The organism is Nitrosomonas oligotropha, from assembly GCF_009833085.1.
Taxonomy (GTDB): domain Bacteria; phylum Pseudomonadota; class Gammaproteobacteria; order Burkholderiales; family Nitrosomonadaceae; genus Nitrosomonas; species Nitrosomonas oligotropha.
In genome coordinates this window covers 1-57671 of the sequence record NZ_QRBZ01000037.1, presented here as the reverse complement: position 1 = coordinate 57671, position 57671 = coordinate 1, and the positions used below count along the sequence as shown (strand labels likewise).

Sequence of the window (57671 nt, the reverse complement as noted above, 5' to 3'; positions counted from 1 at the left end):
TAAAGCAGGAGAATACATAGGTAATTTTTCCAGTCTCAGGATCTTCATGCGGTTGCAGGCACTGCGCGCAGATTTCCTTCATCATGCACTGCATCGGCGAGTTGATCGAACCGATCGCAAAATGATCCGCTTTCAAGTAAGGCTTCAACTGATGATGACGTGCAACTCCGACCGCCGCCATCATGCGATCCGAACCGATCGCAATAATATGATCGGCATCGGACAAGGCTACCGGCTGCGCACCCAGCTCACCGCTGGCATACGCCACCATGGCCTGGACGATATTCCCGACATAGCTTTTGTCTTGCGGGCGCGTCGCCGTAAAACCCGGCGCTTCATCGCAGCACCATACCACGATGTCAGCCGCAGCTTCAATTTCCGCCACTTTGTAACGGTCGACCAGTTTTTTGTAACCGGCGAAATACAGCACTTTCGATCCGGCTGCGCGTGCCGCCGCGCCAATGGAGAACAGCACCGCATTGCCTAAACCGCCGCCCACCAGCACCACGGTTTCATGGGATGGAATTTCTGTCGGTGTTCCCGTTGGTCCCATCAGCACAACCGGCTCACCCGGTTTCAGCATCGCGCACAGATCGGAAGACCCACCCATTTCCAGAACAATAAGCGAAACCAGCCCGCGTTCAATGTCCACCGAAGCTCCCGTCAATGCAAGACCTTCCATTGCCAGCCGGGTATTTTCGGCCTGTGTCGCCAGCGTGGCGAAATTCTGGAAGCGGTAAAACTGACCCGGTTGAAAATGTTCTGCCGCCATCGGCGCATGCACAACCACTTCGATAATATTCGGCGCAAGCCTTTCCACTTTGTGAACCATTGCCCGCAGCCGATTGTTCAAATTTGCGAAGAATTGTCCGGCGGGTTGATCCAATGACGGTTTGATCCGCTCCAGTACCCGGCTTACCACCGGATAACCTTGTTTGGCGCTGGACATCGCTTTCACGACATTGCCCGAATAAGAAGGATGCAAATCGCCAAAGAAACTGATGAAACGGCCATCTTGCCCATCCTTGTAACGGCTCAGCAATACCGACGGATAGTCCGGTTTGGGATTGGCGTACGTCGGCTTGATCGGATGACCTTCTTCATCGCAAGCACTGAAGTAGCGTCCATCGAGTTGATAGATCTTTTCATCTTCGCGCGCCAGTACCGTATTGGGCTGTGTTCCCGCAGCAACGAGCAAAGCGCGCGCCGGTAACTCAACCTTGCCGGCATCCTGCCACTGCCCCGCTTCATCGCGTTTCTGTACGGCAAATTGCACCGACTGGGTATGTCCCCAAGCATCAATGTTAACCCGCGTTGGCGTCATTCCCTCGGCAAACCAGATTCCTTCTTCCAGCGCTTTTTCCACCTCTTCATGGTTCAACGTATAGGAAGGACTGTCGATCAAGCGCTTGCGGTAGGCAATGGTTGCACCACCCCAGGATTGCAGCAGAGGGATGATCCGCGGCGTGCGTTTTTCCTGTCCGGCCGCCGCGCGTTCGGCGCGAATGGCACGGGCATGCGCGAGAAATTCCTCGGCAATTTGCTGTTCTTCCTCATCCCATACGGCGCGGATTGCCGCTTCTCCCTGCACTGCCGTTAGAATTTCATAGCGCTGCAAGAATTTTTCCACCTGTACCGGATAATACGCCAGTGCTTCCGTTGCGGTATCGATCGCGGTCAAACCGCCGCCAATCACCACCACCGGCAAGCGTAACTGCATATTTGCAATGGAATCGCTTTGCCCGGCTCCTGTCAGTTGCAGTCCCATCAGAAAATCCGATGCCGCCCGTACGCCGCGCGCCAATCCATTCGGCAAGTCCAGCACGGTCGGCCGTCCGGCACCCGCAGCCAAGGCTACATGATCGAATCCCATGGCAAAAGCATCATCGGTCGTCAATGTGCCGCCAAAACGCACGCCGCCGAACAATGCGAATTCTTCCCGGCGTTCCAGTAACAAGCGGATCAATTTCAGAAAGTTTTTATTCCAGCGCACGGTAATGCCGTATTCCGCCACCCCGCCGAAACCGCCCGGCATACGTTGATCCAGATTTTCTTCCAGCGTACTGGCAAGGCGGATCGCTTGGAATGGCACACGCTCGCCCTTCTGGTTAACACCCGAGATATCTCCCGGTAGGGGTTCGATCTTAAGTCCGTCAATGCCGACGACGGTGTGCCCTTCATTCATTAAATGATGCGCCAGCGTGTAACCGGCCGGCCCCATGCCCACCACCAGAACCTTGCGCCCAGACGCCGGTTTCGGTACCGGACGGTGCAGATTCAAAGGATTCCAACGCGTCAGCAGACTATAAATCTCAAATCCCCACGGCAGCGCCAATACGTCCTTCAACGTGCGGGTCTCAGCTTGGGGAATATCGACCGGCTCTTGCTTCTGATAAATGCAGGATTTCATGCAATCGTTGCAGATCCGGTGACCGGTACCGGCGCACATCGGGTTATCCAGCGTAATCATGGCCAAACTACCCACCGCAACGCCCTGCGATTTGAGTTTTTGAAACTCCGAAATACGTTCTTCCAGCGGACAACCCGCCAGCAATGCACCCAGTTCGCTACGTTTGAACGCGGCTGGCTCATCCGGAGACTTGGATTTTTGTATCAATCCCTTGGAACACGAATCCTTGCCCTGCTCATGGCACCAGATGCAGTAATTGGTTTCATCGAGCGCACCCATCAGATCGGTGCCGTTATCGGTCAATGCAAACCCATTGCGTTCACGCAAATGCTCAAGCCGGTGCATCGTATAACCGGCCGAATCGTCCGTTTGCAGCGACAACAGATGCTGAAAATCCAGCTTTGCGGGTGATTTGAACAAAATACCCTGCTGCGTATGCTGCTGGCCTGCCGGTGTGCGTAGCGCCCAGGCGGCATAGTGCAACGCCTTGTTCAAACGCGCTTCGTTTTCTGCCTCCGCGTCCATCCACTGCGTTACTTTGGTGGCAAAAGCCAGCTCTGAGAAAGCCTCACCGAATTCCGCCGCCAGTTCTTTTTCCAGCGCCAAGCCATCAATGCCCGCCAGCTCTTCATCGCTCACTTTGCTTTTGGCGCGGCGCTGAACAAATTGCCGCTTACAAAAATACAGCGGCGCCAATTCATGATGCCGCGCTGCCAATTGCTGCACTTCGGTCTCGACGTTGAACAACCGGGCAATGAAATCTTCCAGCCAAGGTGCGATCTCGATCAATAAAGCGGATTCGTCTTTTGGCAGCAAATCATCTGGATGCGCGCGCGCAATCTCTAACTTGCTGTACAGCGCTTCATCGCCGGTGCGAAGAAAATCCAGAAATACTTGGTCCAGCTTGACCAAGCCGCTACGCCGGTAAAAATCGGCTATGGTAAAGCCAAAACTAAAATTTAACGTATCAGCGATTTTTCCCGTTTGAGTGTGCAACGTTGCATCCATTTTTGTCATATTCTTAATCAATTAGTCTCTTATTACTCAATTTTATACGAATGTACTTCCAGCCGGTGTTTGGTTATTGTCCGAAGCCCTGATGGTTTAGAATCGCTCATCGATTGTTTTTTCATGTTTCGCTAGCCATTCGGTAAACTCACCGCCGGGCATCGGTCTTGCAATAAAGAATCCTTGAATTTCATCACATCCGAGCTCTACCGCCAGTTGGTAATCTGTTTCGGCTTCAATGCCTTCCACCACGACATTCAAACCAAGCGCCTTACCCAATTTTATACTCGACTCCAGAATGGCGCGAGTTGCCGGATCTTTTGCCGCGCCATGCGCGAAAATCCGATCGACCTTGAGTTCGGTAAAGGGCATGTGTTTGAGCGTTTCCATCGATGAGTAGCCGATGCCAAAATCATCGATAGCCAATCCGAACCCTTTCAACCTAAGCCGCGTCAGAATATCCAGGGATTGCGCAAAATCCTTTCCCAGCTTGCCTTCGGTAATTTCCAATGTTATCCGGTCAATCGGCACATAACACTCGCGCACAGCCGTCTCATAAATTTCCGGCAAATTAAACCGGTCCAGATTTTCCATTGAAACATTGACGGAAATTTTTAAATCAAACCCTTCCTGCAACCACAAATCCAGTTGTTGCGCGGACTTTCTCAACACATCGCAAGTAAAGTCATTAATCAATCCACTTTGCTCAATGACGGGTATGAAGCTATCCGGAGAAACATATCCGTATTGCGCATGGCGCCACCGTGCCAGACATTCGACACTGGTAACACGGCGGCTGGAAACGGCGATTTTAGGTTGATAAAATAAATCAATTTGATCCGCCGCCAAAGCCTGCTGGATCTCTTCCACCGTAAAAATCTGCCGTATCCGGGCAGGATCGGGGCGCCTCGGGATGGGGATCGATAGTTGCGCTAAAATGGCTGCCAGCGAACCGACCGTCACCGGTTTAGCCAATGTGCCAATGACATTCAATCCGCGCACGGAAGCCAAGCGTTCCGTTGCCTTGAGCAAATCGGAATTAACGCCGGAAAATAACACGATCTTACCGCTGTAATATTGATCCGCTATAGTGCGCAAAAACTCAATGCCATCCATACCCGGCATTTCAATGTCACAAATCAGCAAGTCAATTGCAGAGACTTGCGCGGACATAACAAACAAGCCGGCCTTGCCATCCTCGGCAACCAGCACTTCGCTGACACCCAGATCCCTGAGCAAATGACTGACAAATTCAAGCATAAATCTGTCATCATCGAGCACCAGCACACGTATCGGCTTTTCGTTGTTCATCCAGAAATTTAATTAATACTCAATCGGATGCCGCCGATTCAGCAAGAAAAAACCATTCATTTTTTATCTTTTGGCGCTCATGAAATCTGTACGTCCGGCTTTGGCATCAACCACTTTAATAGCGTATTGACCAATCGTTCTGGATCAATTGGTTTTGTCAAAAAATCATTCATCCCCGCGCTTTGGCATAAATCCTTGTGATGCTGATCCGCGTTGGCTGTTACTGCAATGATCAAAGTATCCGGACACTGCGGGTTGGCGCGGATTAATTGCGTGGCTTCCAAGCCATCCATCACGGGCATTTGAATGTCCATCAGCACACAGTCGAAGGGGGATTTACTCAACATCTCCAATGCTTCTTTTCCATGATTGGCTATCGCTACAGTCGCGCCATTATATTCCAGCAAGCCTTTTGCAACTTGCTGGTTTAACTCGTTATCTTCCACCACCAGGATAGTAAATCCCTTCAGTTTTTTATCTTGTTCTTTTATTAAATTCATACTGTTAGCTTGATTTAATATTTTCCTTGCGCGTCCAGCCCGATGGATTCCAGCCGATATTCTACCTGTATCTGCGAATTTATCGCATACTTGATTTGATATCACTCGGAAATACGCACCACGGCCGCAACACATCTCTCCCGAATCTACGGGAAAAAGCACGGCAATATTAAACACAAGTTCAGTTTTATTTTCGTTCGGATCCCACAGCGGCCATCATGCAAACATTCGTTTTCGCGAATTTATGCCGACCCCTCAGCAGGTAAAATCATACCGGCAGCCACTGTGTTGTTGCTGCTTTCATCAATGATAATGAAGCATCCGGTAGCGCGATTACCGGCATAATCGTCGCACACCAGCGGTAATTGCACTTTCAGTCCGACATACGCGATGTCATTCATTTTCAACGCACTCGCCGTTTCCTGCGCCATCGTATTGACATCGACGCGATAATCAATCCGGCTGATAACGGATTTAACAACACGCGTCGTTTGTTTAATCAGATATTTCCGGTTTAGATCCAGCGGCTGCTCGGAAAGCCAGCACAGCATCGCGTCAAACGCCTTGGTAACCTGCGGGGTATCGCCTGTCTTCACCAGCATATCGCCACGGGAAATATCCAAATGATCCTCAATGGTCAATGTGACCGATTGCGGTGCAAAGGCTTCATCAACCGGCCCCTCGTACACGAGAATTTCCTTAATACGTGAACTCAGACCGGATGGAAGCACCGTCACGGCATCGCCCGTCCGCACCGAACCCGATTCGATACGCCCCATGTAACCGCGAAAGTCGTGCAATTCCTTCGTTTGCGGGCGGCACACCCATTGCACCGGAAAGCGGAAATCTTCACGGTTGATATCGTCCTCGATGGATACCGTCTCAAGCAGGTCCATCAAGGTTGAGCCTTGATACCAGTTGAGATGATCGCCGCGTTCCACCACCATATCGCCATTCAGCGCCGACATCGGAATATAGGCGATGTTACGCAGATTAAGCTTCTCGGCAAAAACGCTAAACTCTTTGCGAATCTTGTCGAAAACCGCTTGCGAATAATCTACCAGATCCATTTTGTTGATGGCCACGACCAGATGCGGAATTCCCACTAAGCTGGCCAAATAGGCGTGACGGCGCGATTGTGTCAGTACGCCTTTACGCGCATCGATCAGAATGATCGCCAGATTCGCTGTCGACGCGCCGGTGACCATATTGCGGGTATATTGTTCATGCCCGGGCGTATCGGCGATGATGAATTTGCGTTTGAGCGTGGCGAAATAGCGGTACGCCACATCGATGGTAATCCCTTGCTCGCGTTCGGCCTGCAATCCATCAGTCAGTAACGATAAATCGACACCTTCGGCGCCGCGTTTGCGCGTTGTATTGGTAATGGAAGTTAACTGATCTTCAAAAATAGACTTTGAGTCATGCAGTAAACGGCCAATCAATGTGCTTTTACCGTCGTCCACGCTGCCAGCGGTAATAAAACGCAATAATCCGGTTTGGTCAAAGGAAATTTTCTCAGCCGCCGACATTTGGAAACCTTTTGGTAATTCGTAACACCACGAAGTATAGAAAAAATTATTAAGAATGGATTGATGCGCGCAGCCCGCTAGAACTCACAACGCATTCATTTGCTAGAAATATCCTTCTTTCTTGCGCAATTCCATCGATGCATCCGACGTTTGGTCGTCCATGCGCGTCGCGCCGCGTTCGGTAATCCGCGTCATCGCTGTTTCCACAATGACTTCATTGACATTGGCCGCATTCGATTCCACCGGGCAGGTACAGCTCATGTCGCCCACGGTGCGGAAACGCACCACGATATGTTCGGTTTTCTCGCCCGCCTGCGGCTGCACCAGATGAGAAACCGGCAGCAGACCAGCGGCACGGCGGATCACTTCGCGCGTATGGGCAAAATAAATCTCCGGCACTTCCAATTGCTCGCGGGCGATATATTCCCAGACATCGAGTTCCGTCCAATTGCTGATCGGAAATACCCGGATATTTTCTCCCGGATGCGTGCGGGTATTGTAAATATCCCATAATTCCGGACGCTGATTTTTCGGATCCCACTGGCCGAATTCATCGCGGAAAGAAAAAATCCGCTCTTTGGCACGGGCTTTTTCCTCATCGCGGCGCGCGCCGCCGATACACGCATCGAATTTGAATTCCGCGATGGCGTCCAGCAGTGTCACCGACTGAAAAGCATTACGGCTTTGCGTTTCCGAACGCAACACCACCCGGCCTTTTTTAATCGAATCCTCCATGCTGCGCACGATCAACCGCTCGCCCAATTCCTTCACGCGATGGTCGCGAAACGCGATCACTTCTGGAAAGTTATGCCCGGTATCGATATGCATCAGTGGAAATGGAAAGCGGCCGGGACGGAAGGCCTTCTCAGCCAGACGTAATAAAACAATCGAATCCTTACCGCCGGAAAACAGCAGAACCGGGTTAGCGCATTCCGCCGCAACTTCACGCATGATATGAATCGCTTCGCTTTCAAGCGCATCGAGATGGCTAAAAGGATGGTTACTCATTTTCTTTCTCTCAACAGACTCGGCATGCTCAGTTAAGCTGATTCCAACCGGACTGAGACGGTTTACGACGATGGCGAATCAAACAAATCGCAGATGTTATTTTATGGGTACAACCTTGCCGCTGTGCAATCCGCATTCTTTGGTTTCCGGCGCTTCCCACCACCAGCGCCCGGAGCGGATGTCTTCTCCCGGCGTAATGGCGCGGGTGCAGGGCGCGCAGCCGATACTGGGATAAAACTTGTCATGCAGTTTGTTATAAGGCACGTCATAGTGTTTGAGATATTCCCAGACTTCCGCATTGGACCATTCCAGTAACGGATTGACCTTCTGCATGCGATTGTCCATGTCGTAAGCCGATACTTTCAAATTCGACCGGGTCGACGCTTGTTCGCTTCTGATTCCGGTGATCCAGGCGCGTTTACCCTGCAAGGCGCGGCGCAACGGTTCGACTTTACGGATATGGCAACATGCCTTGCGCAACTCGATACTGTCATAAAACCCATTGACGCCATGCTCCGCGACATACGCTTCAACTTGTTTTACATTGGGGAAATAGATACGCAACGGCGTTTTATACCGCTCCCGCACGACTTGCATCAAATCATAAGTCTCTTGCGGCAAGCGGCCGGTGTCCAGACTGAACATATCGATAGCGAACTGATAGCGGTCAATGATGTCGGTCAAGACCATATCTTCCGCGCCCAGGCTGTTAGCAAAAGTAACCGGCGCAAAATCATGGATTGTTTCGGTCAGAACCGCAACAACCTGCTCGATTTTTTGTTGCACATCACTCATTAGCTGGATGCCGCTTCATTTGCTTTGCGCTGCACGCGCCGGAACAGCGGCAGTTTTTGATCAAACGAAGTTTGATACACTTCGGAAAAATCGCTCAAACCTTTTATTACATCTTCAATTTTCCGGTCCGGGCGCGGCGCAAACGCGTCAAAACCCACGCGCTGCAAATAAAACAACTGATCGCGCAGTACATCGCCAATCGCACGCAATTCTCCGCTATACCCTAAGCGTGCACGCAGATTGAAGGCGATCGAGTAACCGCGGCCATCCGAGAATTTCGGAAAATCAACCGCAATCACGGAAAATTTTTCTATATCGCCTTTCAATTCTTCAGGCCGCTCATCGCTGGCCAGCCATACACCGATTTCCTTGCGATCCTGCAATGCTGCGCGTTGCGCCTGCCATACTTTCAGCGGCACAATGACCTTACCGGCTGCAACAATAACGCTTTCCGGTGTTTCTTGTTCCTGCAACCGCAATACTGTCCAATCGTCCGCGACAATCGCTTTATTTTTGATAATCATGTTCATTAAAACCTGGGGGAATAATAAGGCACATCATATTGCGCGGGCAGCACAACATGTTTGTCGGCGGCTTCGTCTTCCTGCGCGGCGAAATCAGTCGCATACACATGTTCTTTGAACGGTGCATGGCCAACACGGCGCACCGTGTCGATAAAGCTCTCGGCTTCGAAACGTTCACGCAGATAGACATGAATCAAACGCTCAATGACTTCCGGTACTTGATGAAAAGTAAAGGACGGGCCGATAATTTTGCTGATCGAGCTGTCGTTACCTTCCGCGCCGCCGATCGATACTTGATACCATTCGTCGTGGTCTTTCTTCTCCACACCGGTGATACCGATATTGCCGATGTGGTGCTGCCCGCAGGCATTGACGCAGCCTGAAATATTCAGCGTAATTTCACCGATATCGTACAGATAATCCAGATTCTCAAAGCGCTCGGCAATCAACTTCGCCAGCGGAATCGAGCGTGCGTTGGCCAGCGTGCAAAATTCCGCGCCCGGGCAACTGATAATATCCGTCAGCATACCGATATTGGGCGTCGTCAACTCTTGAGCGGAAGCCTCTTGCCACAGACTGATCAAATCTTTTTGCCGGACATCCGCCAATACCAGATTTTGTTTATGCGTGATGCGCAACTCACCGAAACTGTAGCGATCCGCCAGATCCGCAACAAAATCCATTTGCTCGGCAGTGGCATCGCCGGGTGCATTACCCGTTTTTTTCAATGACAATACCACAATCGCATAACCGGGAATCCGGTGCGGCTTGACGTTGCGCGATAACCAGTTCGAGAACGAGCGGCTGTCCGCTTTGAATTCATTTAGCTTCGAATCATGATCGGGTAATGTTTCATACGCCGGATCGGCAAAGAACGATGCGACCCGGTTGATTTCCTCGCTGGTTAGCGTGCCGGGACCGTCCTTCAGATCCGCCCAGTCGGCTTCGACCTGACGTCTGAATTCATCGATTCCCAGCGCTTTGACCAGAATCTTGATACGCGCTTTGTATTTATTGTCACGACGGCCATATTGGTTATATATCCGCAAAATGGATTCGACATACGTCAGAATATGCTGCCATGGCACAAATTCACAGATTACACTGCCGATAATCGGTGTCCGTCCCAAACCGCCGCCCACCACAACCCGGAAGCCAACTTCGCCTTGCGCATTTTTGATAGCCGCCAATCCAATATCGTGCGCATAAATGGCTGCACGGTCTTCTTTACCACCGCTGATGGCGATCTTGAATTTGCGCGGCAAATAGGCAAATTCCGGATGAAACGTGCTCCATTGACGCAAAATTTCGGCATACGGACGCGGATCCACCACTTCATCCTGCGCAACGCCGGCAAATTCATCCAATGTGATGTTACGAACACAGTTGCCGGAGGTTTGAATGCCGTGCATTTGCACCGACGCCAAATCGGCGAGGATATCGGGTGTATCCTGCAATTTGAGCCAATTGAACTGAATGTTCTGACGCGTGGTGAAATGACCGTAGCCGCGATCATACTTACGCGCAATATGCGCAAACATGCGCATCTGCTGCGAAGAAATCAGGCCATAGGGCACCGCAATCCGTAGCATGTAACCATGTATTTGCATGTACAAACCGTTTTGCAGCCGCAACGGCAAAAACTCCTGTTCGGTCAATTCGCCGGAAAGACGGCGGCGCACCTGATCACGGTACTGCCTGACACGTTCATCCACTATTTGCTGATCATATTCATCATAGCGATACATCGTTAATTTCCCCGCCTATTCATTCAAAGATACCCAATGGATTATGCCTTTAGGATTCGTGCGTATACCGTTTCGACACCGGCAGCAATAAGGCCGCATCCAATGGAAATTTGGCGCCATACTTCATGATATGGTCCACATCATCGTCTTCATCATGCCGCAATGCCATGCCGATATAGGCATGCTCACCGCTTTCACCCACCACGATACCGATCCGTCCGCCACAACCATTGAACCATGTTACTTGTTTCGGTTTATTCTCAATATTTGTACTCATTAATCGATCCTTGTTTCATTAATGGGAAATTGCCGAGACCTGCCAATGAATCAGCAATCCGCCACCCCAGCCGTTCACCTGTCATTCTGATGAGCGGAACAGCTTCTGCGCTTCTATTAAAATTTTTTGAACACACCGCAATCGTATTGATCAGCCGTTACCGGCAGTTAGCCGTTTCTGTCCATATTTTTACTACTGGAGCTTAGCGTAATTTGTTATTTTATCAAAAAACCAAGCGCAATCGCCTGTAACTTGTCACGGCAATCAATTCTAGTGTGTATGATAAATGAAACTGATCAGAGAACCTGACAGAATAAATCTTGCAACTGCATTTTTCCCTTTTAACCGCATGGCATGATATCAATACCTATTTATAAATCAAAATAATATTATATTAGATATATATCACCATTTTCTATTAGCAGGCGTAACCTATGAAACTTCAGCAACTGCGCTATTTATGCGAAACCGCCAATCATGATATGAATTTATCCAGAGCGGCAAAAAATCTGCACACCTCTCAACCAGCCATCAGCAAGCAGATTCAATTGCTCGAAGAAGAGCTCGGGGTCGATATTTTTCTGCGCAATGGTAAACGCATTGTAAAAATAACACCGCCAGGACAATTGATCATACAAACAGCCGTCAAGATGCTGCGCGATGCTGACAATCTGAAGAAAATAGCGCAAGAATTTACCAACGAAGCCGGTGGCACGTTAACCATCGCGACCACTCACACCCAGGCACGCTATTCCCTGCCGCCCGTGATCAAACGCTTTACCGCGCGCTACCCGAAGGTCAAACTCATTTTGCGGCAAGGCAGCCCGGTACAGATTGCCGCTTTGGTCACTTCAGGTGAAGCGGATATTGGAATCGCCACCGAAGCGCTGGAACAATATCAAGAACTTGTCATGCTGCCGTGCTATCAGTGGAACCGCTGCATCATCGTACCACCCAAACATCCGTTGCTGAAATTAAAAAAGCTCACGCTGGAAGCGATCAACCGATATCCCATCATTACTTATGATTCCACTTTTACCGGCCGTTCAAAAATCAACCAAGCATTTGCAAGCCGCGGGCTGGAACCCAATGTGGTACTCACCGCAATTGACTCCGACGTGATTAAAACCTATGTGGAACTGGGATTGGGTGTAGGTATTCTCGCCAACATGGCTTTTGATGCCAAGCGCGATAAAACCCTTCGGTCCATCGATGCCAGTCATCTATTTGAACCCAGCACCACACGCATCGGTATCAGCCGCAATAGCTATATCCGCGGTTATATTTTTGATTTCATCGAAATGTTTGCACCGCATCTTGATCACGCCAGCATTCAAACCAAGCTGGAAAGCGGCAAATCCGCCGATCCCGAGAATGCAAGTTGATTCTCACCGGAATTGAAAGTAGCATGATCACGAAGCTACCCGGCCCAGGCAACCAGCACTCAATCATCTAATGAGGTGAAACATGAAAAAGATTCTGAGTTTGTTTTTGGTATTACTCGCTCTGGTCATAGCCGCGCTTGGTTCCGGTGCTTACAATATGGCAGCCACCGAAAAACACTGGGCCGTCACTGAAAAAATCATCGAGTGGGTGCGTGAAAGCTCCATTGAAGCACGCGCCAAGAATTTGGCAGTACCGCCTTTGGATGATGAGAAGCTGCTGCAGACTGGCGCGGTTCACTACGATGCCATGTGCCCGGTCTGCCATCTCGCACCCGGCTTGAAGCCCACGGAACTCTCCGCCGGTTTATACCCTCAGCCGCCGGTATTCCATCAGCGCGAACCGGTCATCGATCAAGCCGAAATAGAGGATCGCGCCAAGGAATATTTCTGGGTCATCAAAAACGGTTTGAAAATGACCGCCATGCCGGCTTGGGGACTCAGTCACGACGATGACTCGATCTGGGCGATGGCCGCCTTCATCCTCAAAATGAGTCAAATGACACCCGAGCAATATAATGAGCTCGTCCATTCAACCAAGGATTCCGCGCATGACCATAGCCATGCGCATGAACATTAACCGGAAAAATCTCATTTCCTCAACCATCTCCAGTTCACTGATCGCAAACTACACCCATGCGGACTACCGGATCGGCACCGCAGCTGACTGCATTACGCTCAAAATCGATCAATACTCCGAACCGCTCGCGCAATTCCTGGCGACATTAAATCAGTCATGCGCGGCAATCATCAGCGCCTATAATCCGTGCAGCCAATCAGTCAGCGGTGAGGAAAACATAGCGGCGCATGAAGCGCTCAGACATTTCCTGGCCGGTCATGCCTATCAAGGCATTGAAAGTGTGCACACGGATCCGGCTGGCGTATGGCCGGCAGAAAAAAGTTTTTTTATCCCCGGAATCGATATGCACAGCGCCAAATCATTGGGGCAGCAATTTAGCCAAAACGCGATTGTGTGGATAGAGCGTGATGCAATTCCACGTCTAGTCTTGCTGCGCTAGTACCGTCAGGCATTTCATTCATTACTAGCAGCAACCAAAATAACTTGAAATTTTTCAGGATATTCAAGGTCGAAAAATTCTGTATAGCTGGTAATACAAGCACGATGCTATACTCAATCTTTTAATAACAGTTTGGGAGACAAAACGATGAAGCAGACACTCACCTTTCTGACTTTGGCTTTTCTCAGTTTTGGATTGCTCGCTTTCGATGCGGAAGCAAAACGTATGGGCGGCGGTAAAAATATCGGCACGCAACGCCAATCGGTCAATCAGCAAGCAGCGCCCAATACGCAAAAAGCAGCACCTGCTGCAACACCGGCTGCGGCTCCTTCCGCTGGCAGCAAATGGGGCGGCGCATTAGCGGGTCTGGCAGCGGGCGGCTTATTGGCTGCGCTCTTCATGGGTGGCGCGTTTGAAAATATCAATATGATGGATTTTGTGATTATGGCGTTACTGATCGGCGTTGTTTTCTTCGTCATCCGTATGCTGCGAAAACCCAAAGCGGAGCACGCCGCTTCGATGCAATATTCCGGCATGGGCGCTGTGGGCACGCAAGACCGCTTCAATACGCCCCCCTTCACTGCACCCGCAGAAACTGCGTCCGGTGAAGACAGCGGAAGCGCATATCAGCAACCGAATATTCCCACGGATTTCAAAGTAGAACCTTTTATCCGCAACGCCAAAGCTTCGTTCATCCGCTTACAGGCTGCGCATGATCGTGGCGACATCAATGAAATCCGTGATTTCACAACCGCGGAAATGCTGGCGGAAATCAGCGCACAAATGCAGGAAAGTGGCGATACCCAACATAAATCGGAAGTCATGTTTATCGATGCCAATTTGCTGGAAGTGGAAACTACCGAGGACATGGCGATTGCCAGCGTGCGTTTCACCGGCCAGCTGCGCGAACTTCCAAATGGGGAACCGGAAGCATTCGATGAAATCTGGCACGTGCAAAAAGATCTGAAAGATCCTAACGCCACCTGGTTATTGTCCGGAATTCAGCAAGTTTCGTAATTTCCACGCCATGTAGTATTGTGAATAGCCCGGCCAGACAAGCCTCTGACTAATCTGGCCGGGTTTCAACCACAGCAAAGTCTCTTTTGTAACTCCTCATCAATGCGCAGCATTTCCGCTTGAGTCAGAGTCATGTATACGAGAATATCAAAACTTGTCTTGGTGCTGGCTTTTGCACTGTACGCTTCGCTGGTGGCGTTCAATAACCTCACCGACTACAACTCGAATTTCACCCTGGTAGCCCACGTGCTGATGATGGACACCACGTTTCCCGGTAATCAAGGGTTATGGCGCGCCATCCATTCTCCGGTCATCCATCACACCGTTTACGGCCTCATCATAAGCACCGAAATCGCTATTGCCGCGCTGTGCTGGCTTGGCGGTTTGCGTTTATACCGGTGCATCCAGAATCCCGTCGCTTTCAATCAAGCAAAAGGTTTGGCAATTCTCGGACTGACATTGGGCTTTTTACTGTGGTTTACCGGATTCATGACGATGGGCGGCGAATGGTTTTTGATGTGGCAATCGGAAACAGCCAATGGACAGCAGGCTGCATTCCGTTTAGTGATGATCATTGCCGCCATCCTCATTTACCTGGGCCAGGCTGAAGAACAGCAAATTTGAATGACCGCCGGTTTTCCCGGCGATATAAAAAACAGCCCGCGGATACTACGGCTTACTTATTCGATAACAAAGCATCAATCCCGGCCTGAGCAATCTGCGCATCCTGATGCGACCGCACGCCACTGACACCGACCGCGCCGGTAAATTGATTGTCGATCGTAACCGGCAAGCCACCCTCGATCGGTAATGTTCCAGGCAAATTCAAATAGCGCAAATGCCCTGCGGCAATATTTTCTTCCCATATTTTAGTCGGACGGCGGAATGCGATCGCCGCGCGCGCTTTTTCCATCGCGACTTGAATACTACCGTACTGCGCCCCGTCAAGGCGTTGCAAATGCAATAAATGCCCGCCATCGTCGACAATGGCAATGACCACCGGCCAGCCGTTCCGTTTGGCTTCCGCTTCCGCCCCGGCGGCTATTTTCTTCGCGTCATCCAACGTCAGTATAAGTTTATGAGCCGTCATAATTACCCTTGTTTAAAATAAAATCGCACAAATCAAATTCCAGCGCCATTTTCGTACACTTCCTGGCGCATCTGCGCTTGAGAAATATTGCTGCCCGGCGGCACGCTGCGCGTCAACCAGACGTTGCCGCCGATCGTCGATCCGCGCCCGATGGTAATACGCCCCAATATCGTAGCACCGGCATAAATCACCACATCGTCCTCGACAATCGGGTGGCGCAGATTGCCTTTCACCAACGCGCCGTTCTCATCCACCGGGAAACGCTTGGCGCCCAGTGTCACCGCCTGATACAAGCGGACATTCTGGCCGATGATGGCGGTTTCGCCTATCACCACGCCGGTGCCGTGATCGATAAAGAAACTGCCGCCGATCTGCGCGCCGGGATGGATTTCGATACCGGTTACCGAATGCGCGATTTCCGAAATCATGCGTGCGATCAACGGCACGCCCAAGCCATGCAGAACATGCGCCAGCCGGTAATGCAAGATCGCCATGATGCCGGGATAGCACACCAGCACTTCATCGAGATTGCGCGCCGCCGGATCGCCCTCATACGCCGCCTTGATATCGCTTTCCAGCAGTGTACGGATTTGCGGTAAGCACTTGGCAAAGGATTGCGTAATGGCAATCGATTGGGCGCGATCTTCATCACTGAGCATTTCCAGTCCCGAGTTGTAGTGCAGTTCATTTTGAATCTGCACCATCAGCTCGCGCAACGTCATATTCAAGGTATGCCCGACATAATGATCGATGCCTTCGTCCGCCAGCTCCGACGAACCCAGCCGGTTCGGAAACATGGCCGCGCTCAAGCCTTCCGCAACACTGGCCAGAATCCGACGCGACGGCAGCCGGGGCGGCCGGTCATGCCGGTTGCGGCTTTCCAACGACGCCAGCCGCAGCGTGCGCAGCTCCGCTACGATACTATCTACATCCAGCTGCGCACTGCGCAGCAAAAGATCCCGTGTTCGCTTGCTATTGTTCACTCTGTTGCCAAGCCTTGCGCATCAAACATACCTTCAAAAAGAATACTGCTCAGATAACGTTCGGCGGAATCCGGCAGTATCACCACAATGGTTTTGCCTGCATTCTCAGGACGTTTAGCGTGGCGCACCGCAGCCGCTACCGCAGCGCCGCAGGAAATGCCCGCCAAAATCCCCTCTTCGCGCGCCAGACGCCGCGCATACAGTATGGCTTCTTCATTACTGACTTGCTCGATTTCGTCAACCAGCGAAAGATCGAGATTATCCGGCACAAAACCGGCGCCGATCCCTTGAATCTTATGCGGCCCGGGCGCTAGCGACACGCCTGCGCGCTTTTGCGACAGCACCGGGCTTGCAACAGGCTCCACCGCCACCGAGGTAATGGCTTTGCCTTTGGTTTGCTTGAGATAACGCGACACACCGGTAATCGTGCCGCCCGTTCCCACGCCTGCGACAAAAATATCGACCGCGCCATCGGTGTCGTCCCAGATTTCCGGCCCGGTGGTTTTTTCGTGGATGGCCGGATTGGCCGGATTCTTGAACTGTTGCAGCAACACGTAGCGGCCGGGATTAGAAGCGACGATTTCTTCCGCCTTGGCCAAAGCGCCGTTCATGCCGCGCGCACCTTCGGTCAACTCCAGTTTAGCGCCGAGCGCAACCAGTAATTTGCGCCGTTCCACACTCATCGTTTCCGGCATCGTCAAGGTCAGCGGAATTCCCCGCGCCGCTGCGACAAACGCCAATGCAATCCCGGTATTGCCGCTGGTCGGTTCGACAATTTCTTTTCCCGCACCCAGCAAACCTCTGCGTTCCGCGTCGTCGATCATCGCCGCGCCAATGCGGCATTTCACCGAATATGCCGGATTACGCCCTTCGATTTTCCCCAGCACCAATGCCGCCGCGCCATCAGTCACCCGATTGAGCCGCACCAGCGGGGTACGCCCAATCGATAATGAATTATTTTCAAACCAATTTGCCATGAGTTTTCCTTTTTTGTATGCGATGCAATTGCCCGCGCATCATAACCAAACTGTGATACCGGAACATAACCATTTCACTATAGCGCATTCATTCCGAAGCTGAAAGTGAAAACCGGTTGATTTGAACCCGTGAGAAACAACTCAGAACACAATTTGCATGCGCGAGAACAACACCTTTTCTTCCGTCCGGTTCGCTCCACCACCGGCGCCGCCCGTGAAATGGGTCTGATTGTAATCCAATTGGAATTTAATATTGCGATTGAGAACCAATTAATGCCGATGCCGAAATCCTGCGCTTTTCTAACCGCGTGATCCGGGTCACGATGAGTTCTTTGTATCAATGCAAATCAGAATCCCATACCTGCATCTCCCGGAATGAACTGCGAAAGAAACGCAGTTTTTACCGAGCAAATCTTCAATTGGCGTTTTGATACTATCTCGGGTTTCGATAATGGGCTTGAATACTGCAACGCAAGTAATAACTCGATGTCAACCGCGCATAACTTCCAGTAGTGCTGCTCACCCGCACCCCGTCTTTGCATCCGAGTGCTTGGAAAGCACAGCTTACAGGATTAACTGATTGTCTTAGGGGCGATAAACCTCTATATTCGATAATTGTTTCTTACAGGTATGTATTTGTAGCCCTCGTTACTTAAACGAGAAAAGCAAATGATGCGCTTATACCCTATATTCGCAGTTTTTTATTCTAAAGTTTATTAAGTAATAAGCAGTTAGGAAAACTTAACCATGTCATACAACATTCCATTCCAGGTTATGCGACATTTTTTGTCGTATATATTACATTAGGTATCAGGTACCGCCGAAACGATGTTGCCTACCCAGACAATTGAGGAACTGATCAGCGTTTCCTACGTGAGCGCCATCATTGCGTATTCTGGCTTCGCACCAAATGCTGTAGCCAAGGACTATGGCATCGACTTGGAAGTTCGTAAAATCGGAGAGCACAGAAACAAACGAATCGACCTTGGAGCGTTCCTTGAATTGCAGTTGAAGGCAAGCATCAATTGGTCTGCCGAAGACGCACATGTCGTGTTTGATCTTGAAGCAGATGCATACAATCGGCTCGTGTTTAGGCGAGATAACTCGTCAATGCCTTGCGCGCTCGTGGTGTGCTGTTTTCCAAAGGAAAAGGAAGCATGGCTAAACGTAGCTGAAGACGAGCTTATGATTAGAAAGTGCTGCTACTACCACTTTATCGATGGCGCGGAAACAAAAAATACTTCGTCCCAAAGAATACGCATTCCACGGAATCAGCTGCTGACCCCCGAGTCACTGCATGAGTTGAAACAGAAGCTCTATGAAGGGGCTCTGTCATGAATCGGTTCCGCGATCAAAGCAATCTACTTGGTCGAATCAGTCTCTATGACATTCGCTCGTATCTAGAGCGATTGGGCTGGCGCAGAACAACGACCAGAAACAACAAATGGCAGATTTTCCGACTTCAAGTCGATTCACCAAACCCACTTGAGTTGGTTCTTCCCGCTGACGACCATTTTACTGATACACGTGCCCGAATAGACCAAGCGGTATTCTCAATTGGTCAAGTTGAAGAACGCCCCATCGCAGATGTATGCGCCGACATCGTTGGCTCAAATACCGACTCCCTTCTGATTCGGCTGAGAGTCTCAAACGACGCCACGTCTATCCCGATTGGAGATGCATCAAAGCATGTGAAAGCGATGCGAAATTTGTTGCTTTACTCCGCATGCTCAGAAATTGATGCAAAACCTCACTATGAACAACCATTGCCGAACGCCTCTGATCTACTTTCTGGCTTCGAGTTCTGCCACACGTTTAGCGGGAGTTTTGGTTTTGAAGTCTCAAACACGATTACCAAACCGGAACAAGTGGATGACCTGTTTGATGCGCCAATACACAGAAAGATGGTCGAGAGGATTGCAAGAGGCGTGCTCCTGCTAGAAAACTCGGTCAGTCGGGAAGAACCAAATGTTCTGATCGAAGCATATGAATTTGCACTAAATGCACGGATGTGTGACGCGATGGCTGATATTGGCCTTGATGGCAAGATCGCTTTCGACTTGGGAATTGACTGGGCGTCTTCTGTCACACCGCCTGAGGATGTTGTCCTGTTCAAGGAGTGTTTCATAGGCGAGCCGCAAATCAACATGCTTAGATTCGTCTCTGAGCAACTCAAAATCGTTAAGCCAAGCTTGGATCGAATCGTTGGCTATGTGGTTAATCTACATTGCGCAACCAATCCCGGGGATGGAGATGCAAAACGCACTGTTGCCGTAAAGGTTGATCACAACCTACACGGTCTGATTGAAGTCAAGATGAGTCTTGGCCCGGAGTTCTACCTACGATCGATAGACGCACACTCCAAGGGAAAGCGACTCGCTGCTAGCGGGCAGTTGCAACGAAAGGGCAACACGTGGTCTCTGGAATCCATATCGTCTGTCGATGTCAACGATGTCTAACACTTCGTACCAGGGAACACTGCGCGGCGTATACGCAATCTTCGCTTGCAGCAAATGCTCTTGGCCGATAAGTAAAGTGTTCATGGTAAATTCCTTTATCTGTAAATTCCAAAAAATGTACAGTTAGCCAATTTTTTAGAAAACACTCCCCTGCTTCCCAAAAACGGCGCAATACGGCCTATTTGGGAAATCCAGAGAAGCTCAAATTGATAAACGAGAGGGGTTAAAAACCCCTCAATGTGCGGATATCAGCTCAGTACGCTGACATCATCCCAACTGATGTGATCCGGTTGCACGCCAATTAGCGTGATTGATACATTGGAACCGAAGTTCACAATAAAATTGGTGCCTTCTTGATGAATATCGGTAACAAAACTGGCCAAGTGTTCCTTCGACGTTAAGCCAAGGCCGGTATCGAAAACCAGCATATCGTGCTCCAGCGAGCTGAAATCATCGATGCGCAAATGCGATGCATCGCGGATTACAAAATCATCGGAACCACGTCCGCCAGAGCAATCTTCACCGGCGCGCACAGCGATATCATCATCGTTATCGGTGGGTGAGAATCTCAGCGGTCCGGAGAACTTTGGAACCGTGCCGCTGGCGCCCGGAGAAATTGTCCATTGCTCCGAAACTCGTAAGTACGTGCCATCGCCATCGACGTCGGCGTAGCGGGTTATTTCCGTGCCGAAAGATTTGACTTCGGTACGAACAACCTCGATTCCTTCCACTACGTAGGTTTCACTGCCGTCATCGTCGATCGATTTTGTTTCCCACACACCATCATTTAGCTCAAATGCAGCCGTTACTTTACTATCCACAATCGTGAACTTAAAAGCTTTGTGCTCGTGTCCCGATGAATCATCATCAAATCCGTCATGTCCTGAACTCATTTTTTTCTCCTCATTGATAAAAGTAACAAACACTGTACAACAGTTAAATTAACAACCTATTTCTGAAACTATCTTCTTATCCAACATTCCGTTACTTAATTGGATCTTGCTGTGCCGCAGTCAATTGATTGCGCCACGCTGCCGGTAAATTTTGAACCCAGCCGTTATAAACCAGCGGAACCGGCAGAATACCTTGTCCTCCCATGCCAGGATTAGCCGTAATCGTGTCATCCTTAGCGGTAGAGCTTGCGGCGAAGAGTCCGACTTTACCTGCTATCTTGGCATCGGATGGATCGCCATCGCCGTTGGGATCAGGATCTACGACCAGCATCCGGTTTGAGAATTTACTCGTCACGTAGGCGTAATAACCGCCTCCTTTCTTGGCGCCATATTGCACGCCATGACAACCGGGGTCGCATGGCAGCATAGCCACCACTTCATCGGTTGTCGCCAGATTGGGCCGCGTATCGATAATGGTGATCGTACCGGTCAGTGTATTCGCCGTAACCATATTTTTCCCGTCCGGCGATACCGGGGTTTGCACCGGCAACGCGCCGACAGGACCGGAAATAGCGCCGGATAGCGGATCGTAATGCTCGATCAGGTTAATGTGCTTGATCACGGTATGTAATTTCATATCAACCACGGTGATGGTGCTGTCCAGTAAATTAGCAACGTAATACTTACTGGCGTCCGGCATCATTCCGGTGGCCAGTGGATGGCTGAAATGGCCGCTCACGGGCAAAATGGCATCGATGGAATTTGTTTTGAAATTGTATTGCGTGGTATCCCCACTCAGCACATTCGGCGTCACCATGGTTTTACCGTCATGACTCATCCAGTGCGCATGCGCATTGCCGCGTCCGATATCCACCCGGCGCAACACTTGGGCAGCCAACGGACTCAGTTCCATCACGGAATCCGTGCGGGTATCGCCATTGTTAGTAATATGCAGCCTATCCGTATCGGTCAAGGTCATCACATGCGCTGGCGCTTCACCGACGGATACGTTACGGATCAGCGCGCCGGTTTTGCGGTCATAAACCGTCAGTTTTTTGTCAAACCATTGCGTTACATAGATCACGTTCTGATCTTTATCAGTCCACATATTGTGCGGATTGTTCATTTTGATCGAAGGCAGCGCCACCTTGCGCGTTACTTGCCAGTTAGTGCCATCGATTGCGGACACAGTTCCCGGTTTGGATTTTCCCGCAGTCATTTCAAATTGCGTCGCTGCCCAGATTTCCCCAACCGCCGGGGTCGCGGGATTTTGCAGCGTCGGCAAATTGATATCATTGCCGTAGCGCGCATTCAATACGGCGGGCAAATTGACGACACCGATGTCCACGCGCACATCGACGTTGGGATAAGTGATATGCCAAGGTGCATTTTTCGCATAATCCTGCCAATTAGCCGGATTGGTCGCAATGAAGAATGTCCGTAACAACCGTGTAGCGAGATCGCTGCTGCTTGGAACCGTAATACCGTTGATCAAGCTGAGTGAAGAACCCAGGTCCAGTCCGGTAGTTGCCGGATCGTCCACAATCACCGCACCGAACATGTACGGGTGAATACTGCAAGTAAAGACATACAGTCCCGGCGTTGTCAGCGTCAAACTATCGCCGCCTTTTTTGGGATCGGTATTAAATGGCATGCCCGCCGCGCCAGTCGGGTAAATCAAACTGGTTCTGGTATGCACGGTATTGGAATTTCCTGAAAAATTGACTCTTGCGCCCGGTGTGGCGATGGCAATCGAGCGGCTTCCCGCGACTGACGATCCGGTATCGAACCAGCGGCCCGGGATATCGGTTAGTGCAAAATTGACTTGGTTATCAGCCGCAACGCTGTTTGCCGATAAAGCCAGGATCGCCGCACTGCTGGCAATGATCCTTTTACTCTTTCTTATCATTGATAATTCAAACATAGAGAATCTCTCATTCAACATTTACTAAAACGGCAGCTTTCGATGCATCATTGATGAAAGCCATTTTTGTGTGATATTTTCCCGCACACAATGAACTATACGTGGGAAAATTTTCCATGTCAACAATTTGTGTGATATTTTCCCACAACATGCTAAAATGGTTTGCAATCATTAGTTAATGGCGTTTAATTTCCTCGCGGACAATTGTTATGCATGGTGTTCATTCAACCAATTCAAACCTTTCACCGGCACTGATCACAGCAGTGCGCCGGGTATTACGTCCATTCATCAAACTGATGCTGGCCAAAGGAATTACCTATCCTTTCCTGACGGAAATGCTGAAAGATTTATTTGTCGAAGTGGCGGCAAACGACTTCAAAATCGGCGGCAAGCCTTCTACGGATAGTCATCTCAGTTTGCTGACCGGTATTCACCGCAAAGACATCAAGCGCTTGCGCCATGGCAGTTATGCCGACACCGAAACCACGCCGCAAGCGGTTTCACTCGGCGCCCGGCTGGTCAGTCTCTGGAGCAGCGATCCCCGTTATCTGGACGAAAACAATCAACCCAAGCGGCTGCCAAGATTCGCCCGGGAAGGGGGCGATATTTCTTTTGAGGGATTGGTCGCCAGTGTGAGCTGCGATATCCGCTCACGGGTTGTGCTTGATGAGTGGTTAAGGCTCGGCGTGGCGCACTTCGACGAAGAAAACCGCGTTTGTCTCAATACGGCGGCGTTCATTCCCGCGCATGGCTTTGACGAAAAAGTTTTTTATTTTGGCCATAACTTGCACGATCACGCGGCGGCGGCAACCAGCAACTTGCTCGGTCACAATCAGCCTTTTCTGGAGCGCAGCGTCTACTACGATGGATTGAGCGCCGATTCTGTCAAAATTCTCGCAGAGAAATCCGCGCAGCTTGGCATGGAATCCTTGCTTGCGATCAACAAGAGCGCTTTGGAACTGGAAAAAACCGATGCGCAAAAATGCGAACCGGATTACCGCATGACATTTGGCATTTATTATTACAGCGAGCCGGTCGAGGCGGAAAAAACCTCCGGGCAAGCAAGCGATTCGCACTCCTAGCACAAGAACTTGAATCTATCCGAATGAAAAAAATTTCATTAGCAGCGATATGCCAAACCAGCCTGCAACAATTAGGCATCATCGCTTTAACATTCTCATGCGCGGTCAGCGCATTCGCGCAAAATAACTGCGATAGCAATGCCTCTCTCATTAACCCTGTCACGCTTGCCCACTCCGGAATCGGCGGCACCGGCGCGGCTCAATCCGGTATCGGCGGGACTGGCCTGCACGATGGCGGCATGGGTGGCACCGGTAATCCGCAAGGCGGAATCGGCGGAACCGGAAGCATCGCAAACGATGGCGGTATCGGCGGCACGGGAATTGTGGGCGTCATCACCGGATTCGCCAGTATTTGTGTCAACGGCATTGAAATTCATTACAGCCCCGGCACAACCATCTCCATGGATGGCCAGCCAGCCAGCGCGGGCGAACTGGCCGTGGGCCAGGTCGTTGCCGCCCGGGCACTGGGCACAGGCGATAAACTCACGGCGCGCAACATTGCAGTGATTCATGCCGCAGTCGGGCCGGTCAGCCACTTCGATGCCGCGAAAGGAGAAATGCAAGTATTGGGTCAAACCGTACGGATCGGACAAGGCGGCGAGCACGGCAATTTCTCCCATCTGAAAAACGGCGATTGGGTACAAGTCAGCGGTCACCGGCTTTCCAGCGGCACGATTGCCGCCTCGCGCGTCGAGACCATCGCACCGCGCGCTGAAGCCAGATTAAACGGCCATATCACGCAAATCGACGAACAAGGCATTGAAGTCAATGGCACCCGTATCCATCACGATGCCAAATTAATGCCGCAAGGTCTTGCAAAAGGCATGGAAGTGTCGATCGCGGGCCGTTGGGATGGCCTTCAAATGAAGGCGCATCAGGTTCAGGCGGAGCCGACCCGGCAGAGTATCGGCAATGTCGATCATGTCGTAATCGAAGGTTATGTCAATGCGGTGGATGGCAAGGAACTAAACCTGAGTAACCGGATTGTCACATTGGATCCGGGCAGCCCGGTATCCGGTAACGCAAGGAGCGATCTCAGACTGGATCAACGCATTCAGATCAGCGGCCGTCCCGGAGCGGATCAGCGCATCAACCCGGAGCGGATTGAACTCAAGCAAGAAGTGCCGGTGCAACTGCAAATTCTGGAAAGAATCGACAGCGATGGATTCGACACCAGCGATCGCGGCAAAAAAAATAACTCCGGCGCCGAGCATGAGGCCAAATCGATTCAAAGTAACAAGAACGAACAAAACCAGGGTGGCGGGTCTGGGTCTGGTTCGGATCATAAAGGGGAATTAAAAAAGGATACTGACGGTCATTCGGGCAAGAACCACGCATCCGGAGGCGATTCTCATGCCAAAGACGCAGCAATCCCGGCTGGCCGCGATGAGAAAACTGACCATTCCGGCTCTTCCGGAAGCAGTCATGGTGAGAAGCCGCAAGATAACCGCGCGGATAATCTTTCCGGTCACGGATCCGCGGACAAACCCGAGAAGTCCACCGAGGGCCCGGATCGTCCGGAGAGACCAAGCGATCACAAGGACAATCTGCGCGATATCGATAAACCGGATAGAGATCATAACCGCGATAGGGAGCCTGCTCCGGATAAAGATCATGCCTTGGATAGAAGTCATACCCTGGATAGAGACCATGTTCCGGACAGAGATCATGTCCTGGATAGAGATCAAATTCGCGATCATAGCGGTCATCGAGACAGGGACTTCAGTCATCGCGATAGGGATTTGGATCGCTAAGCAAACACGCGCGATCAAGGTATTCTCAAACTTAAATCAGTAAAACACTTATTTACTTTTCAAATTGTTAGTTTTATCCTATGTAGGATAATTATACTCAATCATGTAGGAATAACTCCCTGCACGTCGAGCACCAAATTAACCTCAACAATAGCAAGTCTCCATGCACCGATTCTTATCATCTCAGCCGTTCCGGTTAATTCTGCTTCTATCCATTGCCGGTAATTCCCCCGCAGTATTTGCGAATGGATTCAGCTTCAGCACCGCAACCGACTTCACAACGGGCAAATACGGCGGACCATCCGCGACCGATATCTGGTATGTCCCATTCACGGCACGCTACGACAAGGGCCGGGCATCCTTCCGTGTAACCCTTCCGTACCTCAATATGACCGGACCGGACAACGTGCTGGGTCCCGGGATCGGCGGTATCGATGGCCGAGGAACCATCATTAATGGAGGCGGTGTGAGCGGGGGTTCCAGTGGCGGCGGTATCGTTATTTGCGATGAGCAAAACATTAATTGCCCGGTGATTATCTCCGAAAATGGAAACAACTCAGGCTCAGGCGGAAATTCCGGCTCAGGCGGAGGTGGAAGCGATGACGACGATGATAGCGGCAGCGGTGGGGGCGGCAGCGATGACGGCGGTGGAGACGATAGCGGCAGCGGTGGAGACGATAGCGGCAGCGGTGGCGGCGGCAGTGATGACGGCGGTGGAGATGATAGCGGCAGCGGTGGCGGTGGTGGCAGCGATGACGGCAGCAGCGGTGGTAGCGGTGGAGTTGATGATGGTGGTGGCGACGGAAGCGGTGGCGGTGGCAGTGGCAGTGGAAGTGGAAGTGGAAGTGGTGGCAGCGACGATGGTGGTAGCGGTGGCAGTGATGACGGCGATGATGATTCAGCGGATGCCATTGGCAAATTGAGGCAGCTTAAAGTCGGCGCGCTCGGCCTGGCAGGCGGCATTCCCTTGGGCGGCTCTCCGCTTTCAAGCACCAGCCGCTCCGGGCTGGGCGACGTAGTTACCGCCTTCAGCTACAACTTAATCGATCATGCGCCGACCGGTATCGCCTTTGATATCACCGCCCGGTTAAAAATCCCCACGGCCAGCACCAGCCAGAACCTGGGTACCGGTCAGGTCGATTACGCAGTGCAAGGAGATTTGTTTAAAACCATCTCGAATTTCACACTCAGCGCAACTTTCGGCTACCGGATCCTCGGCAATCCATCCAATGTGACGTTTCACAACGTATTTTATGGCGCGGCCGGGATCGGTTACCGCTTATCCGGAACCGTCACTTTGGGAACGAGTTACAACATGGGGCAATCGCCGGTGCGGCTGCAAGACAGCCGCGACCTTACCGTGTATCTTTCACAAAGAGTCAGTAACCATTTCAGACTGAATATTTATGGCCTGAAAGGCTTCTCGGAACGCAGCCCGGATTGGGGTGGCGGTATTAACCTGCGTTACGTTTTTTAACGTGCGCCCGGTCAAATATGCAGCAACCCGTCCGCTTTGCGTTTTGCCAGCAAGCAAATCAAATCGCAGGCGATATGCGCCGCGGCAAGCGCCGTAATCTGGCTGTGATCGTAGGGCGGCGACACTTCCACGATATCCATACCGATCAGATTAATGCCGGTAAAACCGCGAATGATCGCCAGCGCCTGCGCGGTAGTCAATCCGCCACACACCGGCGTGCCGGTGCCGGGCGCATACGCCGGATCGAGGCAATCGATATCGAAGGTAAAGTAAGCCGGACGATCGCCGACGATACGTTCAACTTCGGCGATCACCGCATCGGCGCCATGCCGGTGCACCCAAGTCGCATCCAACGCATGTATGCCCATGAAATCGTCATTCCAGGTGCGGATACCGATTTGTACCGAGTGTTTGGGATCGATCAATCCGTCCTGCACGGCTTTATAAAACATCGAACCGTGATTCAGCGAACTCGGCGTATCGTCTGACCAGGTATCGCTATGCGCATCGAAATGAATCAGCGCGAGCGGCGCGCCAAACTTTTCCGCATGCGCTTTCAGCAGCGGATAACTGATATAGTGATCGCCGCCAAACGTCAGCATGCGCGCACCCGATGCCAGAATATGCCGGGCATGAGCGGCAATCGTTTCATGGATGGTCATCGGATTATGCACATCGAGATAGCAATCGCCAAAATCGACCACGGCAAGGTTCTCGAACGGATCGAACCCCCACGGATAAGGTTTCATCGACGCCACTTCGGCCGACGCCAAACGGATGCCCTGCGGCCCGAAGCGCGTGCCGGAGCGGTAAGTCACCGCCAGATCAAACGGAATACCGCTGATCACCAGATCGGCCCCGGAAATATCCTTGCTGTAATTGCGCCGCATGAAGGACATCACGCCCGAAAAAGTCGGCTCGCGCAGCATGCCGTAAGGACTCTCGTGTGCGATCGCGCCATTGATTTTGATGTGACTGTTTTCCGTCATAGTTCAGTCCTTCTTCCTTTGTCGTTGAATGCGCTGGCGCAATCTTGCCGCTTCAGCACCGGTTTGCGATGATAATATGATTGATCAATGCAAATTCAAGATTTTGTGATGCGAACAAAAGCGCATCCCATCGATCATAACTATTGGCAACGAGATACCGTTATAATCCAATGCGTTTTGGAAACTTGTGTATGAAAGATACCATGCAACAATCAACCTATCGCAAGCATCTGGGCGTCATGCTGCTGACTGCCGGCTTGATCAGCGGCTGCGCTTCGATGTTCTCCGGTACTTCGCAGCGTTCATCCGATGCAGGCAGTCAACGCTACCCCAGTCTCACCGCACCTTACAACAAACCATACAAGATAAAGGGCGTCACCTACTACCCGATGCGCTCGGCCGCCGGTTACCGGGAAGTCGGCCATGCCTCCTGGTATGGCTCGGAATCGGGCAATCGCACCGCGATGGGAACACGTTTCGTCCCGCACGGCTTAACCGCCGCGCATAAAACATTGCCCTTGCCATCGCGCGTCCGGGTGACCAATCTGCAAAACGGCCGTCATGTCGACGTTCTGGTCAACGACCGCGGACCGTTCAAGAAAGGCAGAATCATCGATTTATCGCACGGCGCAGCCAAAAAGATCGGCTTGCATGGCGTCGCCAAAGTCAGGGTCGAGCATCTCGACGATAAGATCAGTCAGCAATAAAAGCCTTCCCGGATATCCCGCCAAGATACCGGTTGCAGGCGCTGATTTCGCAATAACCTGAAGCTATGCCGCGCAAATACCATAGCGCGGCAACAGTTCATGAATCACATAAAAGCGGTGTAATTGCAACGCATCGTGGAACAATTTCCAATGGCTGGTCAGAAAGTCAGGTTTAAGTTCAAACCTCTCGCTTTTATCGTCGGTAACTCTGATCGTACCCAGCGCCTTGTGTTTCCACGAGCCGGGCCCTTTTGCGATATACGTGAGATTAACCGGCGGGAAATTGAAATAACCGGTTGCGATACGCTCCAGCCAGGCTGCATGCCGGGCATTTTCTTCATCGTGCTTGATATTGCGGAACAACGCCTCGATTCTGGCTTTATCCGTCGCCTGCAACCCGGGCACATTGGCATTGGCGTCACCCAGGCGGAAACGCTGCATAGCGATGACCATTTTTTCCGCCGCCTGTAGAAAAATTGCCGCGTTATCTCTAACGACTCTGTTCTTATGGTGATCTTTGTAGCTCCACTTTAAATAGGGGCGATCCGGATAGGAAAGCGCGGCGCCGTGACCAAGCGGCAAGGTATCGCCCACCAGCTTACTGGCGACATCATCAAACGCGTCGCCAAAGAAATCTTTCAATCGGGCCGCCAGGTAATTGCCGGGATTGTCCTCATCGTTCAGCTTACTGATATCGTTGTCTTTGTGATTCACTCCGGCGAAACCCTGATGCGACCAAGTATCGGCATAGACATGCAGGGTAATGCCGAGCCGCTGCAAAGCGTGCGGACTGTTTCTGCTATTGATGCACGCTGCCACCATCTCTCTGGCGATAGGACTGTCCGGTTTGCAAACGATTTTATCCATGAAGGTATCCTGCGGATTCTCCCTGGCATTCGCTTCATTATTGCCCGGCAAGAAATGAAACGGCAGCCACGCCTGGTGGTTGGCCAGCTCGTCAAAATTCTTGTAATCGAATGTTTTATGCGACGAACTGATATGTTCATACATGGAACCATCGGTAAAACGAATCACCCCTGAATTGGTCGCATCGTCGACATATTGCGAAGCATAGGCAATGATATCCGCTGCGGGGTGATCAAAACCGGCCAAGCGTGCCAAGACATAAGTTGTTGCATGATGAAAGTCTTTTTGCATGATCTCCCTCTCATTCGATTGGATTAACTGGATTTTGTGAAGTAGCCGATACAGGCTTTTTGCTCGGCCGGTGTCATGAAGCCTTTGTGCTCGTAGCGAACCGGCAAGCCCAATTTTTTCAGCTTATCGCTCCACAGCGGGTTGTAGGGCATCAAAGCGCACGACTTGATGCCTTGCTGATCGAGAAATGCGGCGATGGCCCGGAGATTGTCTTCGGTCGCCGTTATTCCCGGAATCAGCGGAATTCTCGGAATCACAGGTATCCGCGCATCCTTGAGCAGGCGGGAAAAATTATCCAGCATGCGCTTGCTCGAATGTCCGCAATATTGCTGGCTGGCCGCCTCATCCATCAGCTTAATATCGTAATAGATCAAATCCAGCCACGGCAGCATTTCTTTTTTGAAACGCGGGTAATCGAAAAAACCGCTAGTTTCCAGCGCCGTGTGGATGCCTTCGCGCTTCAATGCTTGCAACAGCTGGCTGGCGAAACTCATCTGCAACGTCGCCTCACCGCCCGATAGCGTGACACCGCCACCACTCGAGGTAAAAACCGGCTTGTCCTGCAACAAGCGGTACATCAATTCATCCACCGTATACCACGTGCCAATGTGGGTGCCATGAATATCGGTCTCGGGTTTGACCGCCCTGCCTTCCGGATTCTGGCACCAGACGCAGGACAACGGACAGCCCTTCAGAAACACCGTTGTGCGGATGCCGGGGCCGTCTTCACTGCAATCGCGCTTGATATCGAAAACCAGCCCCTTTTCGCCGTTCATAAAATATCCTTCATGGCCACCTGCACGTTCATGCCAATCGCACCGAACTTGAACATATGCCCGAAATTGCCGGTAATCTGCACCAGATTTTCAATCAATAATTGCGCGACATCCACATTCGGGCGCTCGGCCAATCCAAGAATCGCCTGGGTATCCCTAAACCGGATCACTAAATCCACTTCGTTCGGATCGCGCTCGACCCGGTCCGCTTCCGTTTCGCTGAGCGCTTCGGTCGTAACGATTGCCACCGGGTTCAATTGTCTGCCGAACGGCGTATCGATAAAAAGCGCCTCCGGATCGGGGCAAAATTTAATCAGCACATTCATGTCGTCCTGCTGTTTGCGGGTGCGGATCAGGATCTTGCCCTGGTAGTAGCGGATACCGCCAGGAACATTGGGATCTTTGATGACGAAGTTGTTTTCAAAAAAATGCCGCGCTTTTTTCGCTTGCGATTCACTCAAGCCTGGATTGATCAAAAAGCCAAAACCGAGCTTGATCATTACGGCCATACCCGCAGCCAGCATCTTGCCTTCCATGCGATTCAACAATCCGCTCAGCTTGCCGTCCGCTTCGCCCAGCTGGATGCCGGATTTCAGAATATAGTGAATACCGTCGGGTAACGCGGGAATAGTGGCGTGCATCGTTATACTCCTATGGTTTCGTGCTGCTCAACGCCGCTTTTCATATCGAAATTGGCGCGATCGATGATTTCCTGCCGCATCAACGGACTCAAGGTGACATAGTAAGCGGAGTAACCGGCCACCCGGATCATCAAATCTTTGTAGGGAGCCAGCGCTTTCTGCTCGGCTTCTCCCGCATCGGCGCGGCTTGCCGCCGTTGCGGCGGCGTTGGCGGCGATGAAATCCTCGATCGAAGTCACGCACAGCTGCACCAGCACGCCGTTCTGATCCATGAATGTTTTCATATGCGCGGCAAAAAGCTCGGTGTCTTCATTGACATACGCCTTACCGCGCGGCGTCAGACTGAGATTGTAGGTGTAGCCGTTTTGTACCGTATCCGGGTCGACACTGGCGACCGACAGCATATGATCGAGCAGCATGACCGCATCGCCATTGGCTTTGACGATACCGGGGCACGGCGTGATGCCGCTGGCGAACGATGCGCCATTGACGCGGCCATTCGGCGTGGCGCGGCTCAGCATGCCAAACCCGGCATGATTGGTCATGCTCCAGTAACCGGTCAGATAGCGCCCGCCACGGTGCGTGCGATACTTGAAAAATACTTCCTGGATCATTTTGGTCAGCAAGCGCGTGTATTTAACCGCCAGCGCATTGTTATAAATGCCGCCGGGTGTTTGATCGACCCCGGCGCCATATTTCGGCGCCAGACGGATCAGGCGCATACACTCCTGCAACCGCTGCGGTGTGATCACCGCCGGATGCGTGCCGGAACCACCCGCCAATTGCCGGATCCGATCCAGCCAGTTTTTGACAAAATTGTGCGTTTCCGCCGCATTACCGGCCGATGGGCTGTGACCAAAATTGGCATCCAACACCGCGATCAATTCCTGCGCCGATATTTTTCCGCCGAACACCAGCGCGTCGATGACACAGAACGAGTCAATGACATCGGCGAGTCCGATAATGGCCACCCCGGAAGAGTTATATTTGGCGCCGCCGGAGGACACATCGCGGAATTTAGCGTCGCTTTCTCCGGGTTTGTTCGTGGGTCCGTCGAATAATCCCGAAAGCAGCGGCGATGGCCGGACTTTTTCCAGCGTGCGTCCGAGATAATTGTTGAATTGCACGCAATGCCGCGCCATTTCATCGAGCTGGAAACGGAAGCTGTCGACGAAATCCTGCATCGATGTCATCGCCGTCAACGGCGGGGAAGTATAGTCCGGTTTGCCGTAAAACAAATTGGGATCGTTTTTGCCGATCCCGTCGCTGCGGTGCTTGCCGCCGAACATCGCCAGCTCCAGCACCGCCGGCAGCACCAGCAGGGTGGAACCGGTATGGCCATAATGTTTATGGTCGGCATTCTGCTCGATACAGCCGATCGATGCGTAATCATGCGCATCCGCCAACGCTTCGTCAGCCGTGACATGATCGTGCTTGGCATAATAATTCGCCATGCTGCGGATCACCGGAACATCGCCATGCAGCGCGGGTGTTGCGCGGGTAACCAGATTCACCTGGCAAATGCGTTTCAGATAGGGAGAAATCTCATCCGCCGCCAACGGGCTTCCATCCGGCGCGCGATGATGAACATCGTTATGATACCGGGCATGCACATTCGGATCGCGGATGGACAGCATTTCGGTCGCTTTCAGGATGATGTAGGTCATGTCGTTGACCGCATCGACCGTCTGGCCATTTTCCCAACGCGTACCGCCCACGGTTAATGCCTGATTCGAACCGCTACCGGCAAACAGCACCTCCGCGCTTTCCGGCGACAACGGCACATGATCCGAGCAACGCAAAAAGAAGTGGCACATCAATTCAACCGCCCGCCGCGTATACGCCGCTTTCGCTGCCTCATCCGGCTGCGATTGCCAATCGCGCAGGTAGAATTCATTCAGCGTCTGATCCAAGCGGCCCAGCGAGAGGCCAAAATTGGTGTTTTCCTGCAACAGCAGATGATAGCAAATCCAAACTACCGTCATCGCTTCCGCCAGTGTGCTGGCGGGCTGCGCCGGAACCTTGCGGCAGATAGCCGCCAGCTCGTTATTTCCAGCTTTCTCGGCGGCATCGGCCAAATGACCGGCATAGATCTTGGCGCCTTCGTACACTGCGATGACGCTACGGGCAAACTCCATTTTTTCCGGCGTATCCGCAACACCGCTCGCGATATCCTGCTGCAACTGCGCAATCAGTCCATCAAAACCAAATTTAAGCACCCGGCTGAAATCCGGCGCGGTATGCGATACAGCCGTGGCCTTATCGGATAGATAAAACGCCACCCGCTCAAGCAACTCCTGGCATTTAGGCGTCTCACCGGCGCTTTTTTTCAGCGGCGGATCGATGGAAGGTTTGCCTTCATACAGTCCGCCATCGACTTCATCGCGCTGATCGTTGGCATAATCGGCGGTATCGTAGCCGCTGTAGCGCGCTGCTTCCTGCACCGTGCGCCGTTCCAACCAGAAGGGGAAAATTTCCTCGTTCAGCCGTTTAGCCACTTCCGGTTTGATCTTGAACGGATTTTGCGGCCGTTTCGCCAGCGTTCCCAGCTCCGGCCAGATGCAATAACCGCTCATATCCATATACACAACCGGCCCGACAAAGCTGGTGGTCGTTTGTCCCGGCAGCAAATCGGTGCTGCGCACCAGCGGCGTTTTGTGGCTGAACACATGTTTCAACGCCTGCGCGCGGCGCGTCACCGGCGGCAGCGCCGCATGATCGGGTTGACGCAGAAACTCGGTTAATAAACGCGGCAGTTCATCGCAAACCTCCGGTATCCATTCCGGATCGAACAGCTGATTGCGCCACGCCTGCACCACCGGAAAATCGCTGAGTTTGATATCGCTCAACGCAAGATCGCGCAGCGTCTTGATCTTATCGGGGGTGGTATTGGGAATAGGAAAAATAGCGATATTGCCGAGCGCGGAAGTATCGGCTGTTCCATGTTCCAGATCGATCCGGATGCCGCCTCGATTGTGCCTGTCATTACTCATGTTTTCCTCCTCCGCGCTGATTAATTCAATGTATCCAAGCCTATCGCCAGCCGGTGATACTGCCATGCGTCATCGAGCAGCAAAAAATAACCGAACAACTGGTAGCGGTATTCCGCCGGATCGACCGATGAATGAAAGGGTTTATCCAATGCCGTGGAATAAATCAATTGCCCCAGATAAAGGCCATCGGCGAGCTCAACGATCTCATCGAGACAAAAACCGATTGGCACAGGACCGCCGATCATTGGAAAGCGGTAGTGAAACTGAAATACCTTTTTCTTTTTTCCATCGCCATTATTCATCGGTAAAATCGACTCCCGGCCATCCACACCGAGAAAAATGTAGCCTTGCCGCGCAAACGGCGACGGTCCAGCCGCCGATGCCGCTTGCAGCGTTGCATCCGGAATCCGGTAATTCAGATCGATAATCCGCATCAGCGGATCCGCCGCAATGACTCGCTTGTCCTGAATATTGTGGCCATCCACCCAGTGCGCAGCCGCCTCATTTTCCCAGAATGCCTTGTCTTCACCGGACATACCGCGATCCCAAGCACCGCTTTTCAAATGCCGGGCGTACACACCTTCCACATCCCAATAATGCGTTTTGTTTTTTTCCACCAGCGCGTAATGCGGGGCGCTGGCCAGATGTGTTTTCAACGCATGCACACGCTCGGGATAACGTTCGGCCAGATCGTCGCTCTCGTCGAGCAGCATGCTTAGTTTCCGCCCGGAAATTTTTTCATACGATTTGCCAGCCCATGGAAAAATATACTTGCCGATGCTGTGCCAAATCAGGTTGAGCACGTTGGGTGTACTGTGTCCCAACGCCAGATCGCTTGCGAGCCGACCGGGAAAAAGATATTCATCGTCCGGTTTGGCGTTGGGATCGGGACAGAAGGTTTCAGCAAAACCGCAATGCAGGTTGAGCGTGGCGCCGTGGTAATAATCAAAACCGGCCGTGCGTGTTGTTTCACCGTACCAATCCGCCGTTTCATCGCTATCGATGCGGATGTTGTAGCCGCGTTCACCGTGCCCCTGAAATAAGCCATTTTCCACTGTTGGCGCAACACCCCGGCGGAACAGACGGTTAAGCTTCTCGAAATGTTTCAGGTTGTCTTGCGGATTGCTCTGCGCGGAAATTTCAGCGCTGATGCGTTGCAGCATTTGCAAAATCGACTCGCCTTCGCGCAGCAATTGAGTCACCTCGCCATCTTCCGCTCCCTTGGGCGATTCTTCCAGGATGAATGTGGTAAATTTACGCTTCAGCGCTTCATTCTGTTTCCAGCCATCGGCCCAACCGGTGATTTCCGGCCAGTGCTGCACTCCCGCCGCTGCGGCTTTTTCACCCTCAGACACGCACGCAATGGATGCCGTTTGCGCATACCCCAGCTCGTTGAAGCCGATTTCGCCGGAGCGCGGGCGCAGTTGCGGAAATGCATCGTCCGCATAAAATGCTTTGGCATAAGCCGGATCGACCATCAGGAAGAATCCGTTGTTCTGATAGCCGTACGGATCCTTCTCATCCACCCAGCCCATGGGAAAAATTCGTTTGATATTGTCGATCATCGAGCAGTACGGGTAGTTATCGCCGATCGATGCGGCGTGGCCATCCGGCAAAACCAAGGCTCCCAAGCTGTAATGCTGCGTAGCGAACACCAATTGCCCCAGATAAATACCGTCGTCGATGCGAACGATTTCATCGATCAAGCGCGTCATGGGATACACCGGACCGAGGTCAGGCCAGCGGTAATTCAGTTGGTACACGGCTTTGCCATGCATTTCCGGAACCACGGAAGCGCCCATGTTGCAAAGAAAATAACCGCCGGTTTTACTGTATGGAATGGCTTTCTCCTTAGCCAGATTTTCCGCCAGCAGCTGGCAGTCGAATCCGCGCGCATCGGGGCGCATCGGCCGGTCTTTCAGCTTCCATAATTGTGTCAGCGCGGGCAATCCAATCGCTTGCAGCGCATTGGGATCGGGCGGTTCACGGAAAAAATTGCGTCCGATGCGCACAGCGGCCGGATCATAACCGCTCATTGTTTTCGCATCGTTGCGGGTTTTTGCCGCCACCGTTTCGCGCGATACCGGCTCAAAGGTTTTTCCCATCCACAAACCGGTGTCGGCATACGTTGCATTCCAGGCGGTGGCCATCCATTCGATGGTAGCCATCATGGATCTTTCCTTGCCAGTCAACTGAGCCGCTTCCTTGAAATAATCGCTGTCGCGGATGGAAACGGGGATGCCGATCATCGGCCCGCTGATGACTTCCGCACTGCCGCATTTGAATAAGGTATCGAGCTTTTTGTGGATTTCCGGCCAGCGCCGACGCTGATGGTTATCCGCCAGGATGCGCTGGTACTCAGCCAGCAGCACGAAGAAACTGCCGTGATACTCGTTTTTCAGAATATCGCTTAATGCCTGAGCCAGTGATTGCTGCTCATCGCTGGAGCTTGCTGTGAAATTGCTACTGCTCAGAAAAGCTGTCATGGATCTTCCCCTTACCATTTCCTAGTGAAGTGAGATTGAACAACATGAATCTAGCCCATCATGCTATTTACATCTTCATCTTATCAATCTTTTCAGCAACTGTTGCTCTTATGTCAAAAAACATTGATCATTATCAACAAATATTAAGTGTTTTATCGGCGCGATGATCTTTTTCATTGCTTTCCAAGGCTTTTCTATTTTCCCGGTTCAAACAAGAAGTCTTTTTACCTTATTCTATTTTGATATATCATTACCCCTGTCAGGGGATAGTAAGGTTGTTTAAAATCTGAAAATGGACAAAGACTTTTTAGAAAACCGGGAAAGAATGAACATGCGGAATATACCGTCTGACCGCGCTACGGCGATGTTGTCTGCCATTAAAGAGTTTCAACATCTGCCGCCCAAGGACATTGAAGCGATCGCCGCTGCTTGCCAATGGCACCGCTATGACGCGGGGAATGAAATCGTGCGCTATCACGATCACACCAATAGCGCATTTTTCATTGTCCAGGGTGAAATCCGCGTGATGTATCACAGCCTGTCCGGGCAGGAAGTGATCCTGTGCGATTTACCCACCGGCGAAATGTTTGGCGAGCTGACGGCAATCGATGGTCACCCCCGCTCCGCCACCGCCATCGCCAGAACCAGCACGTTGCTGGCATCGATGCCGGCGCTGGATTTCAAGAATCTGGTGTATTCCAACCGGCTGATCGCCGAAACCATATTGAAGCGCTTGACCGGGCAAGTCCGCCGTCTGACCGAACGCGTTTACGATTACAGCACATTGGCGGTGCGTAACCGGATTCAATCGGAATTGCTGCGTCTGGCAAGAAATCACATGACTTCGACGAATGCCGCGATCATTTCTCCATCCCCCACCCAAACCGAAATCGCCAATTTGGTCAGCACCCACCGTGAAGCGGTCTCGCGTGAACTGAATAATCTCGTCAGAAGCAACCTCATCCTGCGCCAAGGGCATGATTTGCATGTGCTCGATATCGCCAAGCTGACTCAAATGGTCAATGAGGCCCGCGGCAGTTTCTAACTGCCTACACTGTTGTAACATTCCCGTCGTACGATGCCCGATTATTTGTTAAGCCTTGCTTAAATGTGGCAAACTTCGCAATTGAACTTATTACGGGTATTTTAATTCGTGTCTCCCTACGAGCTTTTCATTGGATTGCGTTATACGCGCGCCAAAAAACGCAACCACTTCATCTCGTTTATTTCACTGATTTCCTTGATGGGCATTACATTGGGGATGACGGCGCTGATTACCGTCATGTCGGTCATGAACGGTTTTCAGAAGGAAGTGCGCACCCGCATTCTGGGCGTTGCGTCGCATGTGCAGATCGGCAGTGTGCATGGCAATTTAAGCCACTGGCAGCAAACCGCGGAGGAAGCGGCCAAACATCCGGCCGTTGAAGCCGCCGCGCCGTTCGTCAATGCGCAAGGCATGCTGTCGCATAACCAAGTGGTGCAAGGCGTTATCGTGCGCGGCATTTTGCCTGCGATGGAAGATAAGGTAGCTAATTTCTCCCAATCGATGGTCAGCGGCGCGCTGGATAACCTGGCGCCGGGAGAATTCGGCATCGTGATCGGCATGGAGCTGGCGCGCATGATGGGGACTTTCGTCGGCGACAAAATTGTTTTGATTTCACCGCAAGGCCAAGTCACACCCGCGGGCATTTTGCCAAGACTGAAACAATTCACCATTGTCGGTATCTTCGATGTGGGGCATTTTGAATACGACTCGGGCCTAGTCTTGATTCACATGTTCGACGCGCAAAAACTCTATCGCATGGAAAACGACGATGTTTCCGGTGTACGTCTGAAACTAACCGATTTGTTTCAAGCGCCCAGAGTGGTGCAAGAATTACCCGCGATGCTGACTATCGATAGTTATATCAGCGATTGGACCAAACAACACGCCAATTACTTCCGCGCCATCCAGATCGAGAAACGCATGCTGTCGTTGATTCTCGCGTTGATCATTGCGGTTGCGGCATTCAATATCGTCTCGACCTTGGTGATGGCGGTCACCGATAAGGAATCGGACATCGCGATTCTGCGCACGCTCGGGGCCAGTCCGCGCAGCATCATGAAGATTTTCATCGTGCAGGGAACGTTTATCGGTGTTTTCGGCACGATACTCGGTGTGACCGGCGGCATGCTGCTGGCCTACAACGTCGGCGAAGTGGTGTCATTCATTGAAAGCCTGTTCAACGTGCAATTCCTGTCGCGCGAAATATATTACATCAGCAAGATCCCAACCGATCCGCAGATGGCGGACATCACCACCGTTGCCGTCACTTCGTTTGTTTTGAGTCTGCTGGCCACGATTTACCCCAGCTACCGGGCGTCCAAAGTGAACCCGGCGGAGGCGCTGCGCTATGAATGATGTGGTTATTTCCTGCCGCAATCTGGTCAAGCAATTTTCGCAAGGCGATCTGACCGTTCCGGTATTAAAGGGCGTCAATCTGGACTTGATCAAAGGCGAGATGCTCGCCATCGTCGGCGCATCCGGCTCGGGCAAAAGCACGCTGCTGCATGTGCTGGGCGGATTGGATGCGCCGAGCAGCGGAGACATCCGCATTCTCGGGCAGAATATCGCGCAGATCAGCGAAGAGCAGCGTTGCCGCTTGCGCAACGGTTCGCTCGGCTTCATTTATCAGTTTCATCATTTGCTGCCGGAATTCAGCGCGCTGGAAAATGTCGCCATGCCGCTGCTGATCCGCCGCCTGTCCAACCAGGAAGCCTACGACCGCGCCGCCGATATGCTCAAGCTGGTCGGTTTGAGCCACCGCCTCACGCATACCCCCGGCGAACTGTCCGGCGGGGAACGCCAGCGCGCCGCCGTGGCGCGTGCGTTGGTCACACAACCGGCCTGCATTCTGGCGGACGAACCGACCGGTAATCTGGACCGGCAAACGGCCGAGCATGTATTCGATTTGATGCTGGAGTTAAATCATAAAATCAACGCCAGCCTGATCGTTGTCACGCACGATACGCGCCTGGCCAACCGCGCCCAGCGCATCCAGCAATTGATCGACGGCGTTTTATGCGACGTATCCGATGCATCATGATCCTGTAAACAATCCAATGATTTCTGATTTATTTTTGTAACCGGCTTATGCGGACTTTATATACGTACATTATGGTCTTCCCCCGGCGTAGCGCCTTTGTGCTCGTTGCACTGCTGATCGCCGGTATTGCTGAAGGGTTGAGTCTGACCGCTTTACTGCCTTTGATATCGATCGCGGTCGGCGAGTCCAGCGGATCCGCCGATTCCAGCATCGGCAAATTCATGGAGCAAGCGTTGCAAGACATCGGCATCGATCCCACGCTGGATACCATTCTGATCATTATCGTCGGCGGCATGTTTTTCAAGGGATTGGTGTTACTGCTGGCCAACCGTCAGGTGGGCTATACCGTTGCGCATGTAGCCACCGCATTGCGTCTGGATCTGATCGAAGCCTTGCTGGCCAGCCGCTGGCAGTATTATCTGCGCCAGCCGGTCGGGTCGCTCGCCAATTCCATCGCCTCGGAAGCTTACCGCGCCGCCAACGGTTTCGAGCACAGCGTCAATGTGCTGTCACTCATGGTGCAGGTGCTGGTATACGCCATCGTCGCGTTATTCATCTCATGGGAAGCGACGCTCGCCTCGTTGATTATCGGCTCCTTTTTGCTTTTTGTGCTCAACAGCCTGGTCAGCGCCACCCGCCGTGCAGGCACGAAGCAGACCCATTTGCTGCGCGATTTGCTCGCCTACCTGTCGGACGTGCTGAGTTCGGTGAAATCACTCAAGGCGATGGCGCGCGACAACGTAGCCGATGCCATTCTGCGTGAGCAAACGCAGCAATTGGAAAAAGCCACGCGCCGCGAAGTGATGAACCGGGAAGCGTTGAACGCGCTGCAAGAACCTATTCTCGCCGCCCTGACCGCCAGCGGTTTGTACCTCGCCTTGGTGGTATGGGAGCTGTCGCTGCCGGAAGTCATGCTGATGGTATTTTTGCTGACGCGTATCCTGGGCTTGTTAAATAAAACACAACGCCGGCACCAGCAACTGGCCGCACAAGAAAGCGCCTACTGGGCATTGCGCAAAGCCGCCGAAGGCGCGCGCGCAGCTGCCGAGAGAGCAACCGGAACACTGCAACCCACGCTGCAAAAAGGTGTAACGCTGCACCACGTGCGCTTCAACTATGATCGCAAAGTCATATTCCGGGATTTGAACATCGAAATACCGGTCAATACATTTACCGCCGTGATGGGGCCATCCGGCGCCGGCAAAAGCACATTGCTGGATTTGCTGTGCGGCTTGACCGAACCGCAATCCGGTGAAGTCCAGATCGACGGCGTGCCGCTGCATGACATCAACCTGCGCCAATGGCGCCACATGATCGGTTACGTCTCGCAAGACACCATTTTGTTGCACGACACCATACTGAGTAATATTCTGGTCGGCGAACCCACGCTCACCGCCGACGATGCCGAACGCGCACTGCGCCAGGCCGGTGCTTGGGATTTTGTCAGCGCGCTGCCGGATGGCATGCTGACCATAGTGGGCGAGCGCGGCGGATTGCTGTCCGGCGGCCAGCGTCAGCGTATTGCAATTGCCCGGGCGCTGGCGCATAGCCCGTCGTTCCTGATTCTGGACGAACCCACCAGCGCACTGGACCCGGAAAGCGAACGCACCATCTGCGAAACACTGCAAAGTTTAGCCAAGGACTTGACGATCATCGCAGTCTCGCACCAACCGGCAGTCATCAACGCCGCCGATCGCGTGTTCATGCTCTCCAACGGCGAAGCAGAGGCATTGTCGCAGGAAGTGCGGGTGTAATCAGAATCCGCGGTCTTATCTGGCAAGGCGGAATCAGGTAAAGAAACGCAATTTACATTGAGTAAATGAGCATTTCGAATCTGATTTCAACGCATGTAGCCGATCTCTTCAATCAATTTGGTCGCTTTTGCCACATGCTGTTGCAGTGAAATCCCTCCCGACGCTTCTTTTTCCAAGGAAAATCGAGGAGGATTCTCTCGCTCTGCAATCAGCGACCGCGCCATTATCACCCCATGCCATGAAAACAAAAACGGCGAACGAAGCATATGCTTCCAATTCGCCGTTCGCTGGAAGTGACATCGACTTCCAGTTTTTTCCAAAGTGCTAGAAACCATCCCCGGAGCCGGGTTTGAATTTCCAGCTGTATGCTTATTTTGCTTTTTTCAGTTCATCGCATTTAGTGATAAAGGCTTCGCGTGCAGCTTCGTCGTTCTTGAATGCTGTCAGCGATGATTCCATTCCTCTTCCTGAACAATTTTCCGAACTTGCTTCGGGAACTCCGCCGCAACCGATCAGTGCGATACTAAGGCCAATAATACAAACGATGCTAAATTTAAAATTCATTTACAATCTTCCTCTAAAAATCTAAAAATACACTATGGCTGATGGTTATATCCGATTTCTCAATCGTTTGGCGTTGGCCCTGCCACACGAACCTAACAGTGCGATTCTACCTGAATTCTCATGGTCTTAGTATTTCTCCCTACCCAATTCAGGCAAAACGGAACAAAAGAAGGTATTATTTTCATCCTCGCTGACCGCCTTTACACAACCCATCCGAAAGCATAAACACAAGATCAGGGTAGTTTACCGGAGATTATTCGCATGGCATGGAGCTTAACGAATTGGCACCGTAACCGGATTCTTCAGCACGAAGGCATTGCCGATGCCGTCTGGCAAAAACTGATTCATCTGCGCTGTTTGAAAGGACTTAACCTCGAGGAACTGCTGCGCTTGCGCGAGTGCGCCACGTTATTTCTGCACGACAAGAAATTTTACGGCGCGCATGAATTGGAAATCACCGAGGAAATGCGCACCACGATTGCGTTGCAGGCGTGCATTCTGATTCTCAATCTGGACTTGGATTATTACCGCAACTGGAGCCAGATTATCGTGTATCCCGGTGAATTCATGCTGGATTACGACTACGAGGATGAGTTCGGTATTGTGCACCATGTGCATCACGCCGCATCGGGCGAGGCTTGGTCTGCCGGGCCGGTGATTCTTTCCTGGCAAGATACAGCGGAACCGGCTTCGCACGTGGGGGAAAACGTGGTGATCCACGAATTCGCGCACAAGATCGATATGCTGTACGAAGGCCCCAACGGTTGCCCGGAATTGCACGCCAACATGAGCGCGTATACCTGGCATGAGGTATTCAGCACGGCCTACAAGAAATTCTGCCGCCAAGTCGACCGGCAGCAGGAAACCGTCATCGATCCGTATGCGGCGGAGAGTCCGGCGGAGTTTTTCGCAGTGCTGAGCGAAGTGTTTTTTGAACTGCCGCTCGTGACGCAGGAGCACTTTCCTTCCGTTTACGAGCAGCTCGCGCTGTTTTACCGCCAAGACCCGGCAAAACGCTGGCGTTGATGCGTCGCGTTTATTTCATCGGTATCGATGCGTATTGATCCACGGCGGCAAGGTCAATTTCCGCGTAGGCATGGACGACAACATCGGCTTTTTGCAATTTTTCCGGATCATAAGTGGTGGTAATCGCGATACAGCACATCCCGGCGCTTTTTGCCGCATCAATCCCATGCGGCGCATCTTCGATCACGACGCAGTTTTCCGGCGCTGAGCCAAGCTGCTGCGCGGCGTACAAAAAAATATCCGGATTCGGTTTGGAGCGGTAACCGACTTTGTCGAGCGTATAGATTCTGTTTTCAAACAGCGCCGAAAGATGGAGGTGCCGATCGACGAGTTGCAGCAAATCCTGATCCATCGCGGTTGCGACGCAGGTTTTGTAGCCGCTGCGCACGGATTCGTAAAACGGCAGAAAACCTTCGATAAAAGCCGTTTCATGAATAAAAAGTTCGCGCACGATATCCGCGCGCTCGCGCGCCAAAGCTTCGGTATCGCCGTCAAACCCGTATGCTTGCTTCATGACTTCCACGCCTTCGGCCAGCGTGCGCCCGGTAAGCAAAGGTTTGATCCGTTCCCGGTCGTAGACAAAACCCCGGCGTTGCAGAAAAATCGCCTGCCCCTTGTCCCAGATTGTTTCGGTATCGATGACGATGCCTTCCGCATCGAAAATGATGGTATCAATCATGGCACCGTTCTCACATTACAGTCGTTCATGCAGCGCAGCTCATCGTTTGTTTTCTATTTATCCTTTTTCAATAAACCGCCGACGCTGCCGAATAGCTCGCTGAAGGTTTTCTCGCCGATGGAACCGTATGCCAGCAGCGCCGCCAGCATCATCACGACAAAGAAACTGAATTCGAGCAAGCCGAATTTATCGTTGAGCATCAGATAAAAACCCAGTCCCGACAGCAAAGTCACGAAACCGATAATGACAGGGCCGGCTCTCAAGCCGCCGGATTCGGTTCGGGATTCGGGCGTGCGCGCAGGGAGATCGGGATATTCAGCGCCAGCGTGTTTCTGCATCACCGCCAAAGCCGACAATGCTTTTGCCGTGGCCCAGGAAAATAACCGCGGCCCGTAAAAAGCGCCGGTGCTTTCATCGATCTTATCCTTGAGGCTGTGCATGGCTTCGTGCGCCAATGCGCTCTTTTTGTCGTCGATGCTTTCCGATCCCAGCAACAGCTTCATCAATAAGGTATCGGCCATCACCATGAACCCATAACCGCCGGTTTGGTCATCCGTAATCTGGGTTTGGTCAATCTCCACCCATTCTTCCCGCAGCCGGATGGCTTTATCTGGGTTGCGCAACAGCCATTCGATCGCTTGTTTCTCCTGCTCCGGATACCGGCTCAAGTTATTGGCGCGGGCAATTTGCAATACCAGCGCGGCATGGATGGTATGAATGCCTTGCAACGGCCCCGGCACGCCGAAGGAGCCGCGCACTTCATCCCCGCCATCATGATAGTAAGCCTCCACCAGATGTTGCAGGCTCTCCTGAATCTGCGTCTGATAAGCGCCGGGGTAGGCATCGTAGGCATCGAGCAAGGCGTTCAGCGCAAAACACGTGGGCATCAGCGCATCGGGTTTACCCCGGGCATAACTCCAGCCTTTAGTGCTTTCATTTCTGCGCCCCAGCAGCCAAACCAATGCCATGCGTACCGGGTGCTCGTCGACTCCCTTGCCCGCTTTGATCAACGCCTGAATCGCATAGGCCGTGCGCACCAAATCCGGAATATCGATAGTTTTACCGTCATCCGTGGTTAATTCCCGTGGCCATGAACCGGCATCCGGGCCATCCATGATCTGATGCTTCAGCAAAAAATCGGCCGCGCCGCGGATCGAGCCGGTACCGGCATGACAAACGCCGCTGTCGATCAGCGCGATCATCGCCTCGGCGGTATTCAGCACATTGACATGGCCGCCGCGCCGTTCGCCCCATCCTCTGGATTCTTTATCCTGTTGCTGCTCCAGCCAATGGCCCGCATGATTGATAATTTCAGTAATCCGAGTCATGGAATTCCCCTTTCAATTTCTTAGCCCCCGGTATGTCCGGGCGCGCGCATGAAGTTATTGCCGGAATAATGCCAACCCACCAATTTGCAGTATGGCAGGATGTGCGGATGCTGGGAAGTAGATCGCGCGAGCGATAATTTTTACAGAAAATGGTATGAAATGACAAAATAGCGGTTTGTGCAGGCTCACCGAACCTTCTGGATTAACGGCGGAGTATGAAAAAAACCGGTTGGACACTCATTATCGCTATGCTGGCATTGGCTGCATACCTCGGCTTATGGCCGGTACCGGTAGAACCGGTGAGCTGGCAAGCGCCTGCCGCACCGGGGTATACCGGTGTACATGCGGTAAACAACAAGCTTGCCGGTATCCAGTTGATCGATCTGGACGATGAAACCGGGCCGGAGCATGTCGCGTTGTCGCAAGACGGTAAACTCTACGCCGCAATGGCCAGCGGTAACATTCTGCATATGAATCCCGATGGTACGGCGCAAACGGTGTTCGTCAACACCGGAGGCCGCGTGCTGGGCTTTGACTTCGATGCCACCGGTAACCTGATCGCAGCCGATGCGATCAAAGGCTTGCTATCCATGGGGCCGGATCGCGCCGTCACGGTTCTGGCCGATCGAGTCAATGGCGCTCCGATCCGCTATGCCAACGCCGTAGCGGTCGCGGCCAACGGCAAAATCTACTTCAGCGATGCCTCAACACGCTTTGCGCCCGCGCACTGGGGCGGGACCTTCACGGCTAGCATCCTCGATATCATGGAGCAATCGTCCACCGGGCGCGTTCTGGAATACGATCCCGCCAGAAAAACGGCGCGCATCGTCGCAACAGAGTTCAGCTTTGCCAATGGCATCGCGCTGTCCGAGGACCAACGCTCGTTATTCGTCTGCGAGACCGGCAAGTTCCGGGTGTGGAAGATCGATGTATCCGCCAGCAATCTCGATGTTACGCACAGTTCGCCGCTGGCCAGCGTATTAATCGACAATCTGCCCGGCTACCCCGACAACCTGATGCGCGGGCTTGACGGCAAGATCTGGCTCGGCTTCGCCAAGCCGCGCAATCCGGTGATCGACGCCATGAGCGATATACCATTGCTGCGCAAAATCACGCTGCGCCTGCCGCGTGCGCTATGGCCGGTACCTAAGGCTTATGGTCATGTGATCGCATTTACCGAAGATGGAAAAGTAGTCGCCGATCTGCAAGACCCGGCGGGCGCTTATCCCGAAACCACCGCAGTCACCGAAACACGCGAGCGGCTGTACATCCAAAGCCTGCATGCAAAAGGACTGGGCTGGCTGGCGCGCGAAGAATAGAAGAAACTTAACATCAGCGCGCTAAAGCATAACGGCGGTACTCGCAGTTACCGATGTGAATGTCACGCAACTGCGCATCCGCAATGCCACCTTCAAAATAGGCGACAAATACCCGCAGCGTTTCTTCGTGCGCCACCACCAGCAATGTCTCATCTGGCTGCACTTTTAACCAATCGATGAAACGCAGCACGCGCTGCTTGTGATCGAGCAGCGACTCGCCGCCGTTCACGCGCGCGCCGAGCGGATCATGACGAATCGCCGCAAAATAATCCGCGACCGGTTTGCTCTCAAACCCTGAGCAAATATCCGCAAGATCCGCGTGCACCTCGATTGGCACGGTATGGTAGCGATTGACGATTTCCGCCGTCTGGCGCGTGCGCGGCAACGGCGAAACGATGATGCGATCGAATGCCGCAGCGCGCAGCTCATGCGCCGCCGATTGCGCTTGTACGATGCCTGTCTCGGTTAAATGCACATCCTGACCGGGATCGTCGTTACACAATCCCAGGTCGTTGTAATTCGTGCGCCCATGGCGCATGCAGTAAAAATTCATACACCATCTACAAAAAATTTATATCATCGATGACACTTACATAAAACATTTTATCTCTATCCTATTAGAGAGTAGTATGGAATGCGCAGTTAAATGATTTTTCACAACAAAGGAGTAAGATGATGGGCTCAATCAATCAAGTTAAGCAATATTTCCATTCTTCTTTAATTGCACTATCTCTCGGCGCTATCGCACTGTCCCCAGTGTCAGCAGCGGCAGAAACTTTTGGTAGCACCACGGACACATTGCTTCGTGGCAGTGTCGGCGGCAGTTTTCCAGGGGAATTTTATGGCGGCTCTTTGTTTGGCAGCTTTCCTGTTGTACTGACTGAAGCCGATGCGCGCAGCTCAGTATTGGGAGCGCCGGATGATCGATTTTTATCGCTGCCGGGCGAGCCTGGCGTTTCGGGCACAGCTTTCACCGGTGCTTATATTGAAGTAGGCTTCGGTTCCAATTTTAGCGCGAACAACATACTCAAAATCTGGGAAACCGGAGATAACGCCGAAAGCGCGCAACTATTTCTCTGGACTGACAATGGCGGCAATATCCAACCGACCGTTACTACCAATGCAGCCGGCGTAATCACGCTGGATTTATCCGGTTATGCGGGTATCCTGGCTGGAATGGGGGCTACGGCATTTACCAAAGTTGGCATCGGCGGCCTTGACGTACTGGGCGCCAGCCAAGGATTCGATCTCGATGCGATCTCGATCACACCGGTACCGGAACCTTCCACCTACGCGCTCTTGCTGGCTGGTATTGCAGTGCTCGGCTGGAATGCGCGCCGCAATAAAATCAGTTGATTCTCTAGCGTTAAATGCACTGACTCCGCAGCTTAGCTGCGGAGTCAGCGAATCGAATCAATTTTCTTGAACGGAATAACCCCGCCTAGCTGAGTACAGATTGTAAAACACGCCTCCGTTACGGCCTTTTAGCCATTTGAATTCGCAACGTTGTTGGCGGTAGCGTCATACAAGCTTCCAGAAGCATATTTATGAATAATACTGGCGATTAAGGATTGATAAGGCATACCTTCTTCCAAGGCGTTTTTTTGAATGCTTACGCAGCTCCCCTTCAACAAATTTCGAGTTTGAGTTTATTGATTAATCCAAAAGCTAAGATTCAAGGCCTAAAGGGGATAGTAGATGCTCTAACCTTATGCGCAAGCGGGCAACTAGCTAAGTCAAGCATACGGCGGAATGATTGTACCGATAATTCGGAAGATATGGATGGTCCCAGTAGGATACGATCCGTTAGAGTTGCGATATTAAAATCTGGTAGTAAATTAGAAGTTTTACTAAATTCAGAAAGCTTTAACTTTAATTTTGGGTGTACACCCTGAGCAGTGATTGAATAACTTAAAAATGGAGAAAAAATAAATTCTGGATCATTTTCTTTTATATATACGAGCCTCCACTCCCGTTCTTCTGAAAAACCCTTATGCTTCGTGAACAAGGAAAACATTAAAAGTCTCTCAAACCAAATTTGAGCTACAGACTCAAAGACCTTTTTGGATTTTGGGAGCTGAATTATTAAATCAGCCAAGGCATTTATTTTCTTTTCTATCCAAGAAATCCTCTCGCTTTGAGTAGCATAGTGAACTCTACCAATCGAAAGTGGAATATGCTCAACTGCATTAATTTTCGAAGTATCAATCACCAGAGCAGCACCGCTTCCAATTTCGCCGTACCCACGCCACATTGAGAGAAGTCCGTCTGCATCAGTGAGATCATGCTCAGAAAAACACAGGATGTACGTATCAATAGCATGATCATTGGCGAATCTATGAAATATTTTATCGAAAGCTTGCATAAGAGCGCTGTGCATTGCAGTTGATCCACAAGCATTCGCAATTAATGGATTCGTTCGAAAGCTATCAGCTCCTGTATTCATACCAAATCGAAGCTCTTCCCAATCATTCATAAACAAAGGATTAGAAAGCCAAAGCTCATTACTGTTGATGATCTTTTCAATCGTCGATATTGAAGTATAGTGAGCAAGAAGCGGCCTTTGATCTGGATAATCTTTGGAATTATCATAATCATCCCATAAGGTTTTTCTTATTAAATCATCATTTTCTTCCAAAAATCACCTCTCGTTACTCATCGCGCGAACCGTTGTAGCTCGCCAATTAAATCACCGTCCATGCTATGACGATGGCTTATAATTACCCCGCCTTTCCATCCACCCTAGCACGCCAGTAAATCGGCGCAAACTTAACCGCCCATAGTCCAAAACACGTCAACCATACCAGCCCCGCCAGCACATAGAACATCGGTGCGATCGCCGGGATGATATCGGCCAGTATCCGGATCACTGCGGTTGCTTGGAAACCCAAAAATAGCAGCCAGGTGAAGCGGTCGAGTTCCAGTGGCCGTCCGGAGTGGCCGAGGGTGACGCGCGAGGCCATGGCGAGAATCATGCCGGAGAAGAAGCCGATGCCGATGGCGTGCAACGGCGCAAGACCGAACAGCAGGCTGCCGGAGGCGAAATACACCAGACTTTGCAAAGCGTACAGCAGCATCGCCACACCGAACCAGGCGAACGAGACATGCAACACAGCCAGCAGGCTGACTTGGAAGCTGCGCATAAATCCCCAGCGGTACGATAAATACAGCGCGCAAGCAGCCAGCGGGAAATCAACAATCCACAGGTAGGCGGTGAATTCCAGCCATTGCAGGCAGCCGTGCGCGGCGATGCAGGCGAGCATCAGCCACAGCATCCAGAACGGCCGCACCATTTCGTAATTGTCGAGCACGCGGCTGGAGAAAAACGGGATCATGCGATGCGACACCGTCAGCACGATTGGCAGCAGGAAAAACCAGATACCGGCATGGCGGGCAAAATTCAGTATCACGACACTGTCAGTCACCAGCCAGACCAAATACGCCGCCACACCGAGCCAGCCCATCAACAGCGCGACGCTGGTGACTCTGGCGTGACGCTTGTCTTGCGCCGGTGTCGTGAGCAGGATGCGAAACAGCACGTAAACGGCGATGCTCCATCCGGCCAGCATCAGTTCCACACCGGTAATGCTGACAACTTTGTGCGTCAGCAGACCAACATAAAACAGCACCACGCCCGCCGCCATCAATGCGCAGGTAGCGATATATTCTTGCGGTTTTACCTTTTCGCCGTTCATCCAGTTGGGATACGTGGTGAACAGGAAACCGAAAATAAAAAACGGGAAAAAGCCATAGATCATCAGGAATGCGTGCGCCCAGGTCGGGGCGATGCTCCAAGTAGTCATCGATCCGGCGATGCCGTAACGCCCGGTCAAGTCGAATACCCACCATAATACCGTCAGTACGCCTTGCAACGCGCCTGCCAGAAAGAAGCTGCGATGTGGCGCAGCGGCAAGATGATCGCGAACAGTTTGCAGCATAGTCATTGGGAGTCCTCGCAAAATGGTTTTTCTATCATGGATCTAACTATCTCTTTCATTATCCAATACAATTATTTCTCTTCAATCGGGTTATTTGCTATCATGCGTGTCCCGCATTGCGCAACGAATTTACATGCTCAATATTGATCTGCATTGTCACTCCACCATTTCCGATGGTGTGTTATCACCCGCTCAACTGGTTGAGCGCGCCGCCTTGCGTGGCGTCGAAACGCTGGCGTTGACCGATCACGACGATATCGCCGGACTCGCGGAAGCGCGGCAGGCCGCCGAAACGAAAAGTATCACATTTATAAACGGCGTGGAAATATCCGTCAGCTGGCGCGGCCGCACGTTGCATATCGTCGGGCTGGATATTGATCCGGGTTATGCGCCGCTGGTTGCAGGTTTGACCGCCGTTCGCGCCGGACGCACCCAACGCGCCGAAAACATTGCCGCGGAGCTGGCAAAAACCGGCATCCACGGCAGTCTGGAAGGCGCTTATGCCTATGTCGGCGTACGCCGGTTGATCGGACGCACGCACTTTGCGCGTTTTCTGGTTGAACAAGGGTATGCCAAGGATGTTAAGTCGGTATTCAAAAAATATCTGGTCAAAGGCAAACCCGGGTATGCGCCGCACGAATGGGCCACGCTCAGCGATGCAGTCGGCTGGATTTCCGGCAGCGGCGGCCACGCCGTGATTGCACATCCGGGCCGCTACGATCTGGGCAAGAATGTGCTCAGCGATTTGCTCGACGAATTTTGCGCACTCGGCGGATCAGGCATCGAAGTGGTTACATCCAGTCACACCTTGGAGCAAGCGCAGCGGTTTTCCCAACATGCCAAAGACAGAAATCTGCTGGCTTCGTGCGGTTCGGATTTTCACGGACCGGGGGAAAGCCATTTCGATCTGGGGCAGTTACCTGAATTCCCGCTTGGCTGCACCCCGGTCTGGCAGCATTGGAAAAATACGATCACAGCCGAGCTTGCGTATTGATGGTTTGATGTGAAATTCAAATAATCCCGATACCGTTTCACAGTGGCCCAATTTTTCTCCATTCACACCGACACCCCGCATTTACGCTTGATCAAGCAAGCGGTCGCCATCGTGCGCAGCGGCGGAATCATCGTGTATCCGACCGATTCATGCTATGCCTTGGGCTGCCATCTCGGCGATAAAGACGCGATGACGCGCATTCGCACCATCCGGGAGGTGGATGAACGACATCATTTCACCTTGGTATGCCGCAACTTGGCGGAAATTTCCACCTATGCCAAGGTCGACAACAGTCAATATCGCCTGCTCAAAGCCACGACACCCGGCAGCTACACCTTCATTTTGCAAGCAACCCGCGAAGTGCCGCGCCGCATGCAACACCCGAAACGCAATACCATCGGCCTGCGCATTCCCGATCATCCGGTGGTGCTGGCGCTGCTGGAAGAACTGGGCGAGCCCTTGCTCAGCTCCACCTTGATATTGCCCGGAGACGAGCTGCCGCTGAACGATGCGGAGGAAATCCGCGAGCGCCTGGAGCATCAGGTTGAACTGGTAATGGACGCCGGTTCCTGCGGTATCGACATGACCACGGTGATCGATCTGACGACCGCCGTGCCGGAACTAATCCGGCCCGGTAAAGGCAGCCTCGAACCGTTTGGAATCGAGCATGGATGAGATTATTCAAGGCATTGCCATTTATGCCTTGCCGGTCATTCTGGCCATCACCATGCATGAAGCGGCACACGGCTATATCGCCAAAAAATTCGGCGATCTCACGGCTTTTAACGCCGGTCGCATCAGCCTTAACCCGGCACGGCACATCGATCCTGTCGGTACGATCATAGTACCGCTGTCGTTATTTGTTCTCAGCAAGCTGACTGTCGGCGCGGGATTTTTATTTGGCTGGGCCAAGCCGGTACCGGTTAATTTCGCCAATTTGCGCCACCCGAAGCACGATATGCTGTGGGTCGCCGCAGCCGGACCCGGCGCCAACCTGCTGATGGCGATTTTCTGGGCGCTGATGATCAAACTAGCCATTGCCATGCCGGAAAGCAGTTTTGCTAAGCCTCTGGCGTTGATGGGGATTGCGGGAATTAAAATCAATGTGATTTTGATGGTGCTTAATCTGCTACCGCTGCCGCCGTTGGACGGCGGCCGCATGGCCATGAGTTTACTGCCGCGTCGTTGGGCTTATCAATTTTCACGGATTGAGCCTTATGGCTTTATGATATTACTGGTATTGTTATTCAGCGGACTACTGGAAACCGTGGTCGGACCGGTTATTCTATGGATTAAAATTATCATCGCGTCAATTTTCGGTTTATACATTTAACAACAACTTACATTTGGAATATCAACATGTTTGCTGATCGCGTTTTATCAGGCATGCGCCCCACCGGCAGCCTGCATTTAGGACATTATCACGGCGTATTAAAGAATTGGGTGAAGTTGCAGCAGCAATACGAATGCCTGTTTTTCGTCGCCGATTGGCATGCCTTGACAACGCATTACGACACGCCGGAAATCATCGAGCAGAATGTCTGGGATATGGTGATCGACTGGCTGGCTGCGGGTGTTGATCCGTCGCAGGCAATTTTATTTATTCAATCGAAGGTCCCTGCACATGCCGAGTTGTATTTGTTGCTGTCGATGATGACCCCGCTCGGCTGGCTGGAACGCGTGCCAACTTATAAAGACCAGCAGGAAAAATTATCCGAGAAGGATCTCAGTACCTACGGTTTCCTTGGTTATCCGCTGCTGCAAAGCGCGGATATTCTGATTTATCGCGCCAACCGGGTTCCGGTCGGTGAAGACCAAGCGCCGCACCTGGAATTTACGCGCGAAATCTCCCGCCGTTTCAACCATATTTATGGCAAGGAACCCGGTTTTGAAGAAAAAGCGGAATCGGCGATCAAAAAACTGGGCTCCAAGAAATCCAAACTGTATACCGAACTTCGCAATCTGTATCAAGAGCAGGGCGATGAGCATGCGCTGGAAGAAGCCCGGTCGCTACTGAACGAACAGCAGAATTTGAGCCTGGGTGACCGCGAACGTTTGTTCGGTTACCTGGAAGGCGGTGGCAAAATGATTTTGACCGAGCCGGAAACATTGCTGACCGAAGCGTCCAGAATGCCGGGGTTGGATGGGCAAAAAATGTCCAAGTCGTATAACAACACCATCAGCCTGCGCGAAGATCCGGAAAGCATCCGCAAAAAAGTCCGCACCATGCCGACCGATCCGGCGCGCGTACGGCGCAGCGATCCGGGCGATCCCGCCAAATGTCCGGTATGGCAATTCCACCTGGTGTATTCCGATGACAAAACCCGCGAATGGGTGCAGCGAGGATGCAAGAACGCTGAAATCGGCTGCCTGGATTGCAAAACACCGGTGATTGACAAAATTCTCGCGGAACAAGCTCCTATGTATGAGCGCATCAAAAAATACGAAGAAGATCCGACGCTGGTGCGTAATATCATCGCGGACGGCTGCGAAAAAGCCAACAAGCTGGCGGAAGAAACCATGCGCGACATCCGCGAAGCGATGGGGCTCAGTTATTCCTGATGTGTTTTCACACTGCCTGAAACAGTGAATCTGGTTATTGAAGCTGTCGAACCCCAGCCGGTCGCCAAAATCTGCGGCGAGCCGCTGCTGGAAATTCCGCAGGATTTGTATATCCCGCCGGATGCACTGGAAGTTTTTCTGGATACCTTCCAAGGCCCGCTGGATTTACTGTTGTATCTGATCCGCAAGCACAATCTGAATATTCTCGATATTCCGATGGCCGAGCTTACGCAGCAATACATGACTTACGTCGAAATGATGCGTGTGGATCAACTGGAATTGGCGGCCGAATATCTGCTGATGACCGCGCTGCTGATCGAAATCAAATCGCGCATGCTGTTGCCCAATCCCAAGACGGCTGTGGAGGAAGAACACGATCCGCGCGCCGAGCTGGTGCGGCGTTTGCTGGAGTACGAGCAAATGAAAACAGCCGCGCTGCGCTTGAATCAATTACCGCAAGCCGAGCGCGATTTCAGCATCATTCAAGTGCGGATAGAACAAAAACGGACTGAGCAATTACCCCATATCAATATGGACGATTTGCGTAACGCCTGGGCAGCTATTCTGACGCGCGCCAAAGTCAACCGCCACCATCACATCAAACGCGAAACCCTATCCGTGCGTGCTTATATGAGCCAAGTACTGCGCGATTTGCGCGGACTTGAGCAGGTTGAATTTTACGATTTGTTCAGCCCTCTGGCCACCGTCGCCGAAGTCGTCGTCACTTTCCTGGCTATTCTGGAATTGGCCAAGGAGTTGTTGCTGGAAATCTCTCAATCTCCCGATAGCGGAATGATTTATGTCCGTTCGATCAATGCAGCCTGAGTATAGCCAGCCTGAAGTACAGGATTCGCTCAACCCTGCAAAAACCAGGCAAATTCTGGAGGCCGCCTTGCTTACAGCGCAAGAGCCTTTACCGGTCAGCGAATTACGGAAATTATTCAATGACGAGTTAAGTGCTGCGGTCTTGGCGAATTTATTGGAGGAAGTCCGCGAACAATGGCGCGATAGCGGCATAGAACTGGTCACTGTCGCCAGCGGCTGGCGCTTTCAGACCAAAGCGGAAGTGCAACCGTATTTGGAACGCTTGACGCCGCAAAAAGCGCCGCGTTATTCGCGCGCGATTCTGGAAACGCTCGCGATCATCGCTTACCGCCAGCCGGTGACTCGTGGCGATATCGAAGAAATACGCGGTGTCGGTGTTTCCAGCGCCATACTCAAAACACTCCTGGCACGTGGCTGGATTGAAGCAGTCGGACACCGCAATGTGCCCGGAAAACCGGAACTATTTGCAACCACAACGCATTTTCTCGACGACTTGAATCTGCGCTCGATTGAAGAACTGCCGCCGCTGGAAGAGATGAAATCCTTGCTTGAATCCGGCGGAGAAAATGAGCATCTGCCGTTGGAACAACCGGAGGAATCCGGTCATTGAGATTTTGCCGCGCGCTGCACTTCGATGAGCTCCGGTGTGAGATGCGGCGCGATCACTTGCAGCAAGTGCCCGAATATCTTGGGGTTTCCGGCAATTATCTGACCGCTTTCCAATTGTGTTTCATTGCCTTCCAAATCACCGACCAGCCCGCCTGCTTCGGTAATCAGCAAACATCCGGCCGCCATGTCCCACGGCGCTAAACCGATTTCCCAGAAACCATCGTAACGGCCGCACGCGACATACGCCAAATCCAATGCGGCAGAGCCCGGACGGCGGATGCCCGCAATGCGCGGCACGAGATCTTTCAACATGGCAAAATACGCATCGATGTGAGTCAAATCACGAAACGGCAAGCCCGTTCCGATCAGGCAATCGTCCAGCTTGGTGCGTTTAGCGACGCGAATGCGGCGATCGTTCAGAAAGGCGCCGCATCCCCGGCTGGCAGTAAATAATTCATTATTCGTCGGATCGTAAACCACTGCATGACTCAATGCACCTTTATGCTTGAGCGCGATGGAAACCGAGTACTTCGGAAAACCGTGCAAGAAATTGGTCGTGCCATCCAGAGGATCGATAATCCACTGATATTCTGAATTTTTATGATCTCCGCGGTGCCCACTTTCTTCCGCCAGAATCGCATGATCGGGATAAGCGGTTTGCAGCACCTTGATAATGGCTTCCTCAGCCGCGCCATCGACCTCGCTGACATAATCGCTGTGCGATTTTTTCGATACATTGAGTAGATCCAGATTTTGCGATGCCTGATTGATAATACTACCGGCACGGCGCGCGGCTTTCACCGCGATGGTCAGCATGGGATGCATAGTGTTGATTCAGAAATTACAGGAAGCGGGATTTTATTATGAATCCAACTTACTTGCTTGATTTTATAGTGCTGCGGATTGCCTAATAAAATGAATTGAATTTATTTCAGAATGACAAACCAGGATATAAAAAACCCGCACTTCAATGCGAAGTGCGGGCTTCTTGAGAACTAAAGCTTTATGACTTAAGCACCGATACGACGACGTGCTGAGAAGCCAATCAAACCTAAACCAGCCAGCAACATTGCATAGGTTTCTGGTTCTGGAACAGCCAGGATGTACTCATAGCCGAAAGAAACAGATTGACCATTAGCAATAGCACCTAGATCATAAGCTAAGTTGATTGAGCTATCTGCAAAGCCGTAACTACCGATACCCTGACCAGCGGATAAAATGACAGCAGGATCGACCGGGCTGCAGCAGCTAAACGGATCAACATATCCAGCAATGCTAAATGCCGATGCGCTGGTGGTGTTAGCCAGTGTCAGCGACCATCCATCCAGACTTGTCGCTCTTACAGCAGCAGAACCTGCTAGCCCCAGGATGTCATTTGTTGTGCCGAATCCGAGACCGGCTGGAACGCCTTGATCTGGGTCAAGGCCAACGCCCCATTGAACACCAGTAGCATCTGATCCGGTATTGTTGGTCAGATTAATGGTTACTGCAACATGACCACTGGTAGCACCCGATGATGGAATACTGATCGTTTCGGTCAAAGACCAACCGCTGCCGCCACCGCCAAGATTGGTAACGACTGATATGCTACCGGCGATCGGTCCAAAAGCTACGGTAGCTAATGGGTTGTTACCCAATACTTCATCGGCAACCGCAACCGATCCGCCATTGGCATTCAATGACCAGTTAGATGCAAATGTACCGAGGTTAACAAACTCTCTTCCCGCAAAACTTAAACCAACAGGACCGCCAGAATAGAAATAACCCGCATCGTCAATGGTAGCTGAAGTTAAACCAGAGGTAATCGTGGTTGGTGCAGCTTGAGCTGCGGTAACGAATGCACTGCACAAAGCTAGTGCTACAGCTTTTGAAATATGGCTCTTTAGTTCGAATTTCATAATTATTACTTGTAAGAAATCTCAGGGTTGTTTACAGAGAGGTTGATAGAAATAAGCGTTGAGTATTTCATAAGGAGTGGCATTACTCAAACTCTTATGTGGCTTCACA

53 protein-coding genes (1 of these 53 running past the window's edge) are annotated in these 57671 nt (G+C 52.0%); 24 read left to right on the top strand and 29 right to left on the bottom strand.

Annotation, left to right across the window (positions count from 1 at the left end; translation table 11 throughout):
* The 9 genes from ABD07_RS12300 to ABD07_RS12260 form a co-directional block, all read right to left on the bottom strand.
* Positions 1-3418: the 5' portion of an FAD-dependent oxidoreductase gene (locus ABD07_RS12300; protein ID WP_420813534.1), read on the bottom strand. It extends 122 nt beyond the left edge of the window; only the first 3418 of its 3540 coding nucleotides appear in the window; its start codon is at positions 3416-3418; its stop codon lies off the left edge, out of view.
* Positions 3419-3514: 96 nt separating this feature from the next.
* The gene (locus ABD07_RS12295; protein ID WP_108698135.1) at positions 3515-4729 is read right to left on the bottom strand and encodes an EAL domain-containing response regulator; all 1215 of its coding nucleotides are present in this window, start codon (positions 4727-4729) and stop codon (positions 3515-3517) included.
* Positions 4730-4806: 77 nt separating this feature from the next.
* Complete coding sequence (locus ABD07_RS12290; protein WP_338040591.1) at positions 4807-5406, bottom strand: response regulator; 600 nt, start codon at positions 5404-5406, stop codon at positions 4807-4809.
* Positions 5407-5471: 65 nt separating this feature from the next.
* Positions 5472-6761 (bottom strand): sulfate adenylyltransferase subunit CysN, encoded by a 1290-nt coding sequence (gene cysN, locus ABD07_RS12285; protein ID WP_160818523.1) that lies wholly within the window; start codon positions 6759-6761, stop codon positions 5472-5474.
* Between the two features lie 102 nt (positions 6762-6863).
* Complete coding sequence (cysD, locus tag ABD07_RS12280) at positions 6864-7811, bottom strand: sulfate adenylyltransferase subunit CysD (RefSeq protein ID WP_338040592.1); 948 nt, start codon at positions 7809-7811, stop codon at positions 6864-6866.
* A 54-nt stretch (positions 7812-7865) separates the two neighbouring features.
* On the bottom strand, positions 7866-8564 hold the full coding sequence (locus ABD07_RS12275; RefSeq protein ID WP_160818521.1) for a phosphoadenylyl-sulfate reductase: 699 nt from the start codon (positions 8562-8564) through the stop codon (positions 7866-7868).
* Positions 8564-9088 (bottom strand): DUF934 domain-containing protein, encoded by a 525-nt coding sequence (locus tag ABD07_RS12270; RefSeq protein WP_205010693.1) that lies wholly within the window; start codon positions 9086-9088, stop codon positions 8564-8566. The genes ABD07_RS12275 and ABD07_RS12270 overlap by 1 nt, the downstream gene beginning before the upstream one ends.
* A 5-nt stretch (positions 9089-9093) precedes the next feature.
* Positions 9094-10836 (bottom strand): nitrite/sulfite reductase, encoded by a 1743-nt coding sequence (locus tag ABD07_RS12265; protein ID WP_160818519.1) that lies wholly within the window; start codon positions 10834-10836, stop codon positions 9094-9096.
* A 49-nt stretch (positions 10837-10885) separates the two neighbouring features.
* On the bottom strand, positions 10886-11113 hold the full coding sequence (locus tag ABD07_RS12260) for a hypothetical protein (protein WP_108698128.1): 228 nt from the start codon (positions 11111-11113) through the stop codon (positions 10886-10888).
* A gap of 434 nt (positions 11114-11547) precedes the next feature.
* On the opposite strand from ABD07_RS12260, the gene cysB reads away from it, so the two are divergent.
* From cysB to ABD07_RS12235, 5 genes are all read left to right on the top strand, one after another.
* Positions 11548-12498, top strand: a complete 951-nt coding sequence (cysB, locus tag ABD07_RS12255; protein WP_108698127.1) for an HTH-type transcriptional regulator CysB — start codon at positions 11548-11550, stop codon at positions 12496-12498.
* Between the two features lie 82 nt (positions 12499-12580).
* Entirely contained in the window at positions 12581-13135 is a 555-nt protein-coding gene (locus ABD07_RS12250; protein ID WP_160818518.1) for a c-type cytochrome, read from the top strand.
* Complete coding sequence (locus ABD07_RS12245) at positions 13107-13574, top strand: DUF3293 domain-containing protein (protein ID WP_240142546.1); 468 nt, start codon at positions 13107-13109, stop codon at positions 13572-13574. The genes ABD07_RS12250 and ABD07_RS12245 overlap by 29 nt, the downstream gene beginning before the upstream one ends.
* Positions 13575-13721: 147 nt before the next feature.
* Positions 13722-14591 carry a Tim44 domain-containing protein gene (locus tag ABD07_RS12240; protein ID WP_160818517.1) on the top strand — a complete coding sequence of 290 codons (870 nt, stop codon included), beginning with the start codon at positions 13722-13724 and terminating at the stop codon, positions 14589-14591.
* Between the two features lie 132 nt (positions 14592-14723).
* On the top strand, positions 14724-15215 hold the full coding sequence (locus ABD07_RS12235) for a DUF2165 family protein (protein WP_160818516.1): 492 nt from the start codon (positions 14724-14726) through the stop codon (positions 15213-15215).
* A gap of 52 nt (positions 15216-15267) precedes the next feature.
* On the opposite strand, the gene ABD07_RS12230 is transcribed toward ABD07_RS12235, so the two are convergent.
* Genes ABD07_RS12230 through cysK form a run of 3 tightly spaced genes read right to left on the bottom strand, consistent with a single transcriptional unit; the run spans position 15268 to position 17641 of the window.
* Positions 15268-15681, bottom strand: coding sequence for a GlcG/HbpS family heme-binding protein (locus tag ABD07_RS12230; protein ID WP_108698123.1), 414 nt, complete (start codon positions 15679-15681; stop codon positions 15268-15270).
* 32 nt (positions 15682-15713) lie between these two features.
* Entirely contained in the window at positions 15714-16664 is a 951-nt protein-coding gene (epsC, locus tag ABD07_RS12225) for a serine O-acetyltransferase EpsC (RefSeq protein WP_160818515.1), read from the bottom strand.
* Positions 16661-17641: a cysteine synthase A gene (cysK, locus tag ABD07_RS12220; RefSeq protein ID WP_160818514.1), complete on the bottom strand. Its 981-nt coding sequence runs from the start codon at positions 17639-17641 to the stop codon at positions 16661-16663. Before cysK ends, epsC begins: the two co-directional genes overlap by 4 nt.
* Positions 17642-18469: 828 nt before the next feature.
* Here cysK and ABD07_RS12215 point away from each other — a divergent pair.
* Both ABD07_RS12215 and ABD07_RS12210 read left to right on the top strand, forming a co-directional pair.
* Positions 18470-18979 carry a DUF4365 domain-containing protein gene (locus ABD07_RS12215; RefSeq protein ID WP_160818513.1) on the top strand — a complete coding sequence of 170 codons (510 nt, stop codon included), beginning with the start codon at positions 18470-18472 and terminating at the stop codon, positions 18977-18979.
* Positions 18976-20100: a hypothetical protein gene (locus ABD07_RS12210; RefSeq protein WP_160818512.1), complete on the top strand. Its 1125-nt coding sequence runs from the start codon at positions 18976-18978 to the stop codon at positions 20098-20100. Before ABD07_RS12215 ends, ABD07_RS12210 begins: the two co-directional genes overlap by 4 nt.
* Positions 20101-20348: 248 nt before the next feature.
* Here ABD07_RS12210 and ABD07_RS12205 read toward each other — a convergent pair whose 3' ends face one another.
* Positions 20349-20993: a hypothetical protein gene (locus tag ABD07_RS12205; protein WP_160818511.1), complete on the bottom strand. Its 645-nt coding sequence runs from the start codon at positions 20991-20993 to the stop codon at positions 20349-20351.
* A gap of 91 nt (positions 20994-21084) precedes the next feature.
* On the bottom strand, positions 21085-22902 hold the full coding sequence (locus ABD07_RS12200) for a copper oxidase (protein WP_240142545.1): 1818 nt from the start codon (positions 22900-22902) through the stop codon (positions 21085-21087).
* A gap of 224 nt (positions 22903-23126) precedes the next feature.
* Here ABD07_RS12200 and ABD07_RS12195 point away from each other — a divergent pair, with 224 nt between their 5' ends.
* The 3 genes from ABD07_RS12195 to ABD07_RS12185 all read left to right on the top strand — a co-directional run bounded on the left by ABD07_RS12195 (position 23127) and on the right by ABD07_RS12185 (position 27230).
* The gene (locus ABD07_RS12195; RefSeq protein ID WP_160818509.1) at positions 23127-23999 is read left to right on the top strand and encodes a DUF6502 family protein; all 873 of its coding nucleotides are present in this window, start codon (positions 23127-23129) and stop codon (positions 23997-23999) included.
* Positions 24000-24022: 23 nt separating this feature from the next.
* Entirely contained in the window at positions 24023-25753 is a 1731-nt protein-coding gene (locus ABD07_RS12190; protein ID WP_160818508.1) for a DUF5666 domain-containing protein, read from the top strand.
* Positions 25754-25916: 163 nt separating this feature from the next.
* Positions 25917-27230, top strand: coding sequence for a hypothetical protein (locus ABD07_RS12185; protein ID WP_160818507.1), 1314 nt, complete (start codon positions 25917-25919; stop codon positions 27228-27230).
* Between the two features lie 11 nt (positions 27231-27241).
* Here the strand turns inward: ABD07_RS12185 and speB are convergent, their stop codons facing one another.
* Entirely contained in the window at positions 27242-28219 is a 978-nt protein-coding gene (speB, locus tag ABD07_RS12180; RefSeq protein ID WP_160818506.1) for an agmatinase, read from the bottom strand.
* 191 nt (positions 28220-28410) lie between these two features.
* On the opposite strand from speB, the gene ABD07_RS15235 reads away from it, so the two are divergent.
* Complete coding sequence (locus ABD07_RS15235) at positions 28411-28926, top strand: septal ring lytic transglycosylase RlpA family protein (RefSeq protein ID WP_275689505.1); 516 nt, start codon at positions 28411-28413, stop codon at positions 28924-28926.
* 63 nt (positions 28927-28989) lie between these two features.
* On the opposite strand, the gene ABD07_RS12170 is transcribed toward ABD07_RS15235, so the two are convergent.
* The 5 genes from ABD07_RS12170 to ABD07_RS12150 are packed head-to-tail and all read right to left on the bottom strand — an operon-like array spanning position 28990 to position 36980.
* Positions 28990-30084, bottom strand: coding sequence for a DUF6765 family protein (locus ABD07_RS12170; RefSeq protein ID WP_160818505.1), 1095 nt, complete (start codon positions 30082-30084; stop codon positions 28990-28992).
* A 23-nt stretch (positions 30085-30107) separates the two neighbouring features.
* On the bottom strand, positions 30108-30860 hold the full coding sequence (locus tag ABD07_RS12165) for a radical SAM protein (RefSeq protein WP_160818504.1): 753 nt from the start codon (positions 30858-30860) through the stop codon (positions 30108-30110).
* On the bottom strand, positions 30857-31501 hold the full coding sequence (locus ABD07_RS12160) for a hypothetical protein (protein ID WP_160818503.1): 645 nt from the start codon (positions 31499-31501) through the stop codon (positions 30857-30859). Before ABD07_RS12160 ends, ABD07_RS12165 begins: the two co-directional genes overlap by 4 nt.
* A gap of 2 nt (positions 31502-31503) precedes the next feature.
* Complete coding sequence (locus tag ABD07_RS12155) at positions 31504-34494, bottom strand: pyruvate formate lyase family protein (RefSeq protein ID WP_160818502.1); 2991 nt, start codon at positions 34492-34494, stop codon at positions 31504-31506.
* A gap of 20 nt (positions 34495-34514) precedes the next feature.
* The gene (locus ABD07_RS12150; protein WP_160818501.1) at positions 34515-36980 is read right to left on the bottom strand and encodes a hypothetical protein; all 2466 of its coding nucleotides are present in this window, start codon (positions 36978-36980) and stop codon (positions 34515-34517) included.
* 331 nt (positions 36981-37311) lie between these two features.
* Between ABD07_RS12150 and ABD07_RS12145 the strand changes: the two genes are divergently transcribed.
* From ABD07_RS12145 to ABD07_RS12130, 4 genes are all read left to right on the top strand, one after another.
* Complete coding sequence (locus ABD07_RS12145; RefSeq protein ID WP_240142544.1) at positions 37312-38025, top strand: Crp/Fnr family transcriptional regulator; 714 nt, start codon at positions 37312-37314, stop codon at positions 38023-38025.
* Between the two features lie 108 nt (positions 38026-38133).
* The gene (locus ABD07_RS12140) at positions 38134-39381 is read left to right on the top strand and encodes a lipoprotein-releasing ABC transporter permease subunit (protein ID WP_160818500.1); all 1248 of its coding nucleotides are present in this window, start codon (positions 38134-38136) and stop codon (positions 39379-39381) included.
* Positions 39374-40066 (top strand): lipoprotein-releasing ABC transporter ATP-binding protein LolD, encoded by a 693-nt coding sequence (gene lolD / locus ABD07_RS12135; RefSeq protein ID WP_160818499.1) that lies wholly within the window; start codon positions 39374-39376, stop codon positions 40064-40066. Before ABD07_RS12140 ends, lolD begins: the two co-directional genes overlap by 8 nt.
* Positions 40067-40113: 47 nt before the next feature.
* Positions 40114-41820 carry an ABC transporter ATP-binding protein gene (locus tag ABD07_RS12130; protein ID WP_160818498.1) on the top strand — a complete coding sequence of 569 codons (1707 nt, stop codon included), beginning with the start codon at positions 40114-40116 and terminating at the stop codon, positions 41818-41820.
* Between the two features lie 86 nt (positions 41821-41906).
* Here the strand turns inward: ABD07_RS12130 and ABD07_RS12125 are convergent, their stop codons facing one another.
* Positions 41907-42044 carry a hypothetical protein gene (locus tag ABD07_RS12125; RefSeq protein WP_160818497.1) on the bottom strand — a complete coding sequence of 46 codons (138 nt, stop codon included), beginning with the start codon at positions 42042-42044 and terminating at the stop codon, positions 41907-41909.
* A 145-nt stretch (positions 42045-42189) separates the two neighbouring features.
* Positions 42190-42384 carry an entry exclusion lipoprotein TrbK gene (locus ABD07_RS12120; RefSeq protein ID WP_160818496.1) on the bottom strand — a complete coding sequence of 65 codons (195 nt, stop codon included), beginning with the start codon at positions 42382-42384 and terminating at the stop codon, positions 42190-42192.
* 261 nt (positions 42385-42645) lie between these two features.
* Here ABD07_RS12120 and ABD07_RS12115 point away from each other — a divergent pair, with 261 nt between their 5' ends.
* Positions 42646-43410 (top strand): M90 family metallopeptidase, encoded by a 765-nt coding sequence (locus ABD07_RS12115; RefSeq protein WP_160818495.1) that lies wholly within the window; start codon positions 42646-42648, stop codon positions 43408-43410.
* Between the two features lie 10 nt (positions 43411-43420).
* Here ABD07_RS12115 and ABD07_RS12110 read toward each other — a convergent pair whose 3' ends face one another.
* Both ABD07_RS12110 and ABD07_RS12105 read right to left on the bottom strand, forming a co-directional pair.
* A complete protein-coding gene (locus ABD07_RS12110) occupies positions 43421-44089 on the bottom strand; it encodes an HAD family hydrolase (RefSeq protein WP_160818494.1) in 669 nt (222 codons plus the stop codon).
* A 53-nt stretch (positions 44090-44142) separates the two neighbouring features.
* Entirely contained in the window at positions 44143-45417 is a 1275-nt protein-coding gene (locus ABD07_RS12105; protein ID WP_160818493.1) for a prenyltransferase/squalene oxidase repeat-containing protein, read from the bottom strand.
* 215 nt (positions 45418-45632) lie between these two features.
* Between ABD07_RS12105 and ABD07_RS12100 the strand changes: the two genes are divergently transcribed.
* Positions 45633-46736: an SMP-30/gluconolactonase/LRE family protein gene (locus ABD07_RS12100; protein WP_160818492.1), complete on the top strand. Its 1104-nt coding sequence runs from the start codon at positions 45633-45635 to the stop codon at positions 46734-46736.
* Between the two features lie 13 nt (positions 46737-46749).
* Here the strand turns inward: ABD07_RS12100 and ABD07_RS12095 are convergent, their stop codons facing one another.
* Positions 46750-47274, bottom strand: coding sequence for a histidine phosphatase family protein (locus ABD07_RS12095; protein ID WP_160818491.1), 525 nt, complete (start codon positions 47272-47274; stop codon positions 46750-46752).
* A gap of 134 nt (positions 47275-47408) precedes the next feature.
* Here ABD07_RS12095 and ABD07_RS12090 point away from each other — a divergent pair, with 134 nt between their 5' ends.
* Positions 47409-48092 (top strand): PEP-CTERM sorting domain-containing protein, encoded by a 684-nt coding sequence (locus ABD07_RS12090; protein WP_160818490.1) that lies wholly within the window; start codon positions 47409-47411, stop codon positions 48090-48092.
* Between the two features lie 319 nt (positions 48093-48411).
* Here the strand turns inward: ABD07_RS12090 and ABD07_RS12085 are convergent, their stop codons facing one another.
* Complete coding sequence (locus tag ABD07_RS12085; protein ID WP_160818489.1) at positions 48412-49374, bottom strand: DUF2971 domain-containing protein; 963 nt, start codon at positions 49372-49374, stop codon at positions 48412-48414.
* 82 nt (positions 49375-49456) lie between these two features.
* Complete coding sequence (locus tag ABD07_RS12080; protein WP_160818488.1) at positions 49457-50680, bottom strand: NnrS family protein; 1224 nt, start codon at positions 50678-50680, stop codon at positions 49457-49459.
* 127 nt (positions 50681-50807) lie between these two features.
* On the opposite strand from ABD07_RS12080, the gene ABD07_RS12075 reads away from it, so the two are divergent.
* Genes ABD07_RS12075 through scpB form a run of 6 tightly spaced genes read left to right on the top strand, consistent with a single transcriptional unit; the run spans position 50808 to position 55665 of the window.
* Positions 50808-51668, top strand: a complete 861-nt coding sequence (locus ABD07_RS12075; protein WP_160818487.1) for a 3',5'-nucleoside bisphosphate phosphatase — start codon at positions 50808-50810, stop codon at positions 51666-51668.
* A gap of 42 nt (positions 51669-51710) precedes the next feature.
* Positions 51711-52343: an L-threonylcarbamoyladenylate synthase gene (locus tag ABD07_RS12070; RefSeq protein ID WP_108699757.1), complete on the top strand. Its 633-nt coding sequence runs from the start codon at positions 51711-51713 to the stop codon at positions 52341-52343.
* Positions 52336-53001: a site-2 protease family protein gene (locus ABD07_RS12065; protein WP_160818486.1), complete on the top strand. Its 666-nt coding sequence runs from the start codon at positions 52336-52338 to the stop codon at positions 52999-53001. The genes ABD07_RS12070 and ABD07_RS12065 overlap by 8 nt, the downstream gene beginning before the upstream one ends.
* A 26-nt stretch (positions 53002-53027) precedes the next feature.
* Positions 53028-54230, top strand: a complete 1203-nt coding sequence (locus tag ABD07_RS12060) for a tryptophan--tRNA ligase (RefSeq protein WP_160818485.1) — start codon at positions 53028-53030, stop codon at positions 54228-54230.
* Between the two features lie 24 nt (positions 54231-54254).
* Positions 54255-55055 carry a segregation/condensation protein A gene (locus ABD07_RS12055; RefSeq protein WP_160818484.1) on the top strand — a complete coding sequence of 267 codons (801 nt, stop codon included), beginning with the start codon at positions 54255-54257 and terminating at the stop codon, positions 55053-55055.
* A complete protein-coding gene (gene scpB, locus ABD07_RS12050; RefSeq protein WP_240142543.1) occupies positions 55030-55665 on the top strand; it encodes an SMC-Scp complex subunit ScpB in 636 nt (211 codons plus the stop codon). Before ABD07_RS12055 ends, scpB begins: the two co-directional genes overlap by 26 nt.
* Here the strand turns inward: scpB and ABD07_RS12045 are convergent.
* Positions 55659-56489, bottom strand: a complete 831-nt coding sequence (locus tag ABD07_RS12045) for an inositol monophosphatase family protein (protein WP_160818483.1) — start codon at positions 56487-56489, stop codon at positions 55659-55661. The genes scpB and ABD07_RS12045 overlap by 7 nt on opposite strands.
* 185 nt (positions 56490-56674) lie before the next feature.
* Entirely contained in the window at positions 56675-57562 is an 888-nt protein-coding gene (locus ABD07_RS15065) for a PEP-CTERM sorting domain-containing protein (RefSeq protein ID WP_160818482.1), read from the bottom strand.
* Positions 57563-57671: the final 109 nt, after the last annotated feature.

What these genes read in the sequence shown, in the direction of transcription:
- ABD07_RS12295 (WP_108698135.1), bottom strand. Translation starts at nt 4,729, where the DNA reads ATGAACAACGAAAAGCCGATACGTGTGCTGGTGCTCGATGATGACAGA.
- cysN (WP_160818523.1), bottom strand. Translation starts at nt 6,761, where the DNA reads ATGTCGGCGGCTGAGAAAATTTCCTTTGACCAAACCGGATTATTGCGT.
- ABD07_RS12275 (WP_160818521.1), bottom strand. Translation starts at nt 8,564, where the DNA reads ATGAGTGATGTGCAACAAAAAATCGAGCAGGTTGTTGCGGTTCTGACC.
- ABD07_RS12270 (WP_205010693.1), bottom strand. Translation starts at nt 9,088, where the DNA reads ATGATTATCAAAAATAAAGCGATTGTCGCGGACGATTGGACAGTATTG.
- ABD07_RS12265 (WP_160818519.1), bottom strand. Translation starts at nt 10,836, where the DNA reads ATGTATCGCTATGATGAATATGATCAGCAAATAGTGGATGAACGTGTC.
- ABD07_RS12260 (WP_108698128.1), bottom strand. Translation starts at nt 11,113, where the DNA reads ATGAGTACAAATATTGAGAATAAACCGAAACAAGTAACATGGTTCAAT.
- cysB (WP_108698127.1), top strand. Translation starts at nt 11,548, where the DNA reads ATGAAACTTCAGCAACTGCGCTATTTATGCGAAACCGCCAATCATGAT.
- ABD07_RS12250 (WP_160818518.1), top strand. Translation starts at nt 12,581, where the DNA reads ATGAAAAAGATTCTGAGTTTGTTTTTGGTATTACTCGCTCTGGTCATA.
- ABD07_RS12245 (WP_240142546.1), top strand. Translation starts at nt 13,107, where the DNA reads ATGACCATAGCCATGCGCATGAACATTAACCGGAAAAATCTCATTTCC.
- ABD07_RS12240 (WP_160818517.1), top strand. Translation starts at nt 13,722, where the DNA reads ATGAAGCAGACACTCACCTTTCTGACTTTGGCTTTTCTCAGTTTTGGA.
- ABD07_RS12235 (WP_160818516.1), top strand. Translation starts at nt 14,724, where the DNA reads ATGTATACGAGAATATCAAAACTTGTCTTGGTGCTGGCTTTTGCACTG.
- ABD07_RS12230 (WP_108698123.1), bottom strand. Translation starts at nt 15,681, where the DNA reads ATGACGGCTCATAAACTTATACTGACGTTGGATGACGCGAAGAAAATA.
- cysK (WP_160818514.1), bottom strand. Translation starts at nt 17,641, where the DNA reads ATGGCAAATTGGTTTGAAAATAATTCATTATCGATTGGGCGTACCCCG.
- ABD07_RS12215 (WP_160818513.1), top strand. Translation starts at nt 18,470, where the DNA reads ATGTTGCCTACCCAGACAATTGAGGAACTGATCAGCGTTTCCTACGTG.
- ABD07_RS12210 (WP_160818512.1), top strand. Translation starts at nt 18,976, where the DNA reads ATGAATCGGTTCCGCGATCAAAGCAATCTACTTGGTCGAATCAGTCTC.
- ABD07_RS12205 (WP_160818511.1), bottom strand. Translation starts at nt 20,993, where the DNA reads ATGAGTTCAGGACATGACGGATTTGATGATGATTCATCGGGACACGAG.
- ABD07_RS12200 (WP_240142545.1), bottom strand. Translation starts at nt 22,902, where the DNA reads ATGATAAGAAAGAGTAAAAGGATCATTGCCAGCAGTGCGGCGATCCTG.
- ABD07_RS12195 (WP_160818509.1), top strand. Translation starts at nt 23,127, where the DNA reads ATGCATGGTGTTCATTCAACCAATTCAAACCTTTCACCGGCACTGATC.
- ABD07_RS12190 (WP_160818508.1), top strand. Translation starts at nt 24,023, where the DNA reads ATGAAAAAAATTTCATTAGCAGCGATATGCCAAACCAGCCTGCAACAA.
- ABD07_RS12185 (WP_160818507.1), top strand. Translation starts at nt 25,917, where the DNA reads ATGCACCGATTCTTATCATCTCAGCCGTTCCGGTTAATTCTGCTTCTA.
- speB (WP_160818506.1), bottom strand. Translation starts at nt 28,219, where the DNA reads ATGACGGAAAACAGTCACATCAAAATCAATGGCGCGATCGCACACGAG.
- ABD07_RS15235 (WP_275689505.1), top strand. Translation starts at nt 28,411, where the DNA reads ATGAAAGATACCATGCAACAATCAACCTATCGCAAGCATCTGGGCGTC.
- ABD07_RS12170 (WP_160818505.1), bottom strand. Translation starts at nt 30,084, where the DNA reads ATGCAAAAAGACTTTCATCATGCAACAACTTATGTCTTGGCACGCTTG.
- ABD07_RS12165 (WP_160818504.1), bottom strand. Translation starts at nt 30,860, where the DNA reads ATGAACGGCGAAAAGGGGCTGGTTTTCGATATCAAGCGCGATTGCAGT.
- ABD07_RS12160 (WP_160818503.1), bottom strand. Translation starts at nt 31,501, where the DNA reads ATGCACGCCACTATTCCCGCGTTACCCGACGGTATTCACTATATTCTG.
- ABD07_RS12155 (WP_160818502.1), bottom strand. Translation starts at nt 34,494, where the DNA reads ATGAGTAATGACAGGCACAATCGAGGCGGCATCCGGATCGATCTGGAA.
- ABD07_RS12150 (WP_160818501.1), bottom strand. Translation starts at nt 36,980, where the DNA reads ATGACAGCTTTTCTGAGCAGTAGCAATTTCACAGCAAGCTCCAGCGAT.
- ABD07_RS12145 (WP_240142544.1), top strand. Translation starts at nt 37,312, where the DNA reads ATGCGGAATATACCGTCTGACCGCGCTACGGCGATGTTGTCTGCCATT.
- lolD (WP_160818499.1), top strand. Translation starts at nt 39,374, where the DNA reads ATGAATGATGTGGTTATTTCCTGCCGCAATCTGGTCAAGCAATTTTCG.
- ABD07_RS12130 (WP_160818498.1), top strand. Translation starts at nt 40,114, where the DNA reads ATGCGGACTTTATATACGTACATTATGGTCTTCCCCCGGCGTAGCGCC.
- ABD07_RS12125 (WP_160818497.1), bottom strand. Translation starts at nt 42,044, where the DNA reads ATGGCGCGGTCGCTGATTGCAGAGCGAGAGAATCCTCCTCGATTTTCC.
- ABD07_RS12120 (WP_160818496.1), bottom strand. Translation starts at nt 42,384, where the DNA reads ATGAATTTTAAATTTAGCATCGTTTGTATTATTGGCCTTAGTATCGCA.
- ABD07_RS12115 (WP_160818495.1), top strand. Translation starts at nt 42,646, where the DNA reads ATGGCATGGAGCTTAACGAATTGGCACCGTAACCGGATTCTTCAGCAC.
- ABD07_RS12110 (WP_160818494.1), bottom strand. Translation starts at nt 44,089, where the DNA reads ATGATTGATACCATCATTTTCGATGCGGAAGGCATCGTCATCGATACC.
- ABD07_RS12105 (WP_160818493.1), bottom strand. Translation starts at nt 45,417, where the DNA reads ATGACTCGGATTACTGAAATTATCAATCATGCGGGCCATTGGCTGGAG.
- ABD07_RS12100 (WP_160818492.1), top strand. Translation starts at nt 45,633, where the DNA reads ATGAAAAAAACCGGTTGGACACTCATTATCGCTATGCTGGCATTGGCT.
- ABD07_RS12095 (WP_160818491.1), bottom strand. Translation starts at nt 47,274, where the DNA reads ATGCGCCATGGGCGCACGAATTACAACGACCTGGGATTGTGTAACGAC.
- ABD07_RS12090 (WP_160818490.1), top strand. Translation starts at nt 47,409, where the DNA reads ATGATGGGCTCAATCAATCAAGTTAAGCAATATTTCCATTCTTCTTTA.
- ABD07_RS12080 (WP_160818488.1), bottom strand. Translation starts at nt 50,680, where the DNA reads ATGACTATGCTGCAAACTGTTCGCGATCATCTTGCCGCTGCGCCACAT.
- ABD07_RS12075 (WP_160818487.1), top strand. Translation starts at nt 50,808, where the DNA reads ATGCTCAATATTGATCTGCATTGTCACTCCACCATTTCCGATGGTGTG.
- ABD07_RS12065 (WP_160818486.1), top strand. Translation starts at nt 52,336, where the DNA reads ATGGATGAGATTATTCAAGGCATTGCCATTTATGCCTTGCCGGTCATT.
- ABD07_RS12060 (WP_160818485.1), top strand. Translation starts at nt 53,028, where the DNA reads ATGTTTGCTGATCGCGTTTTATCAGGCATGCGCCCCACCGGCAGCCTG.
- scpB (WP_240142543.1), top strand. Translation starts at nt 55,030, where the DNA reads ATGTCCGTTCGATCAATGCAGCCTGAGTATAGCCAGCCTGAAGTACAG.
- ABD07_RS12045 (WP_160818483.1), bottom strand. Translation starts at nt 56,489, where the DNA reads ATGCATCCCATGCTGACCATCGCGGTGAAAGCCGCGCGCCGTGCCGGT.
- ABD07_RS15065 (WP_160818482.1), bottom strand. Translation starts at nt 57,562, where the DNA reads ATGAAATTCGAACTAAAGAGCCATATTTCAAAAGCTGTAGCACTAGCT.